Below are 55,707 nucleotides of genomic sequence, written 5' to 3'. Positions count from 1 at the left end.
AACTGATGGGCAAGGATCAGAAGGATAAGAAGTAATGGGTGCGCTACGCATCATCTTGACGCTGGCCCTGATGCTGGCCGCGCCGCTGGCCTTCGCCGCCGATCCGTTGTCGATCCCGGCGATCACCCTGGGCACCAACGCCCAGGGTGCTCAGGAATACTCGGTCAGCCTGCAAATCCTGTTGATCATGACCGCGCTGAGTTTCATTCCGGCGTTCGTCATGCTGATGACCAGCTTCACGCGGATCATCATCGTCTTCTCGATCCTGCGTCAGGCTCTGGGCCTGCAGCAGACGCCGTCGAACCAGATCCTCACGGGCATGGCGCTGTTTCTGACCCTGTTCATCATGGCGCCGGTGTTTGACCGGGTGAATCAGGATGCCTTGCAGCCGTATCTGGCGGAAAAACTCACCGCGCAGGATGCCGTGGCCAAGGCTCAGGTGCCGATCAAGGACTTCATGCTGGCGCAGACGCGCAGCAGTGATCTGGAATTGTTCATGCGCCTGTCCAAGCGCACGGACATCGCCACGCCGGATCAGGCGCCGCTGACCATTCTGGTGCCGGCCTTCGTCACGTCCGAGCTGAAAACCGCGTTCCAGATCGGCTTCATGATCTTCATTCCGTTCCTGATCATCGACCTGGTCGTCGCCAGTGTGCTGATGGCCATGGGTATGATGATGCTCTCGCCGCTGATCATTTCCCTGCCGTTCAAGATCATGCTGTTCGTGCTGGTGGATGGCTGGGCGCTGATCATCGGGACATTGGCGAGTAGCTTCGGCGGTGTTTCGCCATGACGCCGGAAGTCGCGGTAGACATCTTTCGTGAAGCGCTCTGGCTGACCACCATGATGGTCGCCGTGCTGGTGATTCCGAGTCTGCTGGTGGGGCTGCTGGTCGCGATGTTCCAGGCGGCTACGCAGATCAACGAACAAACCCTGAGCTTCTTGCCGCGCCTGCTGGTCATGCTGGTGACGCTGATCGTTGCCGGTCCGTGGCTGGTGCAGACGTTCATGGAATACATCCTGCAGTTGTACGGCAATATTCCTCGGGTCATCGGCTAAGCCATGCAGTCACTGCTGCAACTGACCGATACCCAGATCAGCACCTGGGTGGCGACGTTCATGTTGCCCCTGTTTCGCATCGGAGGCTTGCTGATGGTCATGCCGGTTTTCGGTACGACCCTGGTGCCCCAGCGGGTGCGTCTATATTTCGCTCTGGCGATCACGGTTGTGATTGCGCCCGGGTTGCCACCAATGCCGCCGGTCAATGCACTGGACTTGAGCGGGCTGCTGCTGATTGCCGAGCAGATCCTCATTGGTGCGGTGATGGGGTTCGCCCTGCAACTGTTCTTCCAGGCCTTCGTGGTCGCCGGGCAGATCGTTTCGATTCAGATGGGCATGGGCTTCGCGTCGATGGTCGACCCCACCAACGGCGTGTCGGTGGCGGTGATCGGGCAGTTCTTCACCATGCTGGTGACGCTGTTGTTCCTGGCCATGAATGGCCACTTGGTGGTCTTCGAAATTCTCACTGAAAGTTTCACCACGCTCCCGGTCGGTAGCGGCTTTATGGTTTCGCAATTCTGGGACCTGGCCGGCAAGCTCGGTTGGGTGCTGGGTGCGGCATTGTTGCTGGTGCTGCCGGCGATCACCGCGCTACTGGTGGTCAACATCGCGTTTGGCGTGATGACCCGCGCCGCGCCGCAACTGAACATCTTTTCCATCGGCTTCCCGCTGACCCTGGTGCTCGGGCTGTTCATTGTCTGGGTCGGGCTGGCGGACATCATCAATCAGTACCAACCGCTGGCTACCGAGGCCTTGCAGTGGTTGCGCGAACTGGCACGGGCGCGCTGAGTCATGGCTGAGAGCGAAAGCGGTCAGGACAAAACAGAAGACCCCACGGAGAAACGTAAAAAGGACTCCAGGGACAAGGGCGAGATTGCGCGCTCCAAAGAGCTCAATACCTTGGCGATCATGCTTGCCGGTGCCGGTGCGCTGCTGATTTTCGGCGGGGCTTTGGCGCAGGACATGATGGAGCTGATGCGCATGAACTTCACGCTGTCGCGGGAAGTGATTCTGGATCAGCGCAGCATGGGCACCTTCCTCCTGCACTCGGGGCAGATTGCCCTGTTGGCGATTCAGCCGGTGATGATCACCTTGCTGCTGGCGGCATTTCTCGGCCCGATTTCCCTCGGTGGCTGGTTGTTCGCGGCAGGCTCGATGGCGCCGAAATTCAGTCGCATGAACCCCGGTGCGGGGCTGAAGCGGATGTTCTCGGCCAAGGCGCTGGTGGAACTGCTCAAGGCCCTGGCGAAGTTCTTCATTGTGCTGTTCGTCGCGCTGGCGGTGTTGAATTCCGACATCGACGACCTGATGCGCATTGCGCACGAGCCGTTGGAAATGGCGATCATTCACAGCCTGCAAGTGGTCGGCTGGAGCACCCTGTGGATGGCGTGCGGCTTGATCATCATCGCCGCCGTCGACGTGCCGGTGCAGCTCTGGGAAAGCCACAAGAAGCTGCTGATGACCAAGCAGGAAGTGCGCGACGAGCACAAGGATCAGGAGGGGAGGCCGGAGGTCAAGCAGCGCATTCGCCAGTTGCAGCGCGAGATGTCCCAGCGCCGGATGATGGCGGCCATCCCCGAGGCCGATGTGGTCATTACCAACCCGACTCACTATGCCGTGGCGCTCAAATACGACCCGGACAAGGGCTCGGCGCCGATGCTGATTGCCAAGGGCAGTGATTTCCTGGCCCTGAAAATCCGTGAAATCGCCGTGGCCAACGAAGTGCTGCTGCTGGAGTCTCCGGCCCTGGCGCGTTCGATCTATTACTCCACGGAGCTGGAGCAGGAAATTCCTGGCGGGCTTTATCTGGCCGTCGCTCAGGTATTGGCCTACGTCTACCAGATCCGACAGCACCGCGCGGGCAAGGGCAAGCGGCCGGATCCGCTCAAGGATGACTTGCCGATTCCACCGGATCTGCGCCGCGATTCCTGAGTTTTGCGCTAGTCGTGCCAACGCCTTCGCGGGCAAGCCTCGCTCCCACCTTTAACCGCGTTCTCCCAATAGGAATGCGGTCGAATGTGGGAGCGAGCCTGCTCGCGATGAGGCCGGTCCAGACACCCTGAATCTTTCGATTATCCCCTCTGTTCCAAGCTCCCGGCAAAAGTTGGAAGGCTTCTTGCAGTAGCCGCCCTGCGTCTGCTTCAGGCGTCAAAAGTTTGCTTTAAAGGAACGGGGAAAACCGGTGGATCGCTCTCAGTTACTCAACAGTGCCCGCACAAACGTTGCCGACTTAAGTCGGGGCAATCTGGGCGTGCCGTTGTTGCTGCTGGTCATGCTGGCCATGATGATGCTGCCGGTGCCGCCGTTCCTGCTGGACGTGTTCTTCACGTTCAACATCGCGCTGTCGATCGTCGTGCTGCTGGTCTGCGTCTACGCGTTGCGACCGCTGGATTTCGCGGTGTTCCCGACCATTCTGCTGGTGGCAACGTTGTTGCGACTGGCGCTGAACGTGGCCTCCACGCGAGTGGTGATGCTCCACGGGCAGGACGGCCACGCCGCCGCCGGTAAGGTGATCCAGGCGTTCGGTGAGGTGGTGATCGGCGGTAACTACGTGGTCGGTATCGTGGTCTTCGCGATTTTGATGATCATCAACTTCGTCGTGGTAACCAAGGGTGCCGGGCGGATTTCCGAGGTGAGCGCACGTTTCACCCTCGATGCGATGCCCGGCAAACAAATGGCGATCGACGCCGATTTGAACGCCGGCCTGATCGATCAGAACCAGGCCAAGATGCGCCGGATGGAAGTGGCCCAGGAAGCCGAGTTCTACGGTTCCATGGACGGTGCCAGCAAGTTCGTGCGTGGCGATGCCATCGCCGGTTTGCTGATTCTGTTCATCAACCTGATCGGCGGCATGGCGGTCGGTATCTTCCAGCACGGCATGACCTTCGGTGATGCGGGCAGGGTTTACGCGTTGCTGACCATCGGTGACGGTTTGGTGGCGCAATTGCCATCACTGTTGTTATCTACAGCTGCAGCGATCATGGTGACCCGTGCTTCCGGTTCGGAAGACATGGGCAAACAGATCAATCGCCAGATGTTCGCCTCGCCCAAGGCGCTGGCCGTGGCAGCGGGCCTGATGGCAGTGATGGGCCTGGTGCCCGGCATGCCGCACTTTTCCTTTCTGACCATGGCGGCCCTGGCGGCCGGTGGCGCGTACCTGTTCTGGAAGAAGCAGAACATCGTCAAGGTTCAGGCCCTGCAAGAGGTCAAGCGTCAGCAGGAATTGCTGCCATCGCCGGCTCGCGCTCAGGAAACCAAGGAGCTTGGCTGGGACGATGTGACGCCGATCGACATGATTGGCCTGGAAGTCGGCTATCGTCTGATTCCGCTGGTGGACCGCAATCAGGGTGGTCAGCTGCTGGCGCGGATCAAGGGTGTGCGTAAAAAGCTGTCCCAGGATCTGGGCTTCCTGATGCCGACTGTGCATATCCGTGACAACCTCGACCTCGCACCGAGCGCCTATCGCCTCACTCTGATGGGGGTGATCCTGGCCGAAGCGGAGATTTATCCGGATCGCGAGCTGGCGATCAACCCAGGTCAGGTCTACGGTTCGCTCAACGGTATTACCGCCAAAGATCCGGCTTTCGGGCTGGAGGCGGTCTGGATCGAAGTGAGTCAGCGCGCACAGGCACAATCCCTCGGTTACACCGTGGTCGATGCCAGTACGGTAGTGGCAACCCATTTGAACCAGATTCTGTACAAGCACTCCAGTGAGCTGATTGGCCACGAAGAAGTGCAGCAACTCATGCAATTGCTGGCCAAAAGCTCGCCAAAACTGGCGGAAGAGCTGGTGCCGGGCGTGGTTTCGTTGTCGCAGTTGCTCAAGGTGCTCCAGGCGTTGCTGGCCGAACAGGTGCCCGTACGGGACATTCGCAGCATCGCCGAGGCGATCGCGAACAATGCCGCCAAGAGTCAAGATACTGCCGCGCTGGTGGCCGCCGTCCGCGTCGGCGTATCTCGTGCAATCGTCCAAAGCATTGTGGGGACTGAGTCGGAGCTGCCAGTTATCACCTTGGAGCCAAGGTTGGAACAAATATTGCTCAATAGTCTTCAGAAGGCAGGACAAGGCTCGGAAGAGGGCGTTCTGCTGGAGCCAAGCATGGCTGAAAAACTGCAGCGCTCGTTGATCGATGCGGCGCAGCGTCAGGAAATGCAAGGTCAGCCGGTGATTCTGCTGGTGGCCGGCCCGGTTCGCGCGATGCTGTCGCGATTCGGCCGACTGGCAGTCCCGGGTTTGCATGTGTTGGCTTACCAGGAAATCCCTGACAACAAGCAAGTGACCATCGTTGCGACAGTAGGGCCCAACGGCTGAGGTAGTGGTTTATGCAAGTTAAGCGTTTTTTCGCCGCCGATATGCGTCAGGCCATGAAGCTGGTTCGTGATGAGCTGGGCGCTGATGCCGCCATCATTGGCAACCGCCGGATCGCCGGTGGTGTCGAGCTGACGGCCGCTCTGGATTACAAACTGTCGGCGCTGGCCCCGCGTGTTCCGAACATGGAACTCGAGGATGAGCTGCGCAAGACCCAGTCGCGGATCGTCACCGCCCAGGCCGAACTGAGCCTGCGCAGCGATGGCGAGAGCGACAAGTCCACCAATCGCCAGTTGTTCGCCGGCCTGCCGCTGACTGCCGCCGAGCCACTGATCGAGCCGACCTACGCTGAACCTCGTCGCCCGGCACCGGCCCCCGCGCCTGCCGCGACCGGTGTTGATCCGCGTGCCTTCGACTCGATGCGTTTCGAACTCAACAGCCTGCGCGAACTGATGGAAGTACAACTCGGTTCGCTGGCCTGGAATCAGTTGCAAGGCAGCCGCCCGGCCCAGGCCAACCTTTGGCGCCGCCTGCAACGCATCGGTTTGTCCGGTCCGTTGTCCCGCGATCTGCTGGAGCTGATTACCGACATTGATGAACCTCGTCAGGCCTGGCGCATGTTGCTGGCGCACCTGGCGCGGATGATCGCCACACCGGAAGTCGAGCCACTGGAAGAGGGCGGCGTGATTGCCATGGTCGGCCCTGCCGGCATGGGCAAGACCACCACCCTGGCCAAGCTCGCGGCCCGTTACGTGCTCAAGTACGGCGCGCAGAACATCGCGCTGGTGAGCATGGACAGCTACCGCATCGGTGCCCAGGAACAACTCAAGACCCTCGGCCGGATCCTCAATGTGTCGGTGACGCACGTCGATCCGGGCCAGTCCCTGGTGCAGGCGCTGGATCCTTTGCTGCGCAAGCGCGTGGTGCTGATCGATACCGCGGGCCTTCAGGCCAGCGATCCGGCATTGCGCATGCAGCTCGAAAGCCTGGCCGGTCGTGGCATCAAATCAAAAAATTATCTGGTTCTGGCAACCACCAGCCAAAAACAGGTTCTAACCGCCGCTTATCACAGTTACAAGCGTTGCGGGCTGGCTGGCTGCATCCTGACTAAACTGGATGAGACGGCAAGTCTGGGCGAGGTGTTGAGCCTGGCGATCAGTCATGAATTGCCGGTGGCTTACCTGACTGATGGACCGCGTATTCCGGATGATCTGCATCTGCCGCGTCGTCATCAGTTGGTCAGTCGCGCCGTTAGCGTGCAAATGCAGGAAGAACCCAGCGAAGAAGCCATGGCTGACATGTTCGCTGATATTTATCACAGCCCGACCAAGCAGGTTGGCTGAGGTATTAATGAACAGTTTTTGTACCTACATCGATGGTCTGCCATGCATTGTTCAGTTGATGAACGCGCAGCCAGTAATGTGGCCTCCGTCTATGCAAGACAAGGTAAAGAAATAACATGGGCAGCATGCATCCCGTACAGGTGATCGCGGTGACCGGCGGCAAAGGTGGCGTCGGGAAGACTAATGTGTCAGTGAACTTGTCCCTGGCTCTAGCTGAGCTCGGCCGGCGCGTCATGCTGCTGGACGCCGATCTGGGGCTGGCGAATGTCGACGTCCTGTTGGGACTGACACCCAAACGTACCCTGGCCGACGTCATCGAAGGCCGCTGTGAGCTGCGCGACGTGTTGTTGCAGGGGCCAGGCGGCATCCGCATCGTCCCGGCCGCGTCCGGCACACAAAGCATGGTTCATCTGAGTCCGGCCCAGCATGCCGGCCTGATCCAGGCGTTCAGCGATATCGGCGACAACCTCGATGTGCTCGTGATCGACACCGCTGCGGGTATTGGTGACTCGGTAGTCAGTTTTGTTCGCGCCGCGCAAGAAGTCTTGCTGGTGGTCTGCGACGAGCCGACTTCGATCACGGATGCCTACGCCCTGATCAAATTGCTCAACCGCGACTACGGCATGAACCGCTTCCGCGTCCTGGCCAACATGGCCCAGAGCCCGCAGGAAGGCCGCAACCTGTTCGCCAAGTTGACCAAGGTCACGGACCGCTTCCTCGACGTCGCCTTACAATACGTTGGTGCGGTGCCGTACGACGAAAGCGTGCGCAAGGCTGTGCAGAAGCAGCGCGCGGTCTATGAAGCCTTCCCTCGTTCCAAGTGCTCCCTGGCTTTCAAGGCCATCGCACAAAAGGTCGATACCTGGCCGCTGCCTGCCAACCCGCGTGGGCACCTGGAGTTTTTCGTCGAGCGCCTCGTGCAACAAACGGCAGGACCCGTGCTATGACAGCCAGCGGTTACAACCTCTACAAGAAGTCGGCGCGTGACGCGCAGTACGAGCTGATCGAGCGTTACGCGCCACTGGTCAAACGCATTGCTTACCACCTGCTGGCGCGACTGCCAGCCAGTGTCCAGGTCGAAGACCTGATCCAGGCCGGGATGATCGGCCTGCTTGAAGTATCCACCAAATATGACGCCAGCAAAGGCGCGAGTTTCGAGACGTACGCGGGCATCCGGATCCGCGGCGCCATGCTTGATGAAGTGCGCAAAGGGGACTGGGCGCCACGTTCGGTCCACCGCAATACCCGCATGGTCAGCGACGCAATTCGCTCGATTGAAGCTAAAACCGGTCGTGACGCTAAAGATCACGAAGTTGCGGCCGAACTCCAATTGAGTCTCGACGATTACTACGGGATTTTGAACGACACCCTGGGCAGCCGCTTGTTCAGTTTCGACGACCTGTTGCAGGACGGCGAACACGAAGGGCTGCATGAGGATGGCGCGAGTGCTCATCTCGAGCCGTCGCGCGATCTGGAAGATGAACGCTTCCAGGCAGCGCTGGCGGACGCGATTGCCAATTTGCCGGAGCGTGAGCGACTGGTGTTGGCGCTGTACTACGACGAAGAGTTGAATCTCAAGGAAATCGGTGAGGTCCTGGGGGTCAGCGAATCTCGGGTCAGCCAGTTACACAGCCAGTGCGCGGCCCGTTTGCGGGGGCGTTTGGGGGAGTGGCGAGCGCGCTGAAGGCAGTGTGGGGACACTGCGAACTTGGCTGGTGTGGTGTTGAACTGCGCCGGTCTCGATCTGTTGTGCTCCAGACAGTCATTGAGTGCTTTGCCGGATTGATTGAAATGGCGCGTCCAGGTGCTGGGCGCGTTTAAGACTGCTTGGAGGTCGAATTGGACAAGAACATGAAAATCCTCATCGTTGATGACTTCTCAACGATGCGGCGGATCATAAAAAACCTGTTGCGTGACCTTGGGTTCACCAACACGGTCGAGGCCGACGATGGCATTACTGCCATTCCGGTTCTCAACAGCGGAAGCATCGACTTTCTGGTAACGGACTGGAACATGCCTGGCATGACCGGTATCGATCTGCTGCGCCACGTGCGCGCCGATGAAAAGCTCAAGCACCTGCCAGTGCTGATGGTGACCGCTGAAGCCAAGCGCGAGCAGATCATCGAAGCGGCCCAGGCCGGCGTAAACGGCTATGTGGTCAAACCCTTCACGGCCCAGGCGTTGAAAGAAAAAATCGAGAAGATTTTCGAACGCATCGGTTGAGAAACTGCGCCACGGGGAAGCTATGGACCAAAACGAATCTTCACAGGGCGATTTTGAATCGACCCTGAAAAAACACGCGGTCGAACTGGTCGAAAGCCTTGAAAAAGGCAAGTTCGGCGACGCTGTGCAACTGATCCATGAGCTCAACCAGACCCGTGACCGCGGCCTGTATCAGGAAGTGGGCAAGCTCACCCGCGAGCTGCACAGTGCGATCGTCAATTTTCAGATTGACCCGCACATGCCGCAAGCCGAGGAAGTGTCCCAGATCACAGATGCCACCGAGCGTCTGGGTTACGTTGTCAAGCTGACAGAGGCCGCAGCCAACCGCACCATGGATCTGGTCGAAAACTCCACGCCGCTGGTCAACAGCCTGAGCGATGAAGCTCAGGCGCTGAGCACGGACTGGGGGCGGTTCATGCGTCGCGAAGTCGGGGCTGAGGAGTTTCGTGAGCTGGCACGGCGTGTCGATGGTTTCCTGGCACGTAGCAGCGCGGACAACCGCGCGGTGTCGAGCAACCTCAACGACATTCTGCTCGCTCAGGATTACCAGGACCTCACCGGTCAGGTGATCAAGCGTGTGACCCAATTGGTCACTGAAGTTGAAAGCAACCTGCTCAAGCTCGTGCTTATGGCCAGTCAGGTGGACCGCTTTGCGGGCATCGAACATGATCGTGAAGCGATGCTTGCAGAAAAAGATCCGCAAAAACATCTCTCTCAGGGTGAAGGTCCGCAGATTCATGCCGATAAAAGAGAAGACGTTGTGTCCGGTCAGGACGATGTGGACGATTTGTTATCCAGCCTAGGATTTTAGATTTTTTAGCATTTTAGGTTTTTTAGGTTTTTAGACCTTTAGGAGCACCCCCTTAATGAGCTTCGGCGCCGATGAAGAGATCCTTCAGGATTTCCTGGTTGAGGCCGGCGAGATTCTAGAGCAACTGTCCGAACAGCTGGTCGAGCTTGAAAGCCGACCGGATGATGCGGACTTGCTCAATGCAATTTTTCGCGGTTTTCACACTGTAAAAGGGGGCGCCGGCTTCCTCCAGCTCAACGAGCTGGTGGAGTGCTGTCACATCGCCGAGAACGTGTTTGACATCCTGCGCAAGGGTGAACGTCGCGTCGATTCGGAATTGATGGACGTGGTTCTCGAAGCGCTGGACGCGGTGAACGGCATGTTCAGCGAAGTCCGCGAGCGTGGCCCGATAACGGCCGCCACGCCTGAATTGCTTGCAGCCCTGGCCCGTCTGGCCGAGCCGCAAACCGCCGATCAAGCCGCACCTGTGGCTGAAGTGGTGGAAGAGCCGGCTGCCGAAGCCGAATCAGGCGACATCACCGATAACGAATTCGAACAACTGCTGGACTCGCTGAACGCCGTCAAGGCTCAGGCTGAGGCCCCGGCCGCTGTTGCGCTGCCGGCCGGCGATGCCGCGACCAGCGATGAAATCACCGATGCCGAGTTCGAGTCGTTGCTCGATCAGTTGCACGGCAAAGGCCAGTTCGCCGTCGACGCGGTGGCAACACCCGCTGCGCCTGCCGCACCGGCTGCGCCGAAAGCGCCAGGTGACAGTTCCGACATTACTGACGATGAGTTCGAAGCACTGCTCGATCAGCTGCACGGCAAGGGCAACTTTGCCGTCGACGCGCTGGAATCGGCCATTGCCTCGGTACCGACCCCGGCTGCGCCAACCGCAGCAGCGGCTGGCGGCGATCTGATCTCGGATCACGAGTTCGAATCGCTGCTCGACGAATTGCATGGCAAAGGCAAGTTCACTGAAGTCGGCACCGGTTCCGCCGCCTCTTCGGTAGCAACGCCCGTCGCCAAGGCCTCGGCACCTGTCGCCAAGGCGCCCGAACCAAAAGCCGAAGCAGCGAAGCCTGCTGCCGCCGCTGCACCGAAACCTGCCGCCGCCGCTGCTGCACCGGCGCCTGCCCGTGCAGCGGCCGCGCCGCCTGCGGAAAAACCGGCCAGCGAAGCCGAGACCACCGTGCGGGTCGACACCGCGCGTCTCGACGAAATCATGAACATGGTCGGCGAGTTGGTACTGGTGCGTAACCGCCTGGTTCGCCTGGGTGCCAACAGCGCCGATGAAGCCATGTCCAAAGCCGTGTCGAACCTCGATGTGGTCACGGCCGACTTGCAGACCGCGGTCATGAAGACCCGGATGCAACCGATCAAGAAAGTCTTCGGGCGCTTCCCGCGTCTGGTTCGCGACCTGGCTCGCCAGCTCAAGAAAGAGATCAACCTGGAGCTGGTCGGCGAAGAAACCGACCTCGACAAAAACCTTGTCGAGGCCCTGGCCGACCCGCTGGTCCACTTGGTGCGCAACTCGGTCGACCACGGTATCGAAGAGCCGGCCGATCGCGAAGCGATGGGCAAACCGCGCAGCGGCAAAGTGATTTTGTCCGCTGAACAGGAAGGCGACCACATCCTGCTGTCCATCTCCGATGACGGCAAGGGCATGGACGCCGACGTGTTGCGTGGCATCGCGGTGAAGAAAGGTTTGATGGACAAGGATGCGGCGGACCGCCTCAGCGAGTCCGACTGCTTCAACCTGATCTTCGCACCGGGTTTCTCGACCAAGACCGAGATCTCCGACGTGTCGGGTCGTGGCGTGGGCATGGACGTGGTGAAAACCAAGATCGCCCAGCTCAACGGCACCATCAATATCTACTCGACCAAGGGCAAAGGCTCGAAGATCGTCATCAAGGTCCCGTTGACCCTGGCGATCATGCCGACGCTGATGGTCATGCTCGGCAACCAGGCGTTCGCGTTCCCGCTGGTGAACGTCAACGAGATCTTCCACCTCGACCTGTCGACCACCAACGTGGTGGACGGCCAGGAAGTGGTGATCGTGCGGGACAAGGCGCTGCCACTGTTCTACCTCAAGCGCTGGCTGGTCAGCTCCGCCGCTCACGAAGAGCAGCGCGAAGGCCATGTGGTGATCCTTTCGGTGGGCACCCAGCGGATCGGCTTCGTTGTCGATCAACTGGTCGGCCAGGAAGAAGTGGTCATCAAGCCATTGGGCAAAATGCTCCAGGGAACCCCGGGCATGTCGGGCGCCACCATCACCGGTGACGGTCGCATTGCGCTGATTCTCGATGTTCCGAGCATGCTCAAGCGTTACGCCGCACGGCGTATTTGATTCTGGGGGAGCGGGGCGACGAAGCCTCGCCCCCGCCTAACGGAGTGTTTATGGTAGTCAAAGTCCTGGTGGTGGACGATTCGGGGTTTTTCCGCCGCCGCGTCTCGGAAATTCTTTCAGCGGATTCGAATATCCAGGTCGTCGGTACGGCGACCAACGGAAAAGAGGCGATCGATCAGGCCCTGGCCCTCAAGCCGGACGTGATCACCATGGACTACGAGATGCCGATGATGGATGGCATCACGGCGGTGCGGCACATCATGCAGCGCTGCCCGACCCCGGTGTTGATGTTCTCCTCGCTGACGCACGAAGGCGCCCGGGTCACCCTGGACGCGCTGGATGCCGGCGCGGTGGATTTCCTGCCGAAGAATTTCGAAGACATCTCGCGCAATCCCGAGAAGGTCAAGCAACTGCTGTGCGAGAAGATTCTCAGCATCTCGCGCAGTAACCGTCGTGTCAGCGCCTACAGCGCGCCGGCACCGGTCGCTGCACCCGCGCCGACACCTGCGCCTTCCAGCATCGGCAGTTATGGCAGCAGCGCACCTGCTCGTCCGGCACCGGCACCGATCCCGGCTCGCACATTCGCAGCCAGCCCGTCGTCGCCAGCGCCGAAACGCAAAGCCTACAAACTGGTTGCCATCGGTACGTCCACGGGCGGCCCGGTTGCCCTGCAACGGGTTCTGACCCAGTTGCCGGCCAACTTCCCGGCCCCGATCGTGTTGATCCAGCACATGCCGGCCGCCTTCACCAAGGCGTTCGCCGAGCGTCTGGACAAGCTCTGCCGCATCAGCGTCAAGGAAGCCGAGGATGGCGACATCCTGCGTCCGGGCCTGGCGCTGCTGGCGCCGGGTGGCAAGCAAATGATGATCGACGGCCGTGGCGCGGTGAAAATCCTGCCGGGCGACGAACGTCTGAACTACAAGCCGTGCGTGGACATTACGTTCGGTTCGGCTGCCAAGTCCTACGGTGACAAAGTTCTGGCGGTGGTACTGACCGGCATGGGCGCCGACGGTCGTGAAGGCGCGCGCCTGCTCAAGCAGGGCGGCAGCTCGATCTGGGCTCAGGATGAAGCCAGCTGCGTGATCTACGGCATGCCGATGGCCATCGTCAAAGCCGAACTCGCCGATGCGGTGTACGGTCTCGACGACATTGGCAAGCACCTGGTCGAGGCGTGCATCTGATGGACGTACTCAGCCTTATCGGGATCATCATGGCGTTCGTCGCCATCATCGGTGGCAACTTCCTTGAAGGCGGCCATCTCGGCGCGCTGGCCAACGGTCCGGCAGCGTTGATCGTGCTCGGCGGGACCGTCGGCGCGGCGCTGCTGCAATCGCCGATGAGCGCGTTCAAGCGCGCCATGCAGATTGTTGGCTGGATCCTGTTTCCGCCACGCGTGGACCTGGCCGGCGGCGTCGACCGCGTGGTGAACTGGAGCCTGACCGCCCGCAAGGAAGGTCTGCTCGGTCTGGAAGGTATCGCCGACGCCGAACCCGACGCCTACTCGCGCAAAGGCCTGCAACTGCTGGTGGACGGCGCCGAGCCGGAAGCGATTCGCAGCATTCTGGAAGTGGATTTCTACACTCAGGAAAGCCGCGACATCGAAGCCGCCAAAGTCTTCGAAAGCATGGGCGGCTACGCGCCGACCATCGGCATCATCGGTGCGGTGATGGGCCTGATCCACGTTATGGGCAACCTGGCCGATCCGTCGCAACTGGGCAGCGGCATCGCCGTGGCCTTCGTCGCCACCATCTACGGCGTCGCCAGTGCCAACCTGGTGCTGTTGCCGATTGCCGCCAAACTCAAATCCGTTGCATTGCGTCAGTCGCGTTATCGCGAAATGTTGCTGGAAGGCATCCTGTCGATCGCCGAAGGTGAAAACCCTCGCTCTATTGAGTTGAAGCTTCAGGGCTTCATGGATTGATGGGAGACATGGACCATGGCACGCCGTCGCCAACCTGAAGAACATGTAAACCATGAACGCTGGCTCGTTTCCTATGCCGACTTCATTACGTTGCTGTTCGCCTTTTTCGTGGTGATGTACTCGATCTCTTCGATCAACGAAGGCAAGTACAAGATCATCTCGCAAGCGTTGATCGGCGTGTTCACCGATTCGGATCGTTCGCTCCAGCCGATCCCCATCGGTGAGGAGCGTCCGAAAACCGTGACCCCGGCCAAGCCGCTGGTCAAGGACAGCGAACAGGTCGACGCCGGCATCGCCGGTGCCAGCGACCCGCTGAAAAGCATTGCCGATGACATCAGCGCTGCGTTCGGCGACTTGATCAGCTCCAACCAGATGACCGTTCGCGGCAACGAGCTGTGGGTCGAGATCGAACTCAATTCCAGCCTGTTGTTCGGCAGCGGCGATGCCATGCCCAGCGACATGGCGTTCAACATCATCGATAAGGTCGCAGTGATCCTGAGGCCATTCGACAACCCGATTCACGTCGAAGGTTTCACCGACGATCAACCGATCCGCACCGCGCAATACCCGACCAACTGGGAGCTGTCCTCGGCCCGTTCGGCGAGCATCGTGCGGATGCTGGCGATGCAGGGGGTAAATCCTGGTCGGTTGGCATCGGTGGGTTACGGCGAATTCCAGCCGGTGGCCAACAACGCGACCGCCGAAGGCCGTGCGCGCAACCGTCGTGTGGTGTTGGTGGTGTCACGAAATCTTGATGTCCGTCGCAGCCTCACAGGCACCGGAACCGCTCATGCGCAACCGGATGCCGCGTTGAAGCGTGCTGGCACACAAACTGCACCTGCACCAGTCAAGTCGCCGGGACGAGAGAGCGCCGTCAATTCTCCGTCACCCGCATTAACACGTTGAGCTATTTCCCGGTCGAATCGACCGGGAGGAACAATCCGAATGAGAGTCTGGGCCGTTGCCAATCAAAAGGGTGGTGTTGGTAAAACCACTTCCTCTATCGCTTTAGCCGGGTTGCTGGCTGAAGCGGGCAAGCGCGTGGTCGTGGTCGATCTCGATCCCCACGGCTCGATGACCAGCTACTTCGGTTACGACCCCGACAGCCTGGAACACAGCAGCTACGACCTGTTCCTGCACCGGGGCAGCGTGCCGCAAGGCTTGCCCGGTCAGTTGCTGTTGCCCACCAGTCACGCGAGTATTTCCCTGTTGCCGTCCAGCACCGCGCTGGCGACGCTTGAGCGCCAGTCGCCGGGGCAGAGTGGTTTGGGCCTGGTGATTGCCAAGAGCCTGGCGCAATTGTGGCAAGACTTCGATTACGCGGTGATCGACAGCCCGCCGTTGCTCGGCGTGCTGATGGTCAATGCCTTGGCGGCCAGTCAGCAATTGGTGATTCCGGTGCAGACCGAGCACCTGGCGGTCAAAGGCCTGGAGCGCATGGTCAACACGCTGGCGATGATCAACCGTTCGCGTAAGCAGCCACTGGCATTCAACATCGTGCCGACCCTGTTCGACCGGCGCACGCAGGCGTCGCTCGGGACCTTGCGGGTGTTGCGCGACAAGTATCCGGAAGAAATCTGGCAAGGCTACATCCCGGTCGATACGCGTTTGCGCGACGCCAGCCGTGCCGGCGTGACGCCTTCGCAATTCGACGGCAAGAGCCGCGGCGTGCTGGCCTATCGCGCGCTGCTCAAGCACTTGCTGACGCAGCAATCCGTTGCGCAGGTGGCGTGAGATGAATCGCCCGGTAAAAATCACTTCCCGTCCGCAACTTGCGCTCCAGTCCTATCTGGACAGCTTGTTGATGGACGCGACCGAAGAGTTGCCGCCGGAAATCGAAGCGATTCCAGAGGTGGTCGAGGTTGAAGCGGCGCTGGACGAATTCCAGGCCGCGGTGCTTGAAGAGCAGGCGCGCGATGCGCAGAAGCCGGCCGAGAAACCGCCAGCCGTTGCCGCGCCGGTCACCGCACCTGTGGTGAAAGCCCCGGTCGCGCTGATGGAAGCGCCGGCTCTGGCGCCGGTATCGACCATCGCACCGCTGCTGCAAGCGCTGGTACCGCCGACCGCTCCGCTGCAGCAAGAGCTGGTCCCGCCGACCGCACCGCAGTTGCAAGCGCTCGTGCCGCCGATCGTCGAAGTCCATCTGCCGCCGAGCAACACGCCGCCGCCAGTGGAAACCAACGGCCGTCCTGCGTGGGCCGCCGAGCCGTTCGAATGCCTGTTGTTCGATGTCGCCGGGTTGACCCTGGCGGTGCCGCTGGTGTGCCTGGGCTCGATTTATTCCCTGGCCGGTCAGGAACTGACACCGCTGTTCGGTCAGCCGGAATGGTTCCTCGGAATCCTGCCGAGCCAGGCCGGCAACCTGAAAGTGCTCGATACCGCCCGTTGGGTCATGCCCGACCGCTATCGCGATGACTTCCGTCAGGGCCTGCAATACGTTATTTCGGTTCAGGGTTACGAGTGGGGGCTGGCAGTGCATCAGGTCAGCCGCTCGTTGCGCCTGGACCCGAACGAAATCAAATGGCGCACCCACCGGGGTCAACGGCCATGGCTGGCGGGCACGGTGATTGAACACATGTGTGCGTTGCTCGACGTTTCCGAACTGGCCGAGCTGATCGCCAGCGGTGGGGCGAAGCACATGGGCGGCGGCAAGCCGTCTCACAAACCGACATAAAAAACACGCGGGGCAAGTGACTTGCCATCGCACTGAACACACACCGCTAGGGCGGTTTTTCGAGGGGTCAGGGTATGAATGATAAGGCGTCGTCTGCAAAAGGTTCCGAAGATCCGATCCTGCAATGGGTAACCTTCAAGCTGGACAATGAAACCTACGGCATCAACGTGATGCGCGTTCAGGAAGTCCTGCGTTACACCGAAATCGCCCCGGTCCCGGGTGCCCCGAGCTACGTGCTGGGCATCATCAACCTGCGCGGCAATGTGGTGACCGTGATCGACACCCGTCAGCGCTTCGGCCTGATGAATGCCGAGATCAGCGACAACACCCGGATTGTCATCATCGAAGCCGACAAGCAAGTGGTCGGGATCATGGTCGACAGCGTGGCTGAAGTGGTTTACCTGCGTCAGTCGGAAATCGAAACCGCGCCGAACGTGGGTAACGAAGAGTCCGCCAAGTTCATTCAAGGCGTGTGCAACAAGAACAACGAATTGCTGATCCTGGTCGAGCTGGACAAGATGATGAGCGAAGAAGAATGGTCGGAACTGGAGAGTATCTGATTGATTCTTGAGGTTGCGGTCATTGTCCTGTTCCTCTTCTGGGCAGGCACGCTGGCAATGTTTCTGGCGTACATTCGCGCTCAGCGGCGGATCGCTGCGCAACAGGCCGAGGGCGATGCGCTGCGCGATCAGCGCATCAAGGACCTGGGCAAACGCGTTGACAACTACCAGAACGGCAGCGTGCGCATGGGTGAAGACCTGCACGAGCTGCGCGCGGTGGTCGGGCCGTTGCCGGACAAGCTGGCTCAGCTTGAACAGCGCGACCCGTCGAGCCTGTCGTTTGCCCAGGCAGCGCGCCTGGTCGGAATGGGCGCGAGCGTCGATGAACTGACTCAGTCCTGCGGCTTGACCCAGGCTGAGGCGGAGTTGATGAGCAAGCTGCACAAGAACTGACATAGCTTTTGTAGGAGCCGGCTTGCTGGCGATGGCGGCCAAAAGGGCGCTGCAAGACTCAAGGCCGCTTCGCCGGCAAGCCGGCTCCTACAGAGTTTGGTGTGTTCCCGGATTTTTCACACGACGGCGCACTTGTAGGAGCTGGCTTGCCAGCGATGGCGTCCGAAAGGGTGGTGCAAGCCTCAGGACCGTCTCGCCAGCAAGCCGGCTCCTACAGGTCAGTGGTGTTCACAGGTTCGTGCTACACCACAAAAAACTGTAGGAGCTGGCTTGCCAGCGATGGCGTCCGAAAGGGCGGTGCAAGCCTAAGGGCCACCTCGCCGGCAAGCCGGCTCCTACAGGTCAGTGGTGTTCACAGGTTCGTGCTACACCACAAAAAATTGTAGGAGCCGGCTTGCTGGCGATGGCGTCTTCGAAACCTCAGTAATCATCCCCGCGATCGGTGATGTCTTTCTCGATCATCGGCGCACTCGGGTCATGCCCCGCCGGAAACTTGCCTTTCAGATTCCAGGCAAACGCAATGATCTCGGCGATCGTGCGATACAACTCCTCCGGAATGCTGTCCCCAAGCTCCATCCTCGCGAGCAATTTCACCAGCTCGGCATTTTCGTAGATCGGTACTTCATAATCGCGGGCAATCTTGAGGATTTCTTCCGCCAGTTCTTCGTCGCCCTTGGCCGTGAGGGTAGGGGCGTGGGTGCCGTCGTATTTGAGGGCGATGGCCTGGCGTGGAGTATCGGGATTTCTCATGCGGTTTCGTCGACCCAGCGTTGTTCCAGACGGGTTTGAGGACCTTGCGGCGGTGTGCCAAGGTGGCAATCGAGATCGCCGACATTCAGGCCAGATGCCAGCAAGCGTTCGCGCAGCCCGACAAGGTTGCTCTCGATCAGACTCGCGGTGTACGGCCGCTCGGCCCACAGCTGGCTGGACAGACTGCCGTTGATCAACTGCGCCTGAATCTGCAGCGGCCCCAACGGCTCCATGTCGAACGCCAACTCGACGCGCCACAGTTGTTGCTTGGGCTCGCGTTCGTCGCGGCGTTCATTGGGGTGTTCTTTCTCCGGTGCTTCCTCGCGCTGGAACTTGACCTGCAACGGCACGATGTCTTGCATATTGCGCATCGGGATTTCCAGCTGCCAGGTGCTCATCAGCCGACCGTCGTCTGTGACGCCGGTTTGCTCCAGGCTCGACAGTTGATGGCTTTGCAGGCGTGAAACCGCCGCTGCCGCCAGGCGCAGCAAGTGCTCCAGATCACCTTCGCCGTCCGCGCTCTGCAGGAAGCGCTCAGGCAAAGGAAAACTGGTCGGCTGCGGTTTGGCACTAACCTGGCCGAGCATGCCCAGGGCACTACGCACAAAGCTAGGCATGGTCTGGGCCAGCGTGTTGGCAGCGATGATCGCATTGAGGTTTGTGTTGGCCGGCAACCCCGGTGTCAGTTGCGCGATCAACTTCAGCAAATCACCTTTCATGTCCGGTGCCAGCGTCGGATTCGTCCCGGCGAGCAGTTTCGCTTCAAGGAACAGCCCGCTATTGGCCAGCGCCTGGGCCAGGCCTTTTGGCGTGCTGAGTTGCTGCACGTCCGGCAGGCCTGCGAGCAACTTGTCCACGGCGGCCCGCAGGTCACTGGACGTCTGATTCGAGGCTGGCAGGTTTTGCAGCAGTTTCAGTAATCCGTCCAGCGAGCCCTGGCGGCTCTGTTGGCTGACCAGTTGCTGGGTGACTGCCAGTTGTTCCTGGCGGCTGCTCAACGGGACGAATTTCAGGGTCTGGGTGTCTTGCACCAGCGCGCTCAGCAAGGTGCCGATGCGCAGCGGCGTGGGGCTGTCGATGTTCAGGGTGCTGCCGCTCAACGCCGTGTTGAGCAGGCTCACCATCGAACGAAACACCGTCGGCTGGCCCGGCACTTGCGGCAGCACCTGGGAGGTCAGCACTTTGCCTTGCAGCAGGGTGCCCACCGGCAGTTGTGTGGTGTCGATGCGGGTGAGGGTGGCGACGCTGGAGGCAATGGCTTGTTGCACCGTCACGGCGAGGTTGCCGGCCGATGGCTGGGTAATTGCCAGGTTCGTGCCCTGTGGCAACGGTTGGCTGCTGGTGGCCTGAACCGTGGTCTGACGGCCGCTTTCAAGGGTGACCTTGAGCAGCAGTTGAAAGGACTGATCCGCCTGCTTCAGCGACAGCACTTCGGCTTTGGCGGTCTGCCCGACGGTAATCAGGCCCTCCATCGGCGTCAGCAGCTTGAGCAGTTCGCCACTCACCACCTGCGGTCGCGACGTCGCGGGCGTGGTCGGTGGTAGCGGGAGGATGTTCATTTCGCCTGTCATACGCGGTCACAACCTGAGGAAATTGCCCTCTTTAGAGTGGGGCATGGCATGTATAATGCCGCCCGTCTTTCACAGAGTGGCGAAAACATTGCATTTGTTTGACGCAGCTCTCTAGAACAGGCCGCCAATGCATCTATGCTGCATCTCTTTAGCGGCCGTTCCGCCGCCGACTTGAACCGTAAAGGCCCGTGATCTCTTGACCAGTCCTGTCCTGCAAACCGTTGCCCTTGCTTGTGAGCGAGACCTTCGACTGCTCTTCGAAAATCTCGAATTGAGACTGGCCAGTGGCGAAATGTTGCAAATCAGCGGCCCTAACGGCAGTGGCAAAACCAGCCTTTTGCGTTTGCTTTCGGGCCTGATGCAACCGACCGCCGGTCAAGTGCTGCTCAATGGCCAGCCGCTGAACGAACAACGCAGCGAACTGGCGCGCAATCTGCTGTGGATCGGTCATGCCGCGGGCATCAAGGATCTGCTGACCCCCGAAGAAAACCTCAGCTGGCTCTGCGCGCTGCATCAACCGGCCTCCCATGAAGCCATTTGGGCAGCGCTTGCTGCTGTCGGACTGCGCGGTTTCGAAGATGTTCCGTGCCACACCCTGTCCGCCGGTCAGCAACGCCGCGTGGCCCTGGCACGGTTGTATCTGGACAGCCCGCCGCTGTGGATCCTCGACGAGCCGTTCACTGCGCTCGACAAGCAAGGCGTGGCGCAACTCGAAGAACACCTGGCCGCGCACTGTGAGCGTGGCGGCATGGTGGTACTGACCACGCACCACACGCTGAGTCGAATGCCGACCGGCTATCGCGACATTGATCTGGGGAATTGGGCCGTATGAGTGTTTTCGGCCTGTTGGTCGCCCGTGAGGCTCGCTTGTTGTTCCGCCGTCCGGCGGAATTGGCCAATCCGTTGGTGTTCTTCGCGATCGTGGTTTCGCTGTTCCCGTTGGCGGTCGGTCCCGAGTCTCAATTGTTGCAAACCTTGTCTCCGGGACTGGTCTGGGTGGCAGCCCTTTTATCGGTTTTGCTCTCGCTGGACGGGCTTTTCCGCAGTGATTTCGAAGACGGTTCCCTTGAGCAGTGGGTCCTTTCGCCGCACCCCCTGCCTCTTCTGGTTTTGGCCAAGGTACTGGCACACTGGGCCTTCTCTGGTCTGGCACTGGTTTTGCTCGCTCCACTGCTGGCGTTGATGCTCGGTTTACCCACCGCCTGTCTGCCCGTGTTGCTGCTTTCCCTGTTGCTGGGTACACCGGTGCTGAGCCTGCTCGGTGCGGTGGGCGCGGCCCTGACGGTAGGCTTGAAGCGGGGCGGCTTGTTGCTGGCCCTGCTGATTCTGCCGTTGTACATCCCGGTGTTGATTCTCGGCAGTGGCGCCTTGCAGGCGGCATTGCAGGGCATGCCGGCAATCGGTTATCTCCTATGGCTTGGTAGCCTGACCGCCCTGGCGATAACCCTGACACCTTTTGCAATAGCTGCTGGCCTGAAGATCAGCGTCGGCGAATAATGAGGTCTGGTTAAATTTTAACCAGTAAAGACCCTAGGCTGCTTGTGATAACGAGCAGCAACCGTGATGGAAACAGTAATGAACTGGACCTGGTTTCATAAGCTCGGCTCACCCAAATGGTTTTATGGCATCAGCGGCAAACTGCTGCCGTGGCTGAGCATCGGAGCGTTGCTGCTGATCAGCATTGGTGTCGTTTGGGGCCTGGCCTTCGCGCCGCCGGACTACCAGCAAGGCAACAGCTTTCGCATCATCTATATCCACGTTCCCGCCGCCATGCTGGCGCAGTCGGTCTACGTGATGCTGGCGGTGTGCGGCATCGTCGGGCTGGTGTGGAAAATGAAACTGGCCGACGTCGCCCTGCAATGCGCGGCGCCCATCGGTGCCTGGATGACCGCCGTGGCGCTGGTCACCGGCGCGATCTGGGGCAAACCGACCTGGGGTTCGTGGTGGGTCTGGGATGCACGACTTACGTCCATGTTGATTCTGCTGTTTCTGTACTTCGGTCTCATTGCGCTGGGCAACGCCATCAGCAATCGTGACAGCGCGGCCAAGGCCTGCGCGGTGCTGGCGATTGTCGGCGTGATCAACATCCCGATCATCAAATACTCGGTGGAGTGGTGGAACACCCTGCACCAGGGCGCGACCTTCACCCTCACCGAAAAACCGGCGATGCCGGTCGAAATGTGGCTGCCATTGCTGCTGACAGTGCTGGGTTTCTACTGTTTCTTCGGCGCGGTTTTGCTGCTGCGCATGCGCCTTGAAGTGCTCAAGCGCGAGGCCCGCGCCAGTTGGGTGAAAGCCGAAGTGCAGAACAGCCTGGAGGCCGCTCGATGACTTTTGCTTCATTCGGCGACTTCCTCGCCATGGGCCATCACGGCCTGTATGTCTGGTCAGCCTACGGCATCAGCCTGGCAGTGCTGGCCCTCAACGTGGCGGCGCCGATCCTGGCCCGCAAGCGGTATCTGCAACAAGAGGCGCGTCGTCTGCGCCGGGAGAACGGCAAGTGAATCCGCTGCGCAAAAAGCGTCTTATCATCATTCTCGCGATCCTGGTCGGTGTCGGCGCTGCCGTCGGTCTGGCCCTGAGCGCCCTGCAGCAGAACATCAATCTGTTTTACACCCCGACGCAAATCGCCAACGGCGAAGCGCCGCAAGACACGCGTATCCGTGCGGGCGGCATGGTCGAGAAGGGGTCGCTGCAACGCTCCGGCGATTCGCTGGACGTGAAATTCATCGTTACCGACTTCAACAAGTCCGTGACCATCAGTTACCGCGGCATCCTCCCGGACCTGTTCCGCGAAGGGCAGGGCATCGTTGCGCTGGGCAAATTGAACGCCGATGGCGTGGTGGTGGCTGACGAAGTGCTGGCCAAGCACGATGAGAAATACATGCCGCCGGAAGTGACCAAGGCTTTGAAAGACAGTGGTCAATCTGCTCCAACGCCCGCGAAGGAGGGTTGATCGATGACGTCTGGAATCTTTATTCCTGAACTCGGCCATCTGGCCATGATTCTGGCGCTGTGTTTCGCGCTGGTTCAGGCCGTGGTGCCGTTACTCGGTGCCTGGCGCGGTGATCGTTTGTGGATGAGCCTGGCCCAGCCGGCCGCCTGGGGGCAGTTCGCGTTTCTGCTGTTCGCTTTCGGTTGCCTGACCTACGCATTCATGGCCGACGACTTCTCCGTCGCCTACGTCGCCAGCAACTCCAACAGCGCCTTGCCGTGGTACTACAAGTTCAGTGCAGTGTGGGGCGCGCACGAAGGTTCGTTGCTGTTGTGGGCATTGATCCTCGGCGGCTGGACCTTCGCCGTGTCGGTGTTCTCCCGGCAGTTGCCGCAAGTGATGCTGGCGCGGGTGCTGGCGGTGATGGGCATGATCAGCACCGGTTTCCTGATGTTCCTGATCCTTACCTCCAACCCGTTCGCACGGATCCTGCCGCAGATTCCGGCGGACGGTCGTGACCTCAACCCGCTGCTGCAAGACATCGGCCTGATCGTTCACCCGCCGATGCTGTACATGGGCTACGTCGGTTTCTCCGTGGCCTTCGCGTTCGCCATCGCGGCATTGCTCGGCGGTCGACTCGATGCGGCGTGGGCACGTTGGTCGCGTCCATGGACCATCGTCGCCTGGGCCTTCCTCGGTATCGGCATCACCCTCGGTTCGTGGTGGGCTTACTACGAACTCGGCTGGGGCGGCTGGTGGTTCTGGGACCCGGTGGAAAACGCCTCCTTCATGCCTTGGCTGGTGGGCACTGCGCTGATCCACTCGTTGGCGGTCACGGAAAAACGTGGCGTGTTCAAGAGCTGGACCGTGTTGCTGGCCATCGCTGCGTTCTCGTTGAGCTTGCTGGGTACGTTCCTGGTGCGTTCTGGCGTGCTGACCTCGGTTCACGCCTTTGCCTCCGATCCCGAGCGCGGCGTGTTCATCCTGATTTTCCTGCTGTTCGTGGTGGGCGGTTCGCTGACGCTGTTTGCCCTGCGCGCGCCGGTGGTGAAGAGCCATGTCGGCTTCAACCTCTGGTCTCGCGAAACCTTGCTGCTGGGCAACAACCTGGTGCTGGTGGTAGCGGCGTCGATGATCCTGCTCGGCACCTTGTACCCGCTGATTCTCGATGCAATGACCGGCGCCAAGCTGTCGGTCGGCCCGCCATATTTCAACGCGCTGTTCATTCCGTTGATGGCGTTGCTGATGGTGGTGATGGCGGTTGGCATGCTGGTGCGCTGGAAAGACACTCCGGTCAAATGGCTGATGAGCATGTTGACCCCGGTGTTGCTCGGCAGCGCCGCGCTGGCCGTGGTGGCTGGCGTCGCTTATGGCGATTTCAACTGGGCAGTGATCGCGACGTTCATGCTGGCCGCCTGGGTGTTGCTGGCCGGTATCCGCGACATCTTCGACAAGACCCGCCACAAAGGCCTGATCAAAGGCCTGCCGACCCTGACTCGCAGCTATTGGGGCATGCAGCTTGCGCATTTGGGTATCGCCGTGTGCGCGCTCGGTGTCGTGCTGTCGAGCCAGAACAGCGCCGAACGTGACCTGCGCCTGGCACCGGGCGAGTCCATGGACCTGGGCGGTTACCAGTTCGTGTTCGAAGGCGCCAAGCACTTCGAAGGCCCGAACTTCACCTCCGACAAAGGCACCGTACGGGTGATCCGCGACGGCAAGGAAATCAGCGTATTGCACCCGGAAAAACGCCTGTACACCGTGCAGAACTCGGTGATGACCGAAGCCGGGATCGACGCCGGGTTCACCCGCGACCTCTATGTCGCACTCGGCGAACCGCTGGGGGATGGCGCCTGGGCCGTGCGCGTGCACGTCAAACCGTTCGTGCGCTGGATCTGGTTTGGCGGTCTGCTGACCGGTTTGGGCGGGCTGTTGGCGGCGCTGGATCGTCGTTATCGGGTCAAGGTGAAAAGCCGCGTGCGTGAAGCATTGGGCATGACGGGAGCGACTGCATGAGACGTTGGTTGATGCTGTTGCCGCTGGCGGTTTTTCTGGTGGTGGCTGTTTTCCTTTATCGCGGGCTCTATCTGGACCCGGCCGAGCTGCCTTCGGCAATGATCGGCAAGCCGTTCCCGGAGTTTTCCCTGCCCGCGGTGCAGGGCGACAAGACCCTGACCAAGGCAGATATTCTCGGTAAACCGGCGCTGGTCAACGTGTGGGGTACCTGGTGCATTTCCTGCCGGGTCGAGCACCCGGTGTTGAACAAACTGGCCGAGAAGGGCGTGGTGATCTACGGCATCAACTACAAGGACATCAATGCGGATGCCTTGAAGTGGCTGGTGGAGTTCCACAACCCGTATCAACTGGACATCCGTGACGACGAAGGCACGTTGGGCCTGAACCTCGGCGTATACGGCGCTCCGGAAACCTTCTTCATCGACGCCAAGGGCATCATCCGCGACAAATTCGTCGGCGTGATCGACGAGCAGGTCTGGCGCGAAAAACTGGCGGCCAAGTATCAGGCGCTGGTGGACGAGGCCAAGCCATGAAGCGCTGGATAGCTGCCGTTGTATTGGGCCTGAGCATGGCCGGCGTGGCGCACGCGGCCATCGACACCTATGAGTTCGCCAAAGAAGGTGATCGCGAGCGTTTTCGCGAGCTGACCAAAGAGCTGCGTTGCCCCAAGTGCCAGAATCAGGACATCGCCGATTCCAACGCACCGATCGCCGCCGACCTGCGCAAAGAGATTTTCCGCATGCTGGGCGAGGGCAAGGACAATCAGCAGATCATCGATTTCATGGTCGATCGCTACGGTGATTTCGTCCGCTACAAACCCGCACTCAACGCCAAGACTGCCTTGCTCTGGTTCGGCCCCGCCGGCCTGCTGCTGGGCGGTTTTGTGATCATCGCCGTGATCGTCCGCCGTCGTCGCGTCCAACGCGCTGATGCCAAGGATGAGCTTTCTGCCGAGGAGCGCGAGCGCCTCGATCAACTGTTGGATAAAACCAAGAATGATTGATTTCTGGCTCGCTGCAGGTCTGCTGCTTCTGGTTGCCCTGAGTTTTCTGCTGATTCCCGTTCTGCGTGGCCGCCGCGCCCAGCTGGAAGAGGATCGTACTGCCCTGAACGTCGCGCTGTATCAAGAGCGCGTGGCTGAGTTGCAAACCGAGCAGGAAGAGGGCGTGCTCAACGCTGCGCAACTGGAAACCGGTCGCGCCGAAGCTGCTCGTGAGTTGCTCGCCGACACCGAAGGCGCCGATGCACCGCGCGCGGCACGTCTGGGCAAACCGTTGCCATTGCTGGCGGCGATTCTGGTGCCGGTGTTGGGGCTTGGGCTCTACCTGCATTTCGGCGCCAGCGACAAGGTCGAACTGACCCGCGAATTCTCCCAGGCACCGCAGTCGATGGAAGAGATGACCCGCCGTCTGGAACGCGCCGTCGCCGCTCAACCGGATTCGGCCGAAGGCCTGTACTTCCTGGGTCGCACATACATGGCGCAGGATCGTCCCGCCGACGCGGCGAAGATCTTCGAGCGCACGGTGAACCTGGCCGGTCGTCAGCCGGAACTGCTCGGCCAATGGGCGCAAGCCCAGTACTTCGCCGATGGCAAGAAGTGGTCAGACAAGGTTCAGGCCCTGACCGACGAAGCGCTGAAAGCCGATCCGAAGGAAGTCACCAGCCTTGGCCTGCTCGGTATCGCCGCGTTTGAAAGCGCGCATTATCAGGACGCCATCGACTACTGGAATCGCCTGTTGGTGCAACTGCCACCGGAAGACGGCTCCCGCGCCGCGCTGCAAGGCGGTATTGCCCGGGCTACCGAGAAACTCGAAGCCAGCGGCGGCAAGGTTGCCCAGGCGCCTGCGGCCAAGGTTGCGGCGCTGCTCAAGGTCAGCGTCGATCTGGCGCCAGAGCTCAAGGCCAAGGTTCAGCCGGGTGACAGCGTGTTCATTTTCGCCCGCGCCACCTCGGGGCCTCCAGCACCATTGGCCGCCAAACGCCTGACCGTGGCCGACTTGCCGGCGACCGTCGAACTGGGCGATGCCGACGCAATGATGCCGCAGTTGAAACTGTCGAACTTTCCTGAAGTCCAACTGGTTGCGCGTATCTCACGGGCCGGCCAACCGACTGCCGGCGAATGGATCGGTCGTAGCCAGCCTATGGCCAGCAGCACTACCGCGGCGCAAAAACTGACCATCGACAGCCCAGACAAATAACAGGAACCACCGCCATGACCGCCATTGCTCGTATTACCCTGCTCAGTCTGGTTTTGGGGTTAAGCGCGTGTGCGGTCCAGCGCCCAGAGCCGACGTCGCTGCCACCGATCCCGCCGTCGCAGCCCCGCCCGACGCCGTCAACGACACCGACGCCAGGCAAGCCAAGTATTCCGGCCAAGCCCGCCAAACCGATGCCACGCACCTCGGCCAGCTTCGCACCGCCACCGGGCGGTAACAGCCATTGGGATCAGAAGCTCGGCGTATATGTGCTCGATGACCAGACCAACACCTTCTACCGCCAGCGCACGTACTATCGCTGGAACAACGGCTGGAGCCGCTCGATCAGCCCGAACGGGCCATGGGAAGACACGGACATCCATGGCGTACCCGGTGGGCTGGGACGGCAATTCGGGCAGTAAATGGAAACGGCGATCTACGGATCGCCGTTTTGCTGTCTGGAGTCTGTGAAGGACGTTCAGAGAATGGCGCGGTACTCGGTCAATGCCTTGCTCGATTGAACCAGGCCCTGACGCAGCAGAAGTTCAAGGTAACTACTGACATCCATTGGCGGCAGCTTCAGCTGCTTGCGCTGCCGTTGTGCCGCCTCGATCACTGCCGCCGGATCGAGATCAAAAAGGTTATCGACGAACTCGTCAGGATGCTGAGCCTCAATACCGAAGGGGCTCAGGGCGGTGCAGGGGAAATCTTTCTGGTTGAAGGTGACGATGACGCTGGCATTACAGTGAATGGCAACAGCCAGGACGTGTCGATCATCGACGTCGGGTAGCGTCAATCCTTCAATAAGCTCTTCGTAACCGGACACGCAAGCGTCGGGTAATGCCTGATCCATCAGTTCGGACGTGCGGTTCAGTTGTCCTGTGGTCAGATCCGGACGGTTTTTGAGCAAATTGCGTTTCCATTCGTTGTGTATCTCCATTGTCCATTTCGCTCTAAAACGTCCGGAGAGTGCAAGCCACATCAAAAAATCTCTCAGGGGCGCGGGGTACAGCACACATGCGTCATATACAGCGGTAAAAGAGGAGTGCCTCACTCGTATCCTGTCCTTAACGCTTGTGCCTGCTCGGCGAGCAGCATCATTGCTTGCTCGCTGGCGGTATCGCGCCGGTTTTTATAGTCCATCAAATCGGCAAAGCGCACACGTCGGTGCTTGCCGGTTTTGTGGTAGGACAAGTCGCCGGATTCGAGCAGTTTGATCAGGTGCGGGCGTGAGACGTTAAGCAGATCAGCCGCTTCCTGCGTCGTCAGTTCAGCGTGAACCGGGACTACTTTGACAGCATTGCCCGCAGCGAGCGCTTCCAGGATATCGACTAGCAAACGAAGAGCCGAAGTGGGTAATTCGACGCTGTGAGCCTCATTCCGGTCGTCGAAAATCTGGATGCGCTGTGTTTCGAATTGAGTGGCAAGGTAGGCCGCCAATGCGCGCTGACCTTCAATAGCAGCCTGTACTTCGCGCTCCAGCGGGAGTTTTATCGTCGTATGGAGGGTGGGTGACATGATGGTTCCAGCCTTCTGAGTAAGCGAAGCTGGCAGGCTATTCGAAATAATCGTAAATCGCAATAAACGAAACAGGTGCTCTCAGACCCTTTTTACCAACAACCCCTGCACATACTCCACAAACGCCCGAGCCTTGGCGCTGGCCATCCGCCCGGTTGGAAACACCGCCCACAGCTCCTGACCACTCCGCTGGCCAGCTCCGGTGCAAACATCCATGCCGACGCCATGGTCAGCCCTTGATGGGCCAGCGCCGCTTCACGCAGACCTTGCGCGGCGCTGACACGAATCCTGCCGCTGACGGTGACGGTTTGTTCTTCAAGCAGCCGGACCGCTCCTACAGGGACCTGTGTTGTGGGTCAGAACGCCGCTTTGCCTATTGAAGAACCACCGTCTACAAACAGCGTCTGGCCGGTGATGAACCCGCTCTGTTCTGACAGCAAAAATGCAATCGCCGCGGCAATCTCTTGCGGTTGTCCCAGGCGCCCCATCGGCACACCGGCCAGATAACGCGCCTCGCCCTCGCTTCCCGGCGGGTTGTTGGCGCGGAACAGTTCCGTTTCCGTCGGTCCCGGTGCCACGGCGTTCACCGTCACGCCGGTTTGCGCCAGTTCCAGCGCCCAGGAGCGGGTGAAGCTGATCAACGCCGCTTTTGCCGCGGCATACGCCGTGCGCTGGGTAATCCCGAGCACCGTCAGGCTGGAAATGTTCACCACCCGACCCCAACCCTTGGCGCGCATGTTCGGCAGCAGCGCCTGGGTGGCCTGCAACGCTGAATGCAGGTTGACCCGCATTACGTCATCGAACGTATCGAGGTCGATTTCTCCCAACACTTGCGGGCGTACCAGGCCGACGTTGTTGACCAGCCCATCGAACTCGTAAGTCCCGGCCAGGTCCGCCAGCACTTCCTGAGTGAGTGCCCTGTCGCTCAAATCCAGCGGAAACAGGATGCCGGGAAAACTCAGGTCAGGCGTGCGGGCAATGCCGACCACCCGGTGTCCGGCGCGGTCCAGGTGTTCGGCCACCGCGCGGCCAATGCCTTTGCTGGCGCCGGTGATGAGAAAAGTACGTCGGGTCATTGCACACTCCTTGAACAAAACATGCCGCAGGTCGGGCGGCATTTGAACCGGTCAACCGCGAACCACATCCCGCATCGCTTCAGACTCCGGACGCTGAGTGTAAACCGGGAATACCTCGGGGTGATTACTGACGCAGAGCGAAAGCATTCATTCTCGGGGAGGCTTGCCCGCGAAGCTTTTGGATGTCTATGCCGTTGCCAGCGAACGCTCTTGCGAAACACTCAAAAACCGCAACAACGCCAACAGTGGAAACGCGCTACCCACAATCACGATCCACAACCAGCCGCCGTGTTCGTACACCGCACTGGCTACCGAGGAGCCAAACGCGCCGCCGATGAAGATGCTGGTCATGTACAACGCGTTCAGGCGACTGCGGCTTTTGGCGTCGAGGGCGTAGACCGCCCGTTGGCCGAGGACCATGTTCATCTGTACACAGAAGTCGAGCACTACGCCGGTGACGGCGAGGCCGATGACGCTGTAGAGCGGATGGATGAACGCTGGCAGGAAGCTCAGGCTGGCGAACAACAGCGCCAGCAGCGAAGCGACGCGGGTGTGGCCAGCATCGGCGAGTCGACCGGCGATGGGCGCGGCGATGGCTCCGATGGCGCCGACCAGGGCGAAAATCGCGATCTGGGTTTGCGACAAGCCATGATTACGCGCCAATTCCAGCGGCACGGCGGTCCAGAACAGGCTGAACGTGGCGAACATGCAGCCCTGATAAAACGCGCGCTGGCGCAATACCGGTTGCTGGCGCAGCAGCGTCCACAGCGAACCGAGCAACTGACCGTAGGAGGCGCTGTGATCAGGCTGGCGCTTGGGAATGGTCATGGCCAGCACGATGCTGATGGCCGCCATCAACCCCGCCGCAATCACAAACATCGCCCGCCAGCCGAAGTGGTCAGCCACGACGCTGGACACCGGTCGCGCCAGCAGGATCCCCAGCAGCAAACCGCCCATGATCCCGCCGACCACTCGACCGCGAGACTCCTCCGGCGCCAGGTGCGCGGCCAGTGGAATCAGGATCTGTACCGACACCGAGCTGAAACCCACCAGCAACGAGATCAGCAGAAACACATTCGGCTGATCGGTGAACGCGGCGCCCAACAGACTGGCAATCGCCACCACGGTGGTGGTGATCATCAGTCGGCGGTTTTCCAGCAGGTCACCCAGCGGCACCAGGAAGAACAGGCCCAGCGCGTAGCCAATCTGGGTCAGCGAAACGATCAGGCTGGCCATGGTGCTGGTCAGGCCGATGTCGGGCGCGATCAGGCCGATGATCGGTTGCGCGTAGTAAATATTGGCAACGATGGCGCCGCAGCAGAAGGCAAACAGCAGCACCATGCCTTTGGTCATTGTCGCGGCGCCGTGGGGTGCCTGAGTCGCTGAGTTCATAACGTGTCTCGCTGAACAGAAAGGAATGCGTGAAGGCTAAGTGGCAGGCCGAATCGGCGGAAGAGGGGTTGGAGTGATAGCAATCATTCCTTTGCGGAATGAGTGGCGCTGGAACCTGCGCCTGAATTTCAAGATCCGATGATACATTCACTTACATCTTGTTCGATAGCGTGCTTATGTTCTCTCTTACGACCCATCACCGGAAGGCACTTTCATGAACGCGATGTTCCGTTACCTGATTCGCGGCACTTTGATCGGATTGTTCATGGCAAGCCTCGCCCAGGCTGCAGACGCACCGGGCATGCGCATCGGCGTACGCGGCGAGATCACCGGGGTCAGCCCCGACGTGTTGAAAGTCCACGTCAACAGTGGCGAAAACGTGGTCATCAACCTGACCAAGGACACCAAAATCCGCGCCGTCACCCTGGCCAATATCGAAGACATCAAACCGGGCAGCTACATCGGCTCGGCGGCCATTGCGCAGGAAGATGGCTCGCTCAAAGCGCTGGAAGTCCACGTCTTTCCGCCGGAGCTGGCCGGCAGTGGCGATGGCCATCGACCCTTCGACCTGGTCAAGGGCAGCAGCATGACCAACGGCAGCGTCGGTGATCTGGTGGTCAGTAATGGTCGGGTGTTGACCGTCAACTACAAGGGCGGACAGCAGAAGATCCTGGTGCCGGAGGATGTGCCGATCGTGAACCTGGTGCCGGGGGATCGCAGCTTGCTGAAGGTGGGTGTGAAGGTCGTGACGTTTGTGACCCAGAGTGCGGATGGAACGCTGACCGCCCAATCCATCTCGGCTGGCAAGGACGGTGTCACACCGCCGATGTGATGACAGGTGAAGTTCCCTGTGGGAGTGAGCCTGCTCGCGATGGCGGTGTATCAGTCACCATCAATGTGATTGACCCACCGCCATCGCGAGCAGGCTCACTCCCACAGGGAACTTCAGTGAACACAAAAACAAAAAAGGCGACCTTCTCAGGTCGCCTTTTTCATTGGGCTATCAGCGTTTACTGAGCGTAAATCTGATCAAAGATCCCACCATCATTGAAGTGCGTCTTCTGCACGGTGCGCCAGTCACCGAAGGTCTTCTCTACCGACAGGAAATCCACTTTCGGGAAGCGGTCGGTGTACTTGGCCAGTACCGCCGGATCACGCGGACGCAGGTAGTTTGCCGCAGCAATTTCCTGGCCTTCTGGCGACCACAGGTACTTCAGGTATTCCTCGGCCGCCGCGCGGGTGCCTTTCTTCTCGACCACTTTGTCGACCACGGCCACTGGCGGCTCGGCTTCAGCGGAGACGCTTGGGTAGATCACTTCGAACTGATCACGGCCAAACTCGCGGGCAATCATTTCCGCTTCGTTTTCGAAGGTCACCAGCACGTCGCCGAGCTGGTTGGTCATGAAGGTAGTGGTAGCCGCACGACCACCGGTATCCAGCACCGGTGCTTGCTTGAACAGCTTGCCGACGAAGGCCTTGGCCTTGTTCTCGTCACCGCCGTTCTTCAGCACATAACCCCAGGCCGAAAGGTAGGTGTAGCGGCCGTTGCCCGAGGTTTTCGGGTTTGGCACGATCACTTGCACACCGTCCTTGAGCAGATCCGGCCAGTCTTTCAGGGCTTTCGGGTTGCCTTTGCGGACGATGAACACCGTGGCCGAGGTGAACGGCGCGCTGTGGTTCGGCAGCAGGGTGACCCAGTTGTCCGGCACCAGTTTGCCGTTGTCTGCCAGGGCGTTGATGTCGGTGGCCATGTTCATGGTGATGACGTCAGCCGGCAGGCCGTCGATCACGGAACGCGCCTGTTTGCTCGAACCGCCGAAAGACATCTGCAGGGTGATGTTTTCGTTGTGCTCGGCTTGCCAGTGTTTCTGGAAGGCAGCGTTGTAGTCCTTGTAGAAATCGCGCATCACGTCGTAGGAAACGTTGAGCAGGGTTGGTGCAGCTTGAGCCACGCTGGTCAATGCCAGGCCAGCGGCCAGAAGTGAGGCGCCAAAGAGTTTTTTCACTGCGCATTCCTTGTTCTAATTTAAATATGAGGCAATTTGCCAGCGACTATAACCGGGCTCGTATAGTCCTTTAAAGATTAAAAAGCACTTTGCTTATTCCAGTTTTTTGAACAACATATTGCCGCACCGCGAGCAAAATGCAGCGCCGTGCTCGTGGCTGTTTTTCTTACACACCGGGCAGTCGTGTTGCAACTGTTCGCCACGCATGGCGTTGGCCAGTTCGGCGGTGAAAATCCCGGTTGGCACGGCGATGATCGAGTAACCGGTGATCATCACCAGCGACGAAATCACCTGGCCCAAGGGCGTCTTCGGCACGATGTCGCCGAAGCCGACGGTGGTCAGCGTCACGATAGCCCAGTAGATGCCTTTTGGAATGCTGGTAAAGCCATGCTCCGGGCCTTCGATCACGTACATCAGCGTGCCGAACACCGTGACGAGCGTGCAGACACTGACCAGAAACACCACGATCTTCTGCTTGCTGCCACGCAGCGCCAACATCAGGTAATTGGCTTGCTTGAGGTACGGACTGAGCTTGAGCACGCGGAAAATCCGCAGCATCCGGATGATCCGGATAATCAGCAGGTACTGCGCATCGGCGTAATACAGCGCAAGAATGCCGGGCACGATCGCCAGCAAATCCACCAGCCCATAGAAGCTGAACGCATAACGCAGCGGCTTGGGCGAACAGTACAGGCGCAGGCCATATTCGATGGCGAAAATGACCGTGAAGCCCCACTCGATGTACGCCAACACGTTGGCGTAGTTCTGATGAATCGTGTCGATGCTGTCGAGCATCACGATGACGATGCTGGCGAGGATGATCAACAGCAGAATGCCGTCGAAGCGCCGCCCGGCCTTGGTGTCGCTCTGGAAAACCATGACGTAAAGGTCTTCACGCCAGTTTTTGCTGCTGTCCATGGATAACGCCTGAATCGAGAATCAGCGCAGCCTAGGGTGATTCTCCTCCAGAGTGCAAGGCGTACCGGCGACGGTGGTTTTGCCGAACATTTGCATAACCGTGCGGATCAGCCAGCAGGCGAGGATAAACGGCGCGGTCAGCGTTGGCAGACCGATGGCGGCAAACACCGGCGTCAGCAACAGCGCCGCTGCGATGCCGATGAGCGGCAGCCACGGTTGCTGGCGCAGCGAGCTGAGGGCGAGGGCGGCGAGTACGGCGTTATAGCCACCGAGGCCGATCAATGCGCTATAGAAGTCTTGATGCAGCAGGCTCCAGCCCATGCCCGCGGCAGACGCCAGCATCGCCCAGCAGAATGCGCGGCGATCAGCGATCAGCAAACCCACGGCAATCATCGCACCGGCCAGCGGATGGCCGAGGAACATCACCTGGCCGAGGCCTTTCAGGGGGGCGAGGAGCATGTTCAACGCACTGACTTCGATCAAATGGGCTTCGGTCGAGGGGGTGGCGAAGCACAGCAGCAACCAGCCCAATCCCACGAAGGGCGCCGTATAGGCCGGCAGGTATTGGCTGACCCGGATGCGTTTGAGCCACTGCTGAGTGAGCATCGCGCTCAATCCACCCGCAGCAATGATCAGCGGCGGCAACAGCGCGGACCAGGGGAAATACAGGCTCAGCAGCAAACCGAGCAGGACACCGTTGTAACTGAACAGCCCGGCCTGACGATCGGCCTTGGCGTAGTGGCGACGTTGCGCGGTGAGCAAACCGGCGACACCGCCCAGCAACGCACCGCCGAGCAGGGCCGGTGCGGTGAATAGAATGGCGAGCAGGCACAACAGACCAAACAGCGGATGGCGCTGGAGGAAAATCTGGCTGAAGCCGTTGAGCAGGGCAGTCGCCCAATCGGGGCAGTGGGTGTTGAAGTGGTTGGCAGGCATGATGAAGTCTGTGGGTGTTTCAGTGAAACCGAGTCGCCAGCATCGCCAGCAGGCTGGCTCCCACACTGAATCTGCGTTCAGTCTTGATTTCGTTATCGACACAAAACCAATGTGGGAGCCAGCCTGCTGGCGATGAGGCCGGTATGGGCGCTCTAGATCAACGTCTCGATACGCAAAGAGTTAGTCGACCCAGGCTGCCCAAACGGCACACCCGCCGTGATCAATAACGTGTCCCCGCGCTGCGCCATGCCCTGCGCCTGCGCAATCTCCAGCGCTGTCGAACACACTTCATCCACCTGGCGCAGACGATCATTGACCACCGAATGCACCCCCCACGCCACGGTCAAGCGGCGAGCGGTCTGCAGGTTCGGCGTCAGGTTCAGAATCGGCACCGTCGGCCGTTCCCGCGCCGCCCGTAGACTCGACGTGCCGGATTCGCTGTAGTTCACCAGCACCGCCACCGGCAACACGTTACTGATGCGACGAATTGCACAGCTGATCGCATCGGAAACGGTCGCCTCGGCTTTCGGCCGGCTGACGTCCAGTTGCGTCTGATAGTCCGGACCGTTTTCCACCTGGCGGATGATCTTGCTCATCATCTGCACAGCTTCTATCGGGTATTCGCCGGATGCGGTTTCCGCCGACAGCATCACCGCATCGGCACCTTCGGCCACAGCGTTGGCCACATCGGTGACTTCGGCGCGGGTCGGGGCCGGGGAGAAGCGCATCGACTCCAGCATCTGCGTCGCCACCACCACCGGTTTGCCGAGTTGGCGGCAGATGCTGATGATGTTCTTCTGAATCTGCGGCACGCTTTCGGCGGGCACTTCGACGCCGAGGTCGCCACGGGCAACCATGATCGCGTCGCTCAATTCGGCGATTTCCCGCAGTTGCGTGACCGCCGATGGCTTCTCGATCTTGGCCATCAAAAACGCTTTGTCGCCGATCAGTTCACGCGCTTCGCGAATGTCTTCCGGGCGCTGCACGAACGACAGCGCGACCCAATCCACGCCCAACTCCAGACCGAAAGTCAGATCGCGACGATCCTTGGCCGTCAGCGGGCTCAACTCCAGCACCGCTTGCGGCACGTTCACGCCTTTGCGGTCCGAGAGTTCGCCGCCATTGAGCACCGTGGTGTCGATTGCGTCGGCGTATTTGGTGACCACGCGCAGTCGCAGTTTGCCGTCGTCGAGCAGCAAGTCCATGCCCGGCTCCAGCGCGGCGATGATTTCCGGGTGCGGCAGGTTGACCCTGCGTTGATCGCCCGGCGTCGGGTCCAGGTCCAGGCGCAGGGCCTGACCGCGATGCAACTGCACCTTGCCTTCGGCGAACTTGCCGACCCGCAGTTTCGGGCCTTGCAGGTCCATCAGGATCCCGAGCGGATAATTCAGTTGGCGCTCGACTTCACGAATCCATTGATAGCGTTGAGCGTGGTCGGCGTGATCGCCGTGGCTGAAGTTCAGGCGGAAGATGTTGACCCCGGCCTGCACCAGCTCGCGGATGTCTTCGATCCCGTCGGTGGCGGGGCCGAGGGTGGCGAGGATTTTGACCTTTTTATCAGGCGTCATTTTTTGTGCTCTCGAGAATCAGGATGGCGCGGAAGTCGTTGACGTTGGTGCGGGTCGGCTCGGTGACGATCAACGCGTCGAGCGCCGCGAAATAGCCGTAGCCATTGTTGTTGTCGAGTTCATCGCTGGCGCTCAAACCGAGGGCGGCGGCGCGGGCGTAGCTGTCCGGGGTCATGATCGCCCCGGCATTGTCTTCGGAGCCGTCGATGCCATCGGTGTCGCCGGCCAGCGCGTAGACGCCGGGCAAGCCTTTGAGGCTGTCGGTCAGGCTCAGGAGGAATTCGGCGTTGCGTCCGCCGCGACCATTGCCGCGCACGGTGACCGTGGTTTCACCGCCCGAAAGGATCACGCACGGCGCCGCCAATGGCTGGCCATGCAGGACCACTTGCCGCGCGATGCCGGCGTGAACCTTGGCCACTTCGCGGGATTCGCCTTCCAGGTCGCCGAGGATCAGCGGACTGAAACCGGCCTGACGGGCTTTCACTGCAGCGGCTTCAAGCGACTGTTGCGGGCGGGCGATCAATTGGAAATGACTGCGCGCCAGGCTCGGGTCGCCGGGTTTGACCGTCTCCGATTCCGGGCTTTGCAGCCAGTTGCGCACCGACGCCGGGACTTCAATGTCGTAGCGCTTGAGGATCGCCAGCGCTTCGGCGGAGGTGCTCGGGTCGGCCACGGTGGGGCCGGAAGCGATGACCGTGGCGAGGTCGCCCGGTACATCGGAAATCGCATAGGTATAAACAGTGGCGGGCCAGCAGGCTTTACCGAGACGGCCGCCCTTGATCGCCGAGAGGTGCTTGCGCACGCAGTTCATCTCGCCGATGGTCGCGCCGGATTTGAGCAGGGCTTTGTTGATCGATTGCTTGTCGGCGAGCGTGATGCCTTGGGCCGGAAGGGCGAGCAACGCAGAACCGCCACCGGAGAGCAGAAAGATGACGCGGTCGTCTTCGCTCAGGTTGCTGACCAGATCCAGCACACGCTTGGCGACGGCCAGGCCAGCGGCGTCCGGCACCGGGTGAGCGGCTTCGACGACTTCGATTTTTTCGCACGGGGCGCCGTGACCGTAACGCGTCACCACCAGGCCGGACACTTCACCCTGCCAGCAGCGCTCGACCACTTGGGCCATGGCGGCGGCAGCTTTGCCGGCGCCGATGACGATCACGCGACCACTGCGGTCAGTGGGCAAATGAGCTTCGAGGACTTGCTGCGGATGGGCCGCGTCAATGGCTGTGGCAAACAGCTCACGCAGGAATTGTTGCGGATCGACCGACATGGCGGGCTCCCGGAATTCTTGTTATTGGAGGGCAACTCGGCCCCTTGTGGGAGCTAGCCTGCTAGCGATTCAGGCGCTGAGGTCTACCAGACACACCGCGTCGATTTCATCGCTAGCAGGCTAGCTCCCACAGGGTCAGACAGAGACTTAGTTCTTATCGCGAATCGAGAAATTCGCCATGTGCTCCAGGCCTTTGATCAGCGCCGAGTGGTCCCAGTTGCTGCCACCGATGGCCGCGCAGGTGCTGAACACTTGCTGGGTGTTGGCGGTGTTCGGCAGGTTGATGTTCAGCTCCTTGGCACCTTGCAGGGCTAGGTTCAGGTCCTTCTGGTGCAGGCTGATGCGGAAGCCTGGGTCGAAGGTGCCCTTGATCATGCGTTCGCCATGCACTTCGAGGATTTTCGACGAAGCGAAACCGCCCATCAGCGCTTCACGCACCTTGGCTGGATCGGCACCGTTTTTCGAAGCGAACAGCAGGGCTTCGGCCACGGCCTGAATGTTCAGCGCGACGATGATCTGGTTCGCCACTTTCGCGGTTTGACCGTCGCCGTTACCGCCCACCAGGGTGATGTTCTTGCCCATCGCCTGGAACAGCGGCAAGGCGCGTTCGAAGGCATCGGCATCGCCGCCGACCATGATGCTCAGGGTCGCAGCCTTGGCACCGACTTCACCGCCGGACACCGGCGCGTCGAGGTACTGCGCGCCTTTTTCGTTGATCTTGGCCGCGAAGGCTTTGGTGGCGGTGGGCGAGATCGAGCTCATGTCGATGACGACTTTGCCCTTGCCGACACCGGCCGCAATACCGTCGGCGCGGAACAGCACGTCATCGACCTGCGGGGTATCCGGCACCATGACGATGATGAATTCAGCTTCTTGCGCGACTTCTTTCGGGTTCGCCAGGGCGACAGCGCCACCGGCGATCAGGTCGGCAGGCGCGGCATCGTGGTGCGCCGACAGGAACAGGCTGTGACCGGCTTTCTGCAGGTTCAACGCCATTGGGTGGCCCATGATGCCGGTGCCGATAAATCCGATTTTAGCCATGAGAAAATCCTCTTGTTTTTATTGCTCTGTTCGCAAAATTCGTGGGTGTCAGCGAGGGCGCCTTCGCGGGCAAGCCTCGCTCCTACAGGGGCAGGGTTGTTCGTAGGAGCGAGGCTTGCCCGCGAAGAACGATGACGCGGTTTTCGATCAGATCGCGTTATGGGTTTTCAGCCAGCCCAGGCCTGCTTCGGTGGTGGTCAGCGGCTTGTATTCGCAACCGACCCAACCCTGATAACCAATCCGGTCCAGGTGTTCGAACAGGAAGCGGTAATTGATTTCACCAGTGCCTGGTTCGTTGCGCCCCGGGTTGTCCGCCAATTGCACGTGATTGATTTCACCGAGGTGCGATTGCAGGGTGCGGGCCAGGTCGCCTTCCATGATTTGCATGTGATAGATGTCGTATTGCAGGAACAGATTGGCGCTGCCGACCTGTTCGCGAATCGACAGGGCTTGCGCCGTGTTGTTCAGGTAGAACCCTGGGATGTCGCGGGTGTTGATCGCTTCCATCACCAGTTTGATGCCCGCCGCTTGCAGCTTGTCGGCCGCGTACTTGAGGTTGGCGACAAAGGTTTTTTCCACGGTGGCATCGTCGACACCTTGTGGACGAATACCGGCCAGGCAGTTGACCTGGGTGTTGCCCAGCACTTGCGCGTAGGCAATGGCCAGATCGACCCCGGCGCGGAACTCTTCAACCCGGTCCGGCAGGCACGCGATACCGCGTTCGCCCTTGGCCCAGTCACCGGCCGGCAGGTTGAACAACACCTGGGTCAGACCGTTGGCGTCGAGCTTGGCCTTGATCTCGGCGGAGCTGAAATCGTAAGGGAACAGGTATTCGACACCACTGAAGCCGGCCTTGGCGGCCGCTTCGAAACGGGCGAGAAAATCCTGTTCGGTGAACAGCATGGACAGGTTGGCTGCGAAACGCGGCATGGTGGTCTCCCGTAAATGTGTGAGCTCCCTCTGTAGGAGCGAGGCTTGCCCGCGAAGGCGTTGTGTCAGTCGGCATCAATGTTGAATGGCACGACGCCTTCGCGGGCAAGCCTCGCTCCTACAGGGGGGAGGCGGTCAGCTGTTAATCAAGCAGCGAAATCGCGGTCGGCGCATCGTTGCCGACCAGCGCCAGGTCTTCGAATTCGTTGACGGCGTTGATCTCGGTGCCCATGGAAATGTTGGTCACGCGCTCCAGAATAATCTCGACGATCACCGGCACCTTGAACTCTTCGATCAGCTCCTGGGCCCTGCGCAGTGCAGGCTGGATCTGAGCCGGTTCGAACACACGCAGCGCCTTGCAACCGAGGCCTTCGGCAACCGCGACGTGATCGACACCGTAACCGTTGAGTTCCGGAGCGTTCAGGTTATCGAAGGACAGCTGCACGCAGTAGTCCATGTCGAAACCGCGCTGGGCCTGACGAATCAGCCCCAGGTACGAATTGTTTACCACAACGTGGATGTACGGCAGCTTGAACTGCGCGCCCACCGCCAATTCTTCGATCATGAACTGGAAGTCATAGTCGCCCGACAGCGCCACAACCTTGCGGTTCGGATCGGCCTTGACCACGCCCAGTGCAGCCGGAATGGTCCAGCCCAGCGGGCCGGCCTGACCGCAGTTGATCCAGTGACGCGGCTTGTAGACGTGCAGGAACTGCGCGCCGGCAATCTGCGACAGACCGATGGTGCTGACGTAGCAGGTGTCTTTGCCGAACACCTGGTTCATCTCTTCGTAAACGCGCTGCGGTTTGACTGGCACGTTGTCGAAGTGCGTTTTGCGTTGCAGGCTGGCTTTGCGCTGCTGGCAGTCTTGCAGCCAGGCGCTGCGGTTTTTCAGCTTGCCGGCGGCTTGCCATTCGCGAGCGACTTCGATGAACACGGTCAGCGCGGCAGCGGCGTCGGAGACGATGCCCAGGTCCGGGTTGAACACGCGGCCGATTTGCGTCGGCTCGATGTCAACGTGAATGAACTTGCGGCCTTCGGTGTACACGTCAATCGAGCCGGTGTGGCGGTTGGCCCAACGGTTGCCGACGCCCAGTACCACGTCGGACTTCAGCAGGGTGGCGTTGCCGTAACGGTGCGAAGTCTGCAAGCCCACCATGCCGACCATCAACGGGTGATCGTCCGGGATCGTGCCCCAGCCCATCAGGGTTGGGATGACCGGAATGCCGGTCAGCTCGGCGAATTCCACCAGCAACTCGCTGGCGTCGGCATTGATGATGCCGCCACCGGCGACCAGCAATGGACGCTCGGCCTGATCGAGCATGGCCAGGGCCTTCTCGATTTGCACGCGGTTAGCGGTTGGCTTGGCCAGTGGCAGCGGTTCGTAGGCGTCGATGTCGAATTCGATTTCGGCCATCTGCACGTCGAACGGCAGGTCGATCAGCACTGGGCCTGGACGGCCGGAGCGCATTTCGTAGAAGGCTTTCTGGAACGCATACGGCACCTGGCCCGGTTCCATGACAGTGGTCGCCCACTTGGTCACTGGCTTGACGATGGTGGTGATGTCGACAGCCTGGAAGTCTTCCTTGTGCATACGGGCGCGGGGTGCTTGCCCGGTGATGCACAGAATCGGGATCGAGTCGGCCGAGGCGCTGTAGAGCCCGGTGACCATGTCAGTACCGGCCGGGCCGGAAGTGCCGATGCACACGCCGATGTTGCCGGCCTTGGTGCGGGTGTAGCCCTCGGCCATGTGCGACGCGCCTTCAACGTGTCGAGCGAGGACGTGATCGATGCCGCCGACCTTTTGCAGGGCGGAGTACAACGGGTTGATGGCGGCACCGGGGATGCCAAAAGCGGTATCAACCCCTTCGCGGCGCATCACCAGAACGGCGGCTTCGATTGCTCTCATTTTGCTCATGGTTTTGTGTCTCTTACGTTTTGTAATTGTATACAAGTGGCTTTGCGCAGAGTGTATTCACGGCGGACGGCGCAGGTCAATCCATTTTCTCAAGCGACTGTTTCATTCGTCGGAAGCCTGTTCTGCTGTGGCTTTTCGTCGCATGTGGCGCTTTTCGATAATTATTGTATACAAAAAAATAACTCATTGTGTTCTATTTGTTGCATCGGACTGCGGTGCAAGCGCGCAGTCCTTCCGCTTTCCCTATAACAAAATGAGGACGGCACCATGAGCGCTTTAACCTTGAAAGTGGCAGTCAACCTGACCAGTCAGGCCATCTCCGCCGCGCGTGCAATCAACGCGGCCCCTTTGACCATCGCCGTGCTGGATGCCGGCGGACACCTGGTTTCCCTGCAACGCGAAGACGGCGCCAGCCTGCTGCGCCCGCAGATCGCCATCGGCAAAGCCTGGGGCGCCATTGCGCTGGGCAAAGGCTCACGCCTGCTGGCGCTGGACGCCCAGCAGCGCCCGGCGTTTATCGCGGCGTTGAACAGCCTGGGGCAGGGCAGCGTGGTGCCGGCACCGGGCGGTGTGTTGATTCGGGATCAGGACGGCAATGTGCTGGGAGCTGTGGGCATCAGCGGGGATTTGTCGGATGTTGATGAGCAGTGTGCGATCAATGCGATCGAGGCGCTGGGGTTGAAGGCGGATGCGGGGGTGGCAGCTTGAATCACGGGTGACTGATCCGCCGCTATCGCCAGCAGGCTGGCTCCCACAGGGAACATCTGAGTGTCAGAGATCAACTGTGGGAGCCAGCCTGCTGGCGATGACAAACCGTCAGACACATCCATCTAAATGTCTGCCCCACCCTTGGGTAATATCAGGACTAGCCTTCTTCATGAATTAATCATGCAAGGGGCAAAGGAATGCCTGATCTACCCGCGTCAAATCGCCTGCGCATTGGCCGTTATACCGAGCCCAACCGGATTTATCTGCTGACTACCATTACACGCGACCGAGAGCCGATATTCAAAGACTTCACTTTGGGTAGAGTGGTGGTTAATCAATTTCGCTGCGCTCAGGATCAAGGTTTCGCTAATTCACTGGCCTGGGTGGTCATGCACGATCACTTTCATTGGTTGATTGAGTTGCAGAAGGGATCTTTGAGTGAGCTGATGCAAAAAACCAAGTCGATGAGCACCAAAGCCATAAATCAGTCTACCGGTCGAAGCACCAGTCTCTGGCAGAGAGGATTTCATGATCGGGCACTGCGGCGGGAAGAGGATTTGGTGAAACTGGCTCGATATGTGGTAGCCAACCCGTTGCGGGCTGGACTGGTCGGGAAGCTTGGCGATTATCCGTTGTGGGATGCTGTTTGGGTTTGAGCTGAAATCGAGTTGCCTTCATCGCGGTCTATCAGTCCGGCTCACACCCTTTAAGCACCAACCGGATAATCGTCTGTGCCGCCGCTTCATAATCCTCTTCATCCAGCTTGGCCTTGCCGGTGATGGCTGTAATCTGCCAGTCAAAGTCGGCATAGGTCTGGGTCGCGGCCCAGATGCTGAACATCAGGTGGTTGGGGTCGATGGGGGCGATCTGGCCGCGGTCGATCCAGGTCTGGATGCAGTCGATGTTGTGTTTCGCCTGGCTGTTCAGTTGTTCGACCAGGTCGGCGCTCAGGTGCGGGGCGCCGTGCATGATTTCGCTGGCGAACACCTTGGAGGCGAAGGGCAAGTCGCGGGAGATGCGGATTTTCGAGCGAATGTAGCCGCTCAGCACTTCGCTGGGCACGCCGTCGGCGTTGAACGGCGTCGAGGCCTGCAGAATCGGCTCGATGATGCTTTCCAGAACCTCGCGGTAGAGGTTTTCCTTGGATTTGAAGTAGTAGTAGACGTTGGGCTTGGGCAATCCCGCCTTGGCTGCGATGTCACTGGTTTTGGTCGCAGCGAAGCCCTTGTCGGCAAATTCTTCACTGGCGGCACGCAGGATCAGTTCTTTGTTGCGCTCGCGGATAGTGCTCATAAACCAGGTGGTTCCTTGCCTGTTCTGGCGGTTGCGCATGGTAGCACCGGCCTCGCGCGGCGCTCAAGAATGCCCCGTGTGGCGCTCGGCCGCGCTATGCTGCGCAGCATTCATTCCAGAAGGACACCTGATTCATGGCAGGAAGCAGTTTACTGTTGCTGATCGACGACATTGCCGCGGTACTCGACGATGTGGCGTTGATGACCAAAATGGCCGCCAAGAAAACCGCCGGCGTGCTCGGTGACGATCTGGCGCTCAATGCCCAGCAGGTCAGCGGCGTACGTGCCGAACGGGAAATCCCGGTCGTTTGGGCCGTGGCGAAGGGCTCGTTTCTCAACAAACTGATTCTGGTGCCGTCAGCGCTGGCGATCAGTGCATTCATTCCGTGGCTGGTTACGCCGTTGCTGATGGTCGGCGGCGCCTACCTGTGTTTCGAAGGTTTCGAAAAACTTGCGCACAAATTCCTGCACAGCAAGGCTGAAGACCAGGCCGAGCATGCGGAGCTTGTCGAGGCTGTGGCCGACCCGGCGGTGGATCTGGTGGCGTTCGAAAAGGACAAGATCAAGGGCGCCATCCGTACCGACTTCATTCTTTCGGCGGAAATCATCGCCATCACCCTCGGCACCGTGGCCGATGCGTCGCTGACCCAGCAAGTCATCGTGCTGTCGGGCATTGCCATCGTCATGACCATCGGCGTCTACGGCCTGGTAGCCGGCATCGTCAAGCTCGATGACCTCGGTCTGTGGCTGACCCAGAAGCCCGGCCAGATGGCCAAAAGCATTGGCGGCGGGATTCTGCGTGCGGCGCCGTACATGATGAAAAGCCTGTCGGTGATCGGGACGGCGGCGATGTTCCTGGTGGGCGGCGGAATTCTCACTCACGGCGTGCCGGTGGTTCATCACTGGATTGAAGGTGTCAGCGCAGGGGCGGGCGGTGCGGGGTTTGTCGTGCCAACGCTGCTGAATGCGGTAGCGGGAATTGTGGCGGGTGCGGTGGTGTTGGCGGGTGTGATGGTTGTCAGCAAGATCTGGCGGGCAGTCAAACGCTGAACCTGTAGGAGCCGGCTTGCCGGCGATGGGATTTCAAGCCCGATACAGTCCTTTCGGACGCCATCGCTGGCAAGCCAGCTCCTACAGTTGAATTGCGACAGGCATGAAAAAGGCCATTCGATTCACATCGAATGGCCTTTTTTGTTGCCGATGAATTACTCGGCGATCTGCAACTTGCGCGACTCGGTGTACACGTAGCGCACCTTTTCGTATTCGAACGGCGAGTTCAGTTGGCCGTAGCGGAAGCTGGTCTGGTGGCGCTTGTCGATGCTGCGCAGGGCCCACACTTCAGGGTGGTTGGAACTGACTTCGGAGACGTTCAGGAAGTTGATCGCTGATTCGGCGGTGAAGTCCACGGCCAGGCCGCCGGTGTCGCGGATGTTGGATGGGCCGAGGATCGGCAGCACGAAGTAGGCGCCGCCCGGTACGCCGTAGAAACCGAGCGTCTGGCCGAAGTCTTCGCTCTGGCGCGGCAGGCCCATGGCGGTGGCCGGGTCCCACAGGCCGGCGATGCCGATGGTGGTGTTGAGCAGCAGGCGCGCAGTGGTTTCCATCGAACGTTGGCCCTTGAACTGCAATAGGCTGTTGAGCAGGTTCGGTACGTCGCCGAGGTTGTTGAAGAAGTTGCTGACCCCGGTGCGCAGGAAGCTTGGCGTGATGTAGCGATACCCGTCGACCACCGGCAGGAACACCCATTGGTCGAAGCGGTAATTGAAGTGGTACACCCGGCGGTTCCACTCTTCCAGCGGGTCGTAGACAGCCAGCGCGCTGAGTGTCGAGCGCTCGAATTCGCGCTGGTCCAGGCCTGGGTTGAACTTGAGTTTGCTCAGTGGCTCCTTGAAGCCGTCACTGTCGACGACCACCGGGGCGTTGGCTTTGCTGTTGTCGGCATTGGCGACGCCTGCACAGAGTAACGCTGCGATAAGCAGGAGGTATTTAGCCACGGAAGAACTCCAGCATGGCGTCGCTGTTGACGCGATAGTTAAGGTTGCCGCAGTGGCCGCCCAGTGGATAAACAGTCAAGCGATCACCGAAGGTCTTGCGCAGGAAACCAAGGTCACCCGGGCCTAGGATCACGTCGTCAGCGTTGTGCATGACCGCGATTTTCGGGCTGTCGTGCAGGTAATCCTTCAGGGCATACAGGCTGACCTGGTCGATCAGTTGCAGCAGGCTGCCGCCGTCAGTGCGCGCGCGCCACATCGGGATCACTTGTTCGGTGATGTAGCAGTCGAAGTCGCACTGCAGCGCACGCTTGAGGTACGGCGTGAGGCTGGTGCCTTCGGTGATGGGCGTTTTCGGCGGGGTGATCAGGCCGCGACGGTTGATCAGGTCCGAGGTGAAAGCGATGTCGGCCGCCGAGAAGCGGAACGACGTGCCGATCAGCATGGCCATCTGTTCGTTGGTCAGGTGCTGCTTGGACTGCTGGAAGTCGTAGAGCAGGGCGTCGTTGAGGTCGATGTAGCCTTTCTGCTGGAAGTAACGGGTCAGTTTGTTCAGTACCAGTTCATAGAACGTGGTGGTGTTGGTGATGCCCTTGACCTCTGTCTGGACCAGCTTGTCGAGGTTGGTGATCGAGGTGTAGAGGTTCACCGGCGGGTTCAGCAGCAAGACTTTCTTGAAGTTGAAGCTGCGGCGGGTTTCATCCAGATGCGCGACAAATGCCGCATCCAGCGCCCCCAGGCTGTAGCCGGTCAGGTAGTAATCGGTGACGGCCACTTTCGGGTTTTGTGCCCGCACGGCCTGCATCACCCGGTACATGTCTTCGGCGTCATCCTTGGTGATGCCGGGTGTGGCAAAGCGTGAAGCGGCGCTCATGAAGTCGAAGCTGGTGGGCGACGACAGTTGCACCACGTGGTAACCCGCCTTGTAGTAGAGCTTTTTCAGGTATTCGTTAAGGCTGCTGTCATAGCGCGCACCGGTGCCGGCGATCAGGAAGATCAACGGGGCGGCTTTATCCTGGGTGGCGATGCGGTAGGTCAGCTTCTTCACCGGCCAGAAGTTGTCCGGCAGTTCGAACTCACGCTCCGGGCGCAGCGTGACGCTGCGGGTTTCCTGGTCGATGTCATCGTCAAGCGGCAACTCCGGACGCAGGTCCGGTGGCGTCGTGGCGATGGTCGCCTCGAACGGGTTGGTCAAGGGATAGCCATAACTGGCGGCGTCGATATCGACCGCCAGTGCGGACGCACTCAAGATAAGGCCGCTAAACAGGGCGGCGAAGCGCAAGGAACGGAGCATGACTGGATCCCTTATAGAAAGGTGCCGAATGAAGTTCGCAGGCTATGACCACGGGGGTTGCGCCAAAGTGCCATGTATCGACACCAATCAGGCCAAATTTCAGAGTAATAGTAGCTGGACGATACACTTTGCAGTGATTGAGTGCCCAGTTAACTGTTGTTAAGGCTTGCGTCAGGCTGCCGGGGGATTAAGCTGGCCGCCGTTTTTCGCTGATTGGAGTGCTTCATGTCCCGCCGTTTACCGGTAATTCTGCTGCTTGTTTTGCTGCCTTTATGGCTGGCCGCCAGTTATGGCGCGCGGTATGGCTTCATGGAGGATGCGCAATGGGTCGGCCTCTGCGTGGACGAGGCGAGCCGCTGGGAATGCCTGGTCCGTTCGAACCTGGGCCTGATGATTCATTTCCAGGTGTTGGGTTGGGCGGCAGTGGCCGCCGCCGTGATCGGCTTCGTGTTGCCGGGGCGGGCAGGGTGGTGGTTGGCGGTGTTGACGTTGGTGTTCGGGTTTCCGGCGTTGGCGTTGTACAACACGACGATGGCTGTGTTTGCGGTGGTGATTGCGGGGTTGCGGTTGGTCCGGGCGTCTCGTAGCGCCTGACAGATCGCCATCGCGAGCAGGCTCGCTCCCACAGTAGATCTTCAGTGAACACAAATTATGTGAACGATGGAGATCAAATGTGGGAGCGAGCCTGCTCGCGATGGGGCCATCAGCCCTTGCGAACCCGCAAACAGCGCCACAACGCCGCCACCATCAACACACTCACCAGCGCCCAGCCCCAGGCCTGCTGATTCTGCAAACCTTCGCGATACAGCTGCGGCGCAATGCCGGCACCGATGATGAAGGTCAGAAGCGCGATTTCACGACGTGGCACGCTCACCGGCCGGCACAGATAAACCAGTGCGGGCAGGATGAAAGCTACGCTCGGAAAGCTGCGATAACGCGGATCGAACACCAGTTCCAGCATCATCACCGCCGCTGTAAAACCTGCTGCTACCAGCAACCAGCCGGCCCGACGCTCCAGCACATTGAAGGTCCGTAGACGCCAGCCGCTACGGTCACTCAGTGTCAGCGCTGCATGCACCAGTACCAACAGGTTCAAAGCCGTCAGCAACGCAACCCACAACCATTCACTGGTAAACCGGGTGGTGACGCGTGCCAGATCGCCCCAGGCGCCAATCGAACAGGCCGCCAAAGCGCCGAGCAGCGGTAGCACCAACGCAGAGCGGGTACTGCGTACACGACCGCCAAGGATCAGCGTGCCAAGGAAAATCATCCCGCCCACCGCCAGCCATTGCGACCAGTACGGCACGTTCGACACCGGACCGGCCAGCACGCCCTTGTCCTGACGGTCGGCGTCAAACAGGCCCCAGTAACCACCAACGGCCCCTTCGCTGGCGCGTTTCCAGGGTTGGTCGAACGCCTCGATCAGGTTGTAGTGCCAGCCTTCCTGTTCGGCCATGATCACAAAGCTGCGAATGAACTTGGCCTCATTGACCCGGCTCGGCAGCGCGGTTTCGCGTTGACGACCCTCGCTCGGCCAGCCGGTTTCGCCAATCATCACGTCTTTGGGGGCGAATTTGTTGCCGAACACCTGGCGCACTTCGCGAACATGTTGCAGCGCGGCGTCGATGTTCGACGGATCGTCTTCCCAATACGGCAGCAGGTGAATGGTCAGGAAGTCCACCGCCGGGGCAATTTCCGGGTGTTTGAGCCAGAACTCCCAGACGTCGGCATAAGTGACAGGCTGCTTGACCTGGCTTTTGACCTTGTTGATCAGCCTGGCCAATTGCGTACCGGTGACTTCCTTGCGCAACAGGGCTTCGTTGCCGACGATCACCGACGTGACCACATCCGGGTTGGCGTTGGCCGAGGCGATCAGCAGGTCGACTTCTTTCTCGGTGTCCACCGGGTTGCTGTTCACCCACGCACCGATCATCAACTTCAGACCATGTTTGCGCGCCAGGTCGGGCAAGGCTTCAAGGCCGGTCATGGAATAGGTACGAATGCATTCGAAGCGGGTGGCCAGCAGCGCGAGGTCGGCGTCCATGCGCTCGGGGCGCAACTTGAACGGCTGATCGAACGGCGATTGGTCCTTGTCGAACGGGGTGTAGGAGGCGCATTGCAGTTTGTGCGTCGCGCTGGCCACGTCCGGCAGAATCACCGGTTTGCCGAGGCCGTACCAAAAACCGCCGAGAGCAAAGAGCCCCAGCAGGCAGGCGAAAAGGTAAGCGAAAAAAGGAAAGCGTGATGTCGCGGGCATGGTCAGGCCGTCTGGGAGCAAAGCCGCGCATGTTACCCGCATTTGTCCCGCGCTTGGTGGCTCGCATAATTTTGACATGCAAAGTTCGGGCGGATCGCCCGAGGCCTTTCAGGTGCTCGTGATTAATGGCGTTCTGATGTCGTTTCTCGATGCCTTGAGGTCGCTGACAGCACAGGTTCAGGTTGGCGTCAGGTTGATTATCGAGGCGTCAGTGTTCTCATTAATAAAACGCGCTGATGATCGTACGAGTTTGCGGTGAGGCGTGATGGGCGCGCAGTGCACCATAACAATACGTTGACGCGACTCGGCATCCGTCGAGCGCAGCACTTTCGGGGAAGTAACGATGAAGATGCGACGACTTTTAGGCGCGGGTGCCGCACTGGTACTTGCGATTGGCTCCACGATGGCCAATGCCGAGAGCAAAACCCTGAGCATCGGTTACGTTGACGGCTGGTCCGACAGCGTCGCGACCACCCACGTGGCGGCCGAAGTGATCAAGCAGAAACTGGGTTATGACGTGAAGCTGCAAGCTGTCGCCACCGGGATCATGTGGCAGGGTGTGGCCACAGGCAAACTCGACGCCATGCTGTCCGCCTGGCTGCCGGTGACTCACGGCGAATACTGGACCAAGAACAAGGATCAGGTCGTCGACTACGGCCCGAACTTCAAGGATGCAAAAATCGGCTTGATCGTGCCGGAGTACGTGAAAGCTAAAACCCTTGATGACCTGAAAACCGACGACAGCTTCAAAAAACGTATTGTCGGCATCGACGCCGGTTCAGGTGTGATGCTCAAGACCGAGCAGGCAATCAAGGATTACGACCTGACCGGTTACCAACTCAAGGCCAGTTCCGGCGCCGGCATGATTGCCGAGCTGACCCGTGCCGAGAAGAAAAACGAATCCATTGCCGTCACCGGTTGGGTGCCGCACTGGATGTTCGCCAAGTGGAAACTGCGCTTCCTGGAAGACCCGAAAGGCGTTTATGGCGCGGCTGAAACCGTGAACAGCATCGGCAGCAAAGAACTGGCAACCAAAGCGCCGGAAGTGGCCAAGTTCCTGAAAAACTTCCAGTGGGCGTCGAAAGACGAAATCGGCGAAGTCATGCTGGCGATTCAGGACGGTGCCAAGCCTGAAGCCGCTGCGAAGGATTGGGTCGCCAAGCACCCGGAGCGCGTTGCAGACTGGACCAAATGATTTGAGCTGACGTTTCTGGTCAGCACTTCTCAAGGCCCCTTGGCATAACAGCCAAGGGGCTTTTTGCTTTCTGTAGGAGCCAGCTTGCTGGCGATGGCGTCAGAAAGATCGCCATCGCCAGCAAGCTGGCTCCTACAAATGGCGATTCTGTCATGTCGCTCTAATACTAAGGTCGTCTGGAACCTGCCCCGCAGCCGCATAGAGTGGATACCGTTCCAACAATAATCTGTGCTGCGAGGATAAAAACAATGAACGACAGCATTTACCTCTCGATTCAAAACAGCCCGCGCTTCAAGGAGCTGGTTAGTAAGCGAGAAAGGTTCGCCTGGATTCTTTCGGCGATCATGCTTGGTCTCTACTCCGGATTCATCCTGTTGATCGCTTACGGGCCGCATATTCTGGGCGCGAAAATCAGCCCTGAGTCATCGATTACCTGGGGCATACCGATCGGTGTCGGGCTGATTGTCTCGGCCTTCATCCTGACCGGGATCTACGTTCGACGCGCCAATGGCGAATTCGACGACCTGAACAATGCGATTCTCAAGGAGGCTCAGCAATGATCCGGCGTCTAATGGCTCTATTGAGCATCGCAGCTTTCGCACCTGGCGCCTGGGCGGCTGACGCCCTGACCGGTGCCGTGCAGAAACAACCCCTGAACATGGCCGCGATCCTGATGTTCGTGGCGTTCGTCGGCGCAACGTTGTACATCACTTACTGGGCCTCCAAGAAAAACAACTCGGCGGCCGACTACTATGCGGCGGGCGGCAAGATCACCGGTTTCCAGAACGGTCTGGCGATTGCCGGCGACTACATGTCCGCGGCGTCCTTCCTGGGTATTTCCGCGCTGGTGTTCACCTCCGGCTACGACGGCCTGATCTACTCGATCGGCTTCCTGGTGGGTTGGCCGATCATTCTGTTCCTGATCGCCGAGCGTCTGCGTAACCTGGGTAAATACACCTTTGCCGACGTGGCGTCCTACCGCCTCGGGCAAACCCAGATCCGTTCGCTGTCCGCTTGCGGTTCGCTGGTGGTAGTGGCGTTCTACCTGATCGCGCAAATGGTTGGTGCCGGCAAGCTGATCCAGCTGCTGTTCGGTCTCGACTATCACGTTGCGGTGATCCTGGTTGGTATCCTGATGTGCATGTACGTGCTGTTCGGCGGCATGCTGGCGACCACTTGGGTGCAAATCATCAAGGCTGTGCTGTTGCTGTCCGGTGCCTCGTTCATGGCGCTGATGGTGATGAAGCACGTCAACTTCGACTTCAGCGCACTGTTCTCCGAGGCGATCAAGGTTCACCCTAAAGGTGAGGCGATCATGAGCCCGGGCGGTCTGGTGAAAGACCCGATCTCCGCGTTCTCCCTGGGTCTGGCCCTGATGTTCGGTACTGCTGGCCTGCCACACATCCTGATGCGCTTCTTCACCGTGAGTGACGCAAAAGAAGCCCGTAAGAGCGTGCTGTATGCAACCGGCTTCATTGGTTACTTCTACATCCTGACCTTCATCATCGGCTTCGGCGCGATCCTGCTGGTCAGCACCAACCCGGCCTTCAAAGATGCGGCTGGCGCGTTGTTGGGCGGCAACAACATGGCGGCGGTGCACCTGGCCAACGCGGTCGGTGGCAGTATCTTCCTGGGCTTCATCTCGGCGGTAGCGTTCGCGACCATTCTGGCAGTGGTTGCCGGTCTGACCCTGGCCGGTGCTTCGGCGGTGTCTCACGACCTGTATGCCAGCGTGATCAAGAAAGGCAAGGCCAACGAGAAAGACGAGATTCGTGTCTCGAAAATCACCACCATCGCCCTGGCGGTGCTGGCGATCGGTCTGGGTATTCTGTTCGAGAAGCAGAACATTGCGTTCATGGTGGGCCTGGCGTTCTCCATCGCGGCGAGCTGTAACTTCCCGGTGCTGCTGCTTTCGATGTACTGGAAGAAGCTGACGACTCGCGGTGCGATGATCGGCGGCTGGCTGGGTCTGGTCAGTGCTGTTGGTTTGATGGTGCTGGGGCCAACCATCTGGGTGCAGATCCTGGGTCACGAGAAGGCGGTCTTCCCGTATGAATACCCGGCGCTGTTCTCCATGGCCATTGCGTTTGTGGGGATCTGGTTCTTCTCGATTACTGACAAGTCGACTGCTGCGGATAATGAGCGGGCGCTGTTCTTCCCGCAGTTTGTTCGTTCGCAGACTGGGTTGGGGGCGAGTGGGGCGGTTTCGCACTAAGGCTTTGAGTTTGTCTGTGTAATTTGTGTTGAACAGAAATGCCCCGGTCGAGAGATCGGGGCATTTCTTTTGCTGCATTGCTTTTTGTAGGAGCGAGGCTTGCCCGCGAAGACGGCCTTACAGCCGACCATTTTCTTACAGATGTACATATCCATTTCTGCGGTAACGGCGGCTGACGGTTTCGCCCTTACGGCGACTCACTTTTTTTCAAACGCCAAAAAAAGTAAGCAAAAAAGGCTCGCCCCGAGCGTCCGGCCCCTCGCTCAGGCTCGGGGTTCCCTCGCTCCGGCATTCATCCGGGGGCATCGCCCTCCGGTTGGCTTCGCTGGCACCTACATGCGATGAGTTCGACTGCGTCGAACGGCGCTGCGCGCCAATCCCCGGATGAACGCCTCCACTCAGCCTCCCGAAGGGGCGGGTGGATCAAGGTCAAAAGCCAAAGCAACAGCAAAATCAAAATCAAAATCAACGACCGGAGTGAGTTCTCTCTGTAGGAGCGAGCTTGCTCGCGAAAAACTCCCACACACCGCGCTCATCCAGACAATCCGCGCCATCGTTGACGTCCATCGCTGGCAAGCCAGCTCCTACAATTTTGACCGTGTTAACCCCATCCCTTGTAGGAGCCGGCTTGCTGGCGATGGCGCCCTTCCAGTCAATAAATGCGTCGACTGATCCACCGCTATCGCCAGCAAGCCGGCTCCTACAGAGAATTGGTGTACAGGTCCGGAATGAGTGAGCGCAGCCAAGAAGGACGGCGCGGGCATCCAAAGAGCCAGGCCGGCTTTCGGGCCGCCTCGGCGGCTGTGGCGGTACACGCCCCCTCGAGAGGCCGAGTGGAGGTTCTGCGCAGTGGGCAACCCGGCATGGATGCCGGGTTAGCCGCCCCCGGCCATGGATGGCCGATGGCGGCGGGCCCACGGAGCAGGGCCGGAGCGAGGGGATGCCGAGCCACAGCGAGGCACCGAACGAAAGGGGCAAGAGCGCTTTGGTTACTTTCGCGCTTTTCGAAAGTGACTCGCCGTAAGGGCGAAACCATTAGCTGCCGTCACCGCAGAAACGGATACGCACACAACCCAAAGCGCACAAACAAAAACGGCCTCTATATAAATAGAGGCCGTTCCCGGTACAACTCAACACGCTATCGCAAGAAAGATCTTACTTGCGGTCTTCCAGCTTGGTGATGTCACGCGACTCGTAGCCGGTGTACAACTGGCGCGGACGGCCAATCTTGTACGGGCTGGAGAGCATTTCTTTCCAGTGGGAGATCCAGCCGACAGTCCGCGCCAGAGCGAAGATCACGGTGAACATGCTGGTTGGAATGCCGATCGCCTTGAGGATGATCCCCGAGTAGAAGTCGACGTTCGGGTACAGCGAGCGCTCGATGAAGTACGGGTCGGTCAGGGCGATCTCTTCCAGGCGCATGGCCAGTTCGAGTTGCGGATCGTTCTGGATGCCCAGTTCCTTCAGCACTTCGTCGCAGGTCTTCTTCATCACGGTGGCGCGTGGGTCGCGGTTTTTGTAAACCCGGTGACCGAAGCCCATCAACTTGAACGGATCGTTCTTGTCCTTGGCCTTGGCGATGAACTTGTCGATGTTCGACACATCGCCAATCTCGTCAAGCATGGTCAGGACAGCCTCGTTCGCGCCGCCGTGGGCAGGGCCCCACAGTGCAGCGATGCCGGCGGCGATACAGGCGAACGGGTTGGCACCCGAAGAGCCGGCCAGGCGTACGGTGGAGGTCGATGCGTTCTGCTCGTGGTCGGCATGGAGGATGAAAATCCGGTCCATGGCCTTGGCGAGTACCGGGCTGATCGGTTTGATCTCGCACGGGGTGTTGAACATCATGTGCAGGAAGTTTTCCGCGTACGTCAGGTCGTTGCGCGGGTACATCATGGGTTGGCCCATGGAGTACTTGTAAACCATCGCTGCCAGGGTCGGCATCTTGGCAACCAGGCGGATCGCGGAAATTTCGCGATGCTGCGGGTTATTGATGTCCAGGGAGTCGTGGTAGAAGGCCGAGAGGGCGCCAACTACGCCGCACATGACGGCCATCGGGTGGGCGTCGCGACGGAAGCCGTTGAAGAAGGTCTTCAACTGCTCGTGAACCATGGTGTGGTTCTTCACGGTGCTGACGAACTGGGCCTTCTGTTCTGCGGTCGGCAGTTCGCCGTTGAGCAGCAGATAGCAGGTTTCCAGGTAGTCCGACTTTTCAGCCAGCTGTTCGATCGGGTAGCCGCGGTGCAGCAGAATGCCGTTGTCGCCGTCGATATAGGTGATCTTCGACTCGCAGGAAGCGGTCGACATGAAACCAGGGTCAAAGGTGAAACGGCCCGTGGCCGTCAGGCCCCGAACATCGATAACATCGGGACCAACGGTGCCGGTTAAAATGGGCAGCTCGACGGGGGCTGCGCCCTCGATGATCAACTGCGCTTTTTTGTCAGCCATGTGGCCTCCTATTTATGCTTGAAATCATCAGACAGACCCCCCACGCAGGGCCCGCACCACTATAGTGAGATAAATTCGAATGTCAATTTGCCTAAAGTCTTGCTCCAGAAGGCTTTAACCGGACTTTTTCCTCGAAATTGACTGCCATTTACGCCTTTTATCCAACTTGTGCAATGCGCTATTAGGGGAAGGTGAACGCGTTGTCATTAGTAGCCTAACTGTCTATACTCGGCCACCGACCGCCAAGGGCTTTTGGGCTTGCTTTCATTGGGGGTCGCATCCCTGGGTGGTGGTTACCTGACCAGTGCACTCCCCAACAACTTTGCCCTGATTGTTAGGGGCTCTTCAGTGTGAAAAAAAAGCCGTGAAAAGCCAACGACCTGTAAACCTAGACCTAAGGACCATCAAACTCCCAGTCACTGCTTACACGTCCATTCTTCACCGTATCTCCGGTGTCATCCTCTTTGTCAGCCTGGCCATCATGCTTTACGCATTGGACAAGTCGCTGAGCTCCGAGGAAGGCTTCGGTCAGGTGAAAGCGTGTCTGACCAGTCCGCTAGCCAAGCTAGTGATTTGGGGCATCCTGTCCGCTCTGCTGTATCACTTGGTAGCCGGTGTGCGCCATTTGATCATGGACATGGGCATCGGTGA

At 59.9% G+C, this 55,707-nt stretch carries 57 protein-coding genes and 1 pseudogene (2 of these 58 only partly in view); 38 read left to right on the top strand and 20 right to left on the bottom strand.

The window, feature by feature from the left end; translation table 11 throughout:
• The 19 genes from fliO to J4E42_RS12650 form a co-directional block, all read left to right on the top strand.
• Positions 1-35: the 3' end of a flagellar biosynthetic protein FliO gene (fliO, locus tag J4E42_RS12740; RefSeq protein WP_008039812.1), read on the top strand. The gene continues 409 nt to the left of window position 1, outside the view; 35 of the gene's 444 nt are visible here — the last part of the coding sequence; its start codon lies off the left edge, out of view; the stop codon is at positions 33-35.
• Positions 35-793 (top strand): flagellar type III secretion system pore protein FliP, encoded by a 759-nt coding sequence (gene fliP, locus J4E42_RS12735; protein ID WP_008039813.1) that lies wholly within the window; start codon positions 35-37, stop codon positions 791-793. Before fliO ends, fliP begins: the two co-directional genes overlap by 1 nt.
• The gene (fliQ, locus tag J4E42_RS12730) at positions 790-1,059 is read left to right on the top strand and encodes a flagellar biosynthesis protein FliQ (protein ID WP_008024593.1); all 270 of its coding nucleotides are present in this window, start codon (positions 790-792) and stop codon (positions 1,057-1,059) included. Before fliP ends, fliQ begins: the two co-directional genes overlap by 4 nt.
• A gap of 3 nt (positions 1,060-1,062) precedes the next feature.
• Positions 1,063-1,848, top strand: coding sequence for a flagellar biosynthetic protein FliR (gene fliR, locus J4E42_RS12725; protein WP_207285368.1), 786 nt, complete (start codon positions 1,063-1,065; stop codon positions 1,846-1,848).
• Between the two features lie 3 nt (positions 1,849-1,851).
• Positions 1,852-2,991, top strand: coding sequence for a flagellar biosynthesis protein FlhB (flhB, locus tag J4E42_RS12720; protein ID WP_008039815.1), 1,140 nt, complete (start codon positions 1,852-1,854; stop codon positions 2,989-2,991).
• 250 nt (positions 2,992-3,241) lie between these two features.
• On the top strand, positions 3,242-5,371 hold the full coding sequence (flhA, locus tag J4E42_RS12715) for a flagellar biosynthesis protein FlhA (protein ID WP_008039816.1): 2,130 nt from the start codon (positions 3,242-3,244) through the stop codon (positions 5,369-5,371).
• Between the two features lie 11 nt (positions 5,372-5,382).
• Positions 5,383-6,711, top strand: coding sequence for a flagellar biosynthesis protein FlhF (gene flhF / locus J4E42_RS12710; RefSeq protein WP_008024604.1), 1,329 nt, complete (start codon positions 5,383-5,385; stop codon positions 6,709-6,711).
• Positions 6,712-6,827: 116 nt separating this feature from the next.
• Positions 6,828-7,658 carry a flagellar synthesis regulator FleN gene (fleN, locus tag J4E42_RS12705; RefSeq protein ID WP_008001746.1) on the top strand — a complete coding sequence of 277 codons (831 nt, stop codon included), beginning with the start codon at positions 6,828-6,830 and terminating at the stop codon, positions 7,656-7,658.
• Positions 7,655-8,395 carry an RNA polymerase sigma factor FliA gene (fliA, locus tag J4E42_RS12700; protein WP_007894214.1) on the top strand — a complete coding sequence of 247 codons (741 nt, stop codon included), beginning with the start codon at positions 7,655-7,657 and terminating at the stop codon, positions 8,393-8,395. The genes fleN and fliA overlap by 4 nt, the downstream gene beginning before the upstream one ends.
• A 167-nt stretch (positions 8,396-8,562) precedes the next feature.
• Positions 8,563-8,934 (top strand): chemotaxis response regulator CheY, encoded by a 372-nt coding sequence (locus J4E42_RS12695; RefSeq protein WP_008006721.1) that lies wholly within the window; start codon positions 8,563-8,565, stop codon positions 8,932-8,934.
• Positions 8,935-8,956: 22 nt separating this feature from the next.
• Complete coding sequence (locus tag J4E42_RS12690; RefSeq protein ID WP_008039817.1) at positions 8,957-9,745, top strand: protein phosphatase CheZ; 789 nt, start codon at positions 8,957-8,959, stop codon at positions 9,743-9,745.
• Between the two features lie 55 nt (positions 9,746-9,800).
• Entirely contained in the window at positions 9,801-12,074 is a 2,274-nt protein-coding gene (locus tag J4E42_RS12685) for a chemotaxis protein CheA (RefSeq protein WP_207285367.1), read from the top strand.
• Positions 12,075-12,124: 50 nt separating this feature from the next.
• Complete coding sequence (locus tag J4E42_RS12680; protein WP_008024614.1) at positions 12,125-13,255, top strand: chemotaxis response regulator protein-glutamate methylesterase; 1,131 nt, start codon at positions 12,125-12,127, stop codon at positions 13,253-13,255.
• Positions 13,255-13,995 carry a flagellar motor protein gene (locus J4E42_RS12675; protein WP_008024616.1) on the top strand — a complete coding sequence of 247 codons (741 nt, stop codon included), beginning with the start codon at positions 13,255-13,257 and terminating at the stop codon, positions 13,993-13,995. The genes J4E42_RS12680 and J4E42_RS12675 overlap by 1 nt, the downstream gene beginning before the upstream one ends.
• A 15-nt stretch (positions 13,996-14,010) precedes the next feature.
• Positions 14,011-14,901, top strand: a complete 891-nt coding sequence (gene motD, locus J4E42_RS12670) for a flagellar motor protein MotD (protein WP_008024618.1) — start codon at positions 14,011-14,013, stop codon at positions 14,899-14,901.
• Between the two features lie 39 nt (positions 14,902-14,940).
• Positions 14,941-15,729 (top strand): ParA family protein, encoded by a 789-nt coding sequence (locus tag J4E42_RS12665; protein ID WP_008039835.1) that lies wholly within the window; start codon positions 14,941-14,943, stop codon positions 15,727-15,729.
• 1 nt (position 15,730) lies between these two features.
• Positions 15,731-16,669, top strand: a complete 939-nt coding sequence (locus tag J4E42_RS12660) for a CheW domain-containing protein (protein ID WP_207285366.1) — start codon at positions 15,731-15,733, stop codon at positions 16,667-16,669.
• Positions 16,670-16,743: 74 nt separating this feature from the next.
• Entirely contained in the window at positions 16,744-17,229 is a 486-nt protein-coding gene (locus J4E42_RS12655) for a chemotaxis protein CheW (RefSeq protein WP_008024622.1), read from the top strand.
• On the top strand, positions 17,230-17,622 hold the full coding sequence (locus J4E42_RS12650) for a DUF2802 domain-containing protein (RefSeq protein WP_207285365.1): 393 nt from the start codon (positions 17,230-17,232) through the stop codon (positions 17,620-17,622). It begins immediately after the preceding gene.
• 420 nt (positions 17,623-18,042) lie between these two features.
• On the opposite strand, the gene J4E42_RS12645 is transcribed toward J4E42_RS12650, so the two are convergent.
• Entirely contained in the window at positions 18,043-18,372 is a 330-nt protein-coding gene (locus J4E42_RS12645) for an EscU/YscU/HrcU family type III secretion system export apparatus switch protein (protein ID WP_008026830.1), read from the bottom strand.
• Entirely contained in the window at positions 18,369-19,943 is a 1,575-nt protein-coding gene (locus J4E42_RS12640; RefSeq protein ID WP_207285364.1) for a flagellar hook-length control protein FliK, read from the bottom strand. The genes J4E42_RS12645 and J4E42_RS12640 overlap by 4 nt, the downstream gene beginning before the upstream one ends.
• A 196-nt stretch (positions 19,944-20,139) precedes the next feature.
• On the opposite strand from J4E42_RS12640, the gene ccmA reads away from it, so the two are divergent.
• From ccmA to J4E42_RS12590, 10 genes are all read left to right on the top strand, one after another.
• Positions 20,140-20,775 (top strand): cytochrome c biogenesis heme-transporting ATPase CcmA, encoded by a 636-nt coding sequence (gene ccmA / locus J4E42_RS12635; protein WP_008026825.1) that lies wholly within the window; start codon positions 20,140-20,142, stop codon positions 20,773-20,775.
• Positions 20,772-21,440, top strand: a complete 669-nt coding sequence (gene ccmB, locus J4E42_RS12630; RefSeq protein WP_008026823.1) for a heme exporter protein CcmB — start codon at positions 20,772-20,774, stop codon at positions 21,438-21,440. Before ccmA ends, ccmB begins: the two co-directional genes overlap by 4 nt.
• 78 nt (positions 21,441-21,518) lie before the next feature.
• The gene (locus tag J4E42_RS12625) at positions 21,519-22,274 is read left to right on the top strand and encodes a heme ABC transporter permease (RefSeq protein ID WP_008026821.1); all 756 of its coding nucleotides are present in this window, start codon (positions 21,519-21,521) and stop codon (positions 22,272-22,274) included.
• A complete protein-coding gene (ccmD, locus tag J4E42_RS12620; protein WP_008026820.1) occupies positions 22,271-22,447 on the top strand; it encodes a heme exporter protein CcmD in 177 nt (58 codons plus the stop codon). The genes J4E42_RS12625 and ccmD overlap by 4 nt, the downstream gene beginning before the upstream one ends.
• The gene (ccmE, locus tag J4E42_RS12615) at positions 22,444-22,899 is read left to right on the top strand and encodes a cytochrome c maturation protein CcmE (protein ID WP_008026817.1); all 456 of its coding nucleotides are present in this window, start codon (positions 22,444-22,446) and stop codon (positions 22,897-22,899) included. Before ccmD ends, ccmE begins: the two co-directional genes overlap by 4 nt.
• Before the next feature lie 3 nt (positions 22,900-22,902).
• Entirely contained in the window at positions 22,903-24,891 is a 1,989-nt protein-coding gene (locus J4E42_RS12610; protein WP_207285363.1) for a heme lyase CcmF/NrfE family subunit, read from the top strand.
• Positions 24,888-25,424 carry a DsbE family thiol:disulfide interchange protein gene (locus J4E42_RS12605; RefSeq protein WP_008039840.1) on the top strand — a complete coding sequence of 179 codons (537 nt, stop codon included), beginning with the start codon at positions 24,888-24,890 and terminating at the stop codon, positions 25,422-25,424. The genes J4E42_RS12610 and J4E42_RS12605 overlap by 4 nt, the downstream gene beginning before the upstream one ends.
• Positions 25,421-25,894: a cytochrome c-type biogenesis protein gene (locus J4E42_RS12600; protein ID WP_207285362.1), complete on the top strand. Its 474-nt coding sequence runs from the start codon at positions 25,421-25,423 to the stop codon at positions 25,892-25,894. The genes J4E42_RS12605 and J4E42_RS12600 overlap by 4 nt, the downstream gene beginning before the upstream one ends.
• Entirely contained in the window at positions 25,887-27,089 is a 1,203-nt protein-coding gene (gene ccmI, locus J4E42_RS12595; protein ID WP_207285361.1) for a c-type cytochrome biogenesis protein CcmI, read from the top strand. Before J4E42_RS12600 ends, ccmI begins: the two co-directional genes overlap by 8 nt.
• A 14-nt stretch (positions 27,090-27,103) precedes the next feature.
• A complete protein-coding gene (locus tag J4E42_RS12590; RefSeq protein WP_008039842.1) occupies positions 27,104-27,508 on the top strand; it encodes a hypothetical protein in 405 nt (134 codons plus the stop codon).
• A 56-nt stretch (positions 27,509-27,564) separates the two neighbouring features.
• On the opposite strand, the gene J4E42_RS12585 is transcribed toward J4E42_RS12590, so the two are convergent.
• From J4E42_RS12585 to J4E42_RS12570, 5 genes and pseudogenes are all read right to left on the bottom strand, one after another.
• A complete protein-coding gene (locus tag J4E42_RS12585; RefSeq protein ID WP_032832516.1) occupies positions 27,565-28,140 on the bottom strand; it encodes a PIN domain-containing protein in 576 nt (191 codons plus the stop codon).
• Positions 28,137-28,604, bottom strand: coding sequence for a helix-turn-helix domain-containing protein (locus J4E42_RS12580; protein WP_207285360.1), 468 nt, complete (start codon positions 28,602-28,604; stop codon positions 28,137-28,139). Before J4E42_RS12580 ends, J4E42_RS12585 begins: the two co-directional genes overlap by 4 nt.
• 81 nt (positions 28,605-28,685) lie before the next feature.
• Positions 28,686-28,921 (bottom strand): annotated as a pseudogene (locus tag J4E42_RS29455) (LysR family transcriptional regulator); the annotation flags it as partial.
• Between the two features lie 39 nt (positions 28,922-28,960).
• The gene (locus tag J4E42_RS12575; protein WP_008026798.1) at positions 28,961-29,680 is read right to left on the bottom strand and encodes an SDR family oxidoreductase; all 720 of its coding nucleotides are present in this window, start codon (positions 29,678-29,680) and stop codon (positions 28,961-28,963) included.
• Positions 29,681-29,866: 186 nt separating this feature from the next.
• Entirely contained in the window at positions 29,867-31,072 is a 1,206-nt protein-coding gene (locus J4E42_RS12570) for an MFS transporter (protein ID WP_207285359.1), read from the bottom strand.
• Between the two features lie 214 nt (positions 31,073-31,286).
• On the opposite strand from J4E42_RS12570, the gene J4E42_RS12565 reads away from it, so the two are divergent.
• Positions 31,287-31,904: a hypothetical protein gene (locus J4E42_RS12565; RefSeq protein ID WP_192226075.1), complete on the top strand. Its 618-nt coding sequence runs from the start codon at positions 31,287-31,289 to the stop codon at positions 31,902-31,904.
• A 178-nt stretch (positions 31,905-32,082) separates the two neighbouring features.
• Here J4E42_RS12565 and J4E42_RS12560 read toward each other — a convergent pair whose 3' ends face one another.
• The 8 genes from J4E42_RS12560 to gcl all read right to left on the bottom strand — a co-directional run bounded on the left by J4E42_RS12560 (position 32,083) and on the right by gcl (position 41,659).
• The gene (locus J4E42_RS12560) at positions 32,083-33,078 is read right to left on the bottom strand and encodes a sulfate ABC transporter substrate-binding protein (protein WP_008039863.1); all 996 of its coding nucleotides are present in this window, start codon (positions 33,076-33,078) and stop codon (positions 32,083-32,085) included.
• 93 nt (positions 33,079-33,171) lie between these two features.
• Positions 33,172-33,996, bottom strand: a complete 825-nt coding sequence (locus J4E42_RS12555) for an ion transporter (protein ID WP_207285358.1) — start codon at positions 33,994-33,996, stop codon at positions 33,172-33,174.
• 21 nt (positions 33,997-34,017) lie between these two features.
• Positions 34,018-34,932: an urea transporter gene (locus J4E42_RS12550; protein ID WP_207285357.1), complete on the bottom strand. Its 915-nt coding sequence runs from the start codon at positions 34,930-34,932 to the stop codon at positions 34,018-34,020.
• 152 nt (positions 34,933-35,084) lie between these two features.
• On the bottom strand, positions 35,085-36,500 hold the full coding sequence (gene pyk, locus J4E42_RS12545) for a pyruvate kinase (protein WP_008039869.1): 1,416 nt from the start codon (positions 36,498-36,500) through the stop codon (positions 35,085-35,087).
• Positions 36,490-37,770 carry a glycerate kinase gene (locus tag J4E42_RS12540; RefSeq protein WP_008026780.1) on the bottom strand — a complete coding sequence of 427 codons (1,281 nt, stop codon included), beginning with the start codon at positions 37,768-37,770 and terminating at the stop codon, positions 36,490-36,492. Before J4E42_RS12540 ends, pyk begins: the two co-directional genes overlap by 11 nt.
• Positions 37,771-37,917: 147 nt before the next feature.
• Positions 37,918-38,811: a 2-hydroxy-3-oxopropionate reductase gene (locus tag J4E42_RS12535; RefSeq protein ID WP_008039871.1), complete on the bottom strand. Its 894-nt coding sequence runs from the start codon at positions 38,809-38,811 to the stop codon at positions 37,918-37,920.
• A 147-nt stretch (positions 38,812-38,958) separates the two neighbouring features.
• Complete coding sequence (gene hyi / locus J4E42_RS12530) at positions 38,959-39,741, bottom strand: hydroxypyruvate isomerase (protein ID WP_008026777.1); 783 nt, start codon at positions 39,739-39,741, stop codon at positions 38,959-38,961.
• Positions 39,742-39,883: 142 nt separating this feature from the next.
• The gene (gene gcl, locus J4E42_RS12525) at positions 39,884-41,659 is read right to left on the bottom strand and encodes a glyoxylate carboligase (protein WP_008026775.1); all 1,776 of its coding nucleotides are present in this window, start codon (positions 41,657-41,659) and stop codon (positions 39,884-39,886) included.
• A gap of 267 nt (positions 41,660-41,926) precedes the next feature.
• Here gcl and J4E42_RS12520 point away from each other — a divergent pair, with 267 nt between their 5' ends.
• Together J4E42_RS12520 and J4E42_RS12515 are read left to right on the top strand one after the other, a co-directional pair.
• Positions 41,927-42,367 carry a heme-binding protein gene (locus J4E42_RS12520; RefSeq protein ID WP_008039877.1) on the top strand — a complete coding sequence of 147 codons (441 nt, stop codon included), beginning with the start codon at positions 41,927-41,929 and terminating at the stop codon, positions 42,365-42,367.
• Between the two features lie 197 nt (positions 42,368-42,564).
• A complete protein-coding gene (locus J4E42_RS12515; protein ID WP_008039878.1) occupies positions 42,565-43,023 on the top strand; it encodes an REP-associated tyrosine transposase in 459 nt (152 codons plus the stop codon).
• Positions 43,024-43,054: 31 nt separating this feature from the next.
• Here the strand turns inward: J4E42_RS12515 and J4E42_RS12510 are convergent, their stop codons facing one another.
• On the bottom strand, positions 43,055-43,660 hold the full coding sequence (locus J4E42_RS12510) for a TetR/AcrR family transcriptional regulator (protein WP_008039884.1): 606 nt from the start codon (positions 43,658-43,660) through the stop codon (positions 43,055-43,057).
• Positions 43,661-43,794: 134 nt separating this feature from the next.
• Between J4E42_RS12510 and J4E42_RS12505 the strand changes: the two genes are divergently transcribed.
• Positions 43,795-44,709, top strand: a complete 915-nt coding sequence (locus J4E42_RS12505) for a DUF808 domain-containing protein (protein ID WP_207285356.1) — start codon at positions 43,795-43,797, stop codon at positions 44,707-44,709.
• Positions 44,710-44,864: 155 nt separating this feature from the next.
• Here the strand turns inward: J4E42_RS12505 and J4E42_RS12500 are convergent, their stop codons facing one another.
• Positions 44,865-45,653, bottom strand: coding sequence for a VacJ family lipoprotein (locus tag J4E42_RS12500; RefSeq protein ID WP_008039888.1), 789 nt, complete (start codon positions 45,651-45,653; stop codon positions 44,865-44,867).
• Positions 45,646-46,944 (bottom strand): hypothetical protein, encoded by a 1,299-nt coding sequence (locus tag J4E42_RS12495; protein ID WP_008039890.1) that lies wholly within the window; start codon positions 46,942-46,944, stop codon positions 45,646-45,648. Before J4E42_RS12495 ends, J4E42_RS12500 begins: the two co-directional genes overlap by 8 nt.
• A gap of 225 nt (positions 46,945-47,169) precedes the next feature.
• Here J4E42_RS12495 and J4E42_RS12490 point away from each other — a divergent pair, with 225 nt between their 5' ends.
• A complete protein-coding gene (locus J4E42_RS12490) occupies positions 47,170-47,538 on the top strand; it encodes a hypothetical protein (protein ID WP_207285355.1) in 369 nt (122 codons plus the stop codon).
• A 109-nt stretch (positions 47,539-47,647) separates the two neighbouring features.
• Here the strand turns inward: J4E42_RS12490 and J4E42_RS12485 are convergent, their stop codons facing one another.
• Positions 47,648-49,243 carry a beta (1-6) glucans synthase gene (locus J4E42_RS12485; protein ID WP_207285354.1) on the bottom strand — a complete coding sequence of 532 codons (1,596 nt, stop codon included), beginning with the start codon at positions 49,241-49,243 and terminating at the stop codon, positions 47,648-47,650.
• A gap of 301 nt (positions 49,244-49,544) precedes the next feature.
• On the opposite strand from J4E42_RS12485, the gene J4E42_RS12480 reads away from it, so the two are divergent.
• The 3 genes from J4E42_RS12480 to J4E42_RS12470 all read left to right on the top strand — a co-directional run bounded on the left by J4E42_RS12480 (position 49,545) and on the right by J4E42_RS12470 (position 52,611).
• A complete protein-coding gene (locus J4E42_RS12480; protein ID WP_008039894.1) occupies positions 49,545-50,396 on the top strand; it encodes a glycine betaine ABC transporter substrate-binding protein in 852 nt (283 codons plus the stop codon).
• Positions 50,397-50,644: 248 nt separating this feature from the next.
• On the top strand, positions 50,645-50,956 hold the full coding sequence (locus tag J4E42_RS12475) for a DUF485 domain-containing protein (protein ID WP_008026759.1): 312 nt from the start codon (positions 50,645-50,647) through the stop codon (positions 50,954-50,956).
• A complete protein-coding gene (locus J4E42_RS12470; RefSeq protein WP_008026758.1) occupies positions 50,953-52,611 on the top strand; it encodes a cation acetate symporter in 1,659 nt (552 codons plus the stop codon). Before J4E42_RS12475 ends, J4E42_RS12470 begins: the two co-directional genes overlap by 4 nt.
• Before the next feature lie 1,155 nt (positions 52,612-53,766).
• On the opposite strand, the gene gltA is transcribed toward J4E42_RS12470, so the two are convergent.
• Entirely contained in the window at positions 53,767-55,056 is a 1,290-nt protein-coding gene (gene gltA / locus J4E42_RS12465) for a citrate synthase (protein WP_008032658.1), read from the bottom strand.
• Positions 55,057-55,420: 364 nt separating this feature from the next.
• On the opposite strand from gltA, the gene sdhC reads away from it, so the two are divergent.
• Positions 55,421-55,707 carry the 5' portion of a succinate dehydrogenase, cytochrome b556 subunit gene (gene sdhC / locus J4E42_RS12460; RefSeq protein ID WP_017127965.1) on the top strand. 88 nt of this gene lie beyond the right edge of the window, so the window shows 287 of its 375 coding nt (coding positions 1-287); its start codon is at positions 55,421-55,423; the stop codon falls past the right edge of the window.

The sequence above is a fragment of the Pseudomonas sp. FW300-N2A2 genome, assembly GCF_017351735.1.
GTDB classification, from domain to species: Bacteria; Pseudomonadota; Gammaproteobacteria; order Pseudomonadales; family Pseudomonadaceae; genus Aquipseudomonas; species Aquipseudomonas migulae.
Note: the sequence above shows the minus strand (reverse complement) of the source record. Positions and strands in the feature narration are given on the sequence as shown.

Bases quoted from the DNA above. Each gene is read 5' to 3' on its own strand.
- fliP (WP_008039813.1), top strand. From the start codon at position 35: ATGGGTGCGCTACGCATCATCTTGACGCTGGCCCTGATGCTGGCCGCG.
- fliQ (WP_008024593.1), top strand. From the start codon at position 790: ATGACGCCGGAAGTCGCGGTAGACATCTTTCGTGAAGCGCTCTGGCTG.
- fliR (WP_207285368.1), top strand. From the start codon at position 1,063: ATGCAGTCACTGCTGCAACTGACCGATACCCAGATCAGCACCTGGGTG.
- flhB (WP_008039815.1), top strand. From the start codon at position 1,852: ATGGCTGAGAGCGAAAGCGGTCAGGACAAAACAGAAGACCCCACGGAG.
- flhF (WP_008024604.1), top strand. From the start codon at position 5,383: ATGCAAGTTAAGCGTTTTTTCGCCGCCGATATGCGTCAGGCCATGAAG.
- fleN (WP_008001746.1), top strand. From the start codon at position 6,828: ATGGGCAGCATGCATCCCGTACAGGTGATCGCGGTGACCGGCGGCAAA.
- fliA (WP_007894214.1), top strand. From the start codon at position 7,655: ATGACAGCCAGCGGTTACAACCTCTACAAGAAGTCGGCGCGTGACGCG.
- J4E42_RS12695 (WP_008006721.1), top strand. From the start codon at position 8,563: ATGAAAATCCTCATCGTTGATGACTTCTCAACGATGCGGCGGATCATA.
- J4E42_RS12690 (WP_008039817.1), top strand. From the start codon at position 8,957: ATGGACCAAAACGAATCTTCACAGGGCGATTTTGAATCGACCCTGAAA.
- J4E42_RS12685 (WP_207285367.1), top strand. From the start codon at position 9,801: ATGAGCTTCGGCGCCGATGAAGAGATCCTTCAGGATTTCCTGGTTGAG.
- J4E42_RS12680 (WP_008024614.1), top strand. From the start codon at position 12,125: ATGGTAGTCAAAGTCCTGGTGGTGGACGATTCGGGGTTTTTCCGCCGC.
- J4E42_RS12675 (WP_008024616.1), top strand. From the start codon at position 13,255: ATGGACGTACTCAGCCTTATCGGGATCATCATGGCGTTCGTCGCCATC.
- motD (WP_008024618.1), top strand. From the start codon at position 14,011: ATGGCACGCCGTCGCCAACCTGAAGAACATGTAAACCATGAACGCTGG.
- J4E42_RS12665 (WP_008039835.1), top strand. From the start codon at position 14,941: ATGAGAGTCTGGGCCGTTGCCAATCAAAAGGGTGGTGTTGGTAAAACC.
- J4E42_RS12660 (WP_207285366.1), top strand. From the start codon at position 15,731: ATGAATCGCCCGGTAAAAATCACTTCCCGTCCGCAACTTGCGCTCCAG.
- J4E42_RS12655 (WP_008024622.1), top strand. From the start codon at position 16,744: ATGAATGATAAGGCGTCGTCTGCAAAAGGTTCCGAAGATCCGATCCTG.
- J4E42_RS12645 (WP_008026830.1), bottom strand. From the start codon at position 18,372: ATGAGAAATCCCGATACTCCACGCCAGGCCATCGCCCTCAAATACGAC.
- J4E42_RS12640 (WP_207285364.1), bottom strand. From the start codon at position 19,943: ATGACAGGCGAAATGAACATCCTCCCGCTACCACCGACCACGCCCGCG.
- ccmB (WP_008026823.1), top strand. From the start codon at position 20,772: ATGAGTGTTTTCGGCCTGTTGGTCGCCCGTGAGGCTCGCTTGTTGTTC.
- J4E42_RS12625 (WP_008026821.1), top strand. From the start codon at position 21,519: ATGAACTGGACCTGGTTTCATAAGCTCGGCTCACCCAAATGGTTTTAT.
- ccmD (WP_008026820.1), top strand. From the start codon at position 22,271: ATGACTTTTGCTTCATTCGGCGACTTCCTCGCCATGGGCCATCACGGC.
- J4E42_RS12610 (WP_207285363.1), top strand. From the start codon at position 22,903: ATGACGTCTGGAATCTTTATTCCTGAACTCGGCCATCTGGCCATGATT.
- J4E42_RS12605 (WP_008039840.1), top strand. From the start codon at position 24,888: ATGAGACGTTGGTTGATGCTGTTGCCGCTGGCGGTTTTTCTGGTGGTG.
- J4E42_RS12600 (WP_207285362.1), top strand. From the start codon at position 25,421: ATGAAGCGCTGGATAGCTGCCGTTGTATTGGGCCTGAGCATGGCCGGC.
- ccmI (WP_207285361.1), top strand. From the start codon at position 25,887: ATGATTGATTTCTGGCTCGCTGCAGGTCTGCTGCTTCTGGTTGCCCTG.
- J4E42_RS12590 (WP_008039842.1), top strand. From the start codon at position 27,104: ATGACCGCCATTGCTCGTATTACCCTGCTCAGTCTGGTTTTGGGGTTA.
- J4E42_RS12580 (WP_207285360.1), bottom strand. From the start codon at position 28,604: ATGTCACCCACCCTCCATACGACGATAAAACTCCCGCTGGAGCGCGAA.
- J4E42_RS12575 (WP_008026798.1), bottom strand. From the start codon at position 29,680: ATGACCCGACGTACTTTTCTCATCACCGGCGCCAGCAAAGGCATTGGC.
- J4E42_RS12570 (WP_207285359.1), bottom strand. From the start codon at position 31,072: ATGAACTCAGCGACTCAGGCACCCCACGGCGCCGCGACAATGACCAAA.
- J4E42_RS12565 (WP_192226075.1), top strand. From the start codon at position 31,287: ATGAACGCGATGTTCCGTTACCTGATTCGCGGCACTTTGATCGGATTG.
- J4E42_RS12555 (WP_207285358.1), bottom strand. From the start codon at position 33,996: ATGGACAGCAGCAAAAACTGGCGTGAAGACCTTTACGTCATGGTTTTC.
- J4E42_RS12550 (WP_207285357.1), bottom strand. From the start codon at position 34,932: ATGCCTGCCAACCACTTCAACACCCACTGCCCCGATTGGGCGACTGCC.
- pyk (WP_008039869.1), bottom strand. From the start codon at position 36,500: ATGACGCCTGATAAAAAGGTCAAAATCCTCGCCACCCTCGGCCCCGCC.
- J4E42_RS12540 (WP_008026780.1), bottom strand. From the start codon at position 37,770: ATGTCGGTCGATCCGCAACAATTCCTGCGTGAGCTGTTTGCCACAGCC.
- J4E42_RS12535 (WP_008039871.1), bottom strand. From the start codon at position 38,811: ATGGCTAAAATCGGATTTATCGGCACCGGCATCATGGGCCACCCAATG.
- hyi (WP_008026777.1), bottom strand. From the start codon at position 39,741: ATGCCGCGTTTCGCAGCCAACCTGTCCATGCTGTTCACCGAACAGGAT.
- gcl (WP_008026775.1), bottom strand. From the start codon at position 41,659: ATGAGCAAAATGAGAGCAATCGAAGCCGCCGTTCTGGTGATGCGCCGC.
- J4E42_RS12520 (WP_008039877.1), top strand. From the start codon at position 41,927: ATGAGCGCTTTAACCTTGAAAGTGGCAGTCAACCTGACCAGTCAGGCC.
- J4E42_RS12515 (WP_008039878.1), top strand. From the start codon at position 42,565: ATGCCTGATCTACCCGCGTCAAATCGCCTGCGCATTGGCCGTTATACC.
- J4E42_RS12510 (WP_008039884.1), bottom strand. From the start codon at position 43,660: ATGAGCACTATCCGCGAGCGCAACAAAGAACTGATCCTGCGTGCCGCC.
- J4E42_RS12505 (WP_207285356.1), top strand. From the start codon at position 43,795: ATGGCAGGAAGCAGTTTACTGTTGCTGATCGACGACATTGCCGCGGTA.
- J4E42_RS12495 (WP_008039890.1), bottom strand. From the start codon at position 46,944: ATGCTCCGTTCCTTGCGCTTCGCCGCCCTGTTTAGCGGCCTTATCTTG.
- J4E42_RS12490 (WP_207285355.1), top strand. From the start codon at position 47,170: ATGTCCCGCCGTTTACCGGTAATTCTGCTGCTTGTTTTGCTGCCTTTA.
- J4E42_RS12485 (WP_207285354.1), bottom strand. From the start codon at position 49,243: ATGCGGGTAACATGCGCGGCTTTGCTCCCAGACGGCCTGACCATGCCC.
- J4E42_RS12480 (WP_008039894.1), top strand. From the start codon at position 49,545: ATGAAGATGCGACGACTTTTAGGCGCGGGTGCCGCACTGGTACTTGCG.
- J4E42_RS12475 (WP_008026759.1), top strand. From the start codon at position 50,645: ATGAACGACAGCATTTACCTCTCGATTCAAAACAGCCCGCGCTTCAAG.
- J4E42_RS12470 (WP_008026758.1), top strand. From the start codon at position 50,953: ATGATCCGGCGTCTAATGGCTCTATTGAGCATCGCAGCTTTCGCACCT.
- gltA (WP_008032658.1), bottom strand. From the start codon at position 55,056: ATGGCTGACAAAAAAGCGCAGTTGATCATCGAGGGCGCAGCCCCCGTC.